Genomic DNA, 57,671 nt, shown 5'->3' with positions numbered 1-57,671 from the left:
TTTACTAGCCAACAAAGTGTTGAGCAAAAGTATGCAGAACAATTTGGCGCGTCAGAGCAAAAATTGAAAGAAAATATTGCTCAGGCGAAAGATAAGTTACGCCAACTTGAACAACAAGTAGACGTAGTGAAAGCCAACGAAGCGGTTCAAAAAGCCCAAACAGCAGTCTCGTCAACCAATGTTGGTGCGAATAGTAAAATGACAACCGCTGTCGAATCGCTAGAGCGAATTAAAAATCGCCAAGCAGAGAAACAAGCGCAATTAGAAGCCGCAGAAGAAATGCATCAAGAACAAACTGGTAGCAGCCTAGATAAAAAATTAGCGCAGGCGGGCATTACTTCTGGTGGACAATCTTCTGCAGAAGATGAGCTTGCACGAATTCTAGGGAAATAAGACAGAGAATTTAGCATGCCAATCTGGATGATTGTGAAAAGGTGGGCTTATACCCACCTTAGTGATCTAAGTAGTCGAAATTTGCTGGTCATATTTGCCGCTTACGTTGTTATATCGTGGCTATTATTAACCGGAGTCGGTGAAAGCGCTCTGACGGCGAATTTTACCGATTTTGTTTACTACTTAATAGTAACGTCATCTACCGTTGGCTATGGCGACATGTCGCCAACAACGGTGATGGGAAAATGGATTGTGGGCCTGTTTGTGATTCCAGGTGGCCTGGGGCTATTTGCGGTTTCATTGAGCCGTATTGCAACCGTGTTAATCAGTTCGTGGCGAGCAGGCTTACAAGGAAAACGGAGAGTAAAAGTGGAGAATCATATTCTTTTGTTGGGTTGGAACGAGCAAAGGACGCTTCATTTAGTTCGAATGCTCCAACATGAGGAGTCAGGGCGCAGACCTATTGTTCTGTGCGCTCGGGCAGAGATAGAAAATCCAATGCCATCTGAAATAGAATTCGTTCATGTTGGCAGCTTTACCGACAGCATGAGCATGAACAAAACCAATATAGAGAAAGCCAGCTGTATTATTGTCGACAACCCTGAAGACGATGTGACTTTATCTGCCGCATTGTATTGCGCTAACTTAAACCCTTCAGCCCACATTCTTGCGTATTTTAAAGATGAAGCCTTGAGTCATCTGCTTAAAACTCATTGTCCAAATGTGGAATGTATCCCTTCTGTTGCTATTGAACTATTAGCAAAAGCGGCCGTAGACCCTGGCTCCAGTGCTTTGCATCAAGAATTATTGAGCTCAACTGAGGGCATGACTCAGTATTCAGTTATTTACTCTGGGCAAGCAACCACAGTGTCGGTGCTATTTGAACAATTTAAAAAGCAATATCATGCGACGCTTATTGGCTTAGATAATGGTGATGGCATTAAGCTAAACCCTGAGTTAGACGTTAACGTCCTCCCTGATACCAAACTATTTTATATTGCAGACGAACGTGTCGAGCATTTTGATTGGAACGAGTAATGTTCAATTGGTTAAAGAAAAAAGCAAGTAAGCCCGAAGAAGTGCAACCTCAAGCACCTGAAGTTTTAGGATTAAGGCTAGGGGGGGCATTTGAACTAGACGATTTGAAGTTTAGAATGCTTGAGCCCGATCTGGTTATTGAGGGGGCTTCACGAACTCAGATTATTCAAGCCGTCGGAGAAGTAACACTAGATGATAATACGCGTTTGCTGCGCTTCTATACGGATGATGATGGCTACTTACAAGTATTGCAGCACGGCTTAGATGATAGCGGTGTAGCGGAAGTTAAGCTGTTTTATTTTTACGACACTAAACCCATTGATGTGCAGTCTGTATGGGATTCATGGCTTGATACTGACTTGGTTAAACCTAGTGCCTCTCTCGAAGAAAAAACGTTTTACAAAGTATGGGAAAACGATCGTCCTATCGCAATGACAGAAAAGACGTTTGATCGAGAAGGCCGGATCACTGAAACTGATCAATTTGTCATGCTCTACGAGCGTGAAGTCAATCAACACTATGCCGAATCACTGCTCATCGCGTGTGAAGAGACGGCTAAAACCCCTCATCAACTGGAGCGTTGTGTTACCTACATTACAGGTATTAATGTTTCAGCAACAGATTTCACTGTTATCGGATAACTACAGGATTTTAATATGGATTTTATTACACAGTCGCTTGGTGGGCTTGTTGATTTTGCCATTTATTTTGCTACATCGATTGGCTTTTTATTGTTGTTTAAGTTTGTTTACACCCGTTTCACTCCGTACGATGAATGGAGCCTAGTTAAAGAAAATAACATGGCTGCTGCGGTTGCATTATCTGGGTCTTTTGTTGGCTATAGCATCTCTATTTCTGGTGCGGCCGCGAACTCCGTTAATATTATCGATTTTGTACTTTGGGGTCTTATCGCATTTATTGCTCAACTGATCGCCTTTGCTTTGGTTCGGTTTCTATTCTTACCAAAGATTGTACAACGAATTGAAAACAACGAAGTGTCTGCTGGTATCGTATTAGCGTCTGTATCGGTTTCGGTCGGTATGTTGAATGCTGCGTGTATGACCTATTAAAAGGGGCTCAATGATGAAACGAAGTCAACGAGTCATACTGCCGTCTATGCGTAAAGATTGGAGTAAAATTAACATTACTCCTTTTGCTGTAGCGGTGAGTGCTGTTGTGATTGCGGGTTGTTCGGACTCTGATCCCGACAATGATGCTCGGATTTATGCCGATATCGAAGATTGCTCTCTTGATAATCCTGGCTATACCGAACAGTGCCAAGCAGCCTATGAAAATGCAGTGAATGAAGCGATGCGTACAGCACCACGCTATGCGTCAGAAAATGATTGTAGGGTGGAGTTTCCTGGGGAAGAGTGCTTTCAGCCAAGAAATACGTCTTGGTTTATCCCTGCGATGGGGGGCTATCTCTTTAGTAAAATGATCAATAATTCTCGTGGTTATTATAGTGAGCCTGTCTATCGTTATGGTGGTTCTTGGTACTCGACGAATGGTCGTTCGTATGGCTCTTATAATAGTGGCTATAATAAAGTAAAGATTAAGACCTCTGAGATGAAAAAAAAGCCAGCCGCAACACGAACCATGTCTCGCGGTGGTTTTGGTTCAACCGTTTCTGCGAAATCCAGTTGGAGTAAAAGTAGCTCGAGTAAGTCCAGTAAATCAAGCTGGGGTGGGTAAAGCCTCATGCTTCGTTTAGACACGAAAGAGCGGCCAAATTGGCGTGACTTGGCTAAGAAGTTTGGTTTTGGCTACCACAGCATGTACGACGAACCTTATTGGGATGAGCGAGCTTATTATCAATTTAGCTTAGAGCAAGTTGAAAGAGATATTGAAGCTCCGACCGAAGAAATCCATCAAATGTGTTTGCAAGTGGTGGACAAGGTCGTCGCTGATGAGAATTTGCTGCGTCGCTTTCAAATACCCCAATCAATGTGGGATAGCGTTGCTGCGTCTTGGAAGCGCAATGAGCCATCGCTTTATTCACGAGTGGATTTTGCATATTCAGGAAAAGGAGATGCAAAACTTCTAGAAAATAACGCAGATACGCCAACAAGTTTATACGAAACGGGTTTTTGGCAGTGGGTTTGGTTGGAAGATAAGGTTAATGCGGGCCAGTTAAGTCGCAATGCAGACCAATTTAATATTCTGCAGGACTACTTAATAGAGCGGTTTCATCAGTTATCTAAGCAACAACCTGGGCAAACTTTGCATTTCTCTTGCTGTAAAGAGACGGAAGAAGACCGAGGAACGGTGCAATATTTAGAAGATTGCGCAAAAGAGGCCGGTTTAGAAACGGCATTCGTGCACATCGAGGATATTGGCATCAATTGTCTTGATGAATTTGTCGATATGAAATCAAAGCCCATTCGGTGGATGTTTAAATTGTATCCATGGGAGTTTATGTTCGACGAAGAATATAGTCGACACCTACCGACCAGTAATATCAATTGGCTCGAGCCGATGTGGAAGTCAATTTTATCCAATAAAGCTTTGCTGCCTCTTCTGTGGAAAATGTTTCCTAACCATCCCAACTTGTTACCTGCTTACTTTATGGATGATGCTAAAGCCTCACAATTAAAAGACTACGTCGTGAAACCGATTTTTTCACGTGAAGGCGCAAATATCTCTATTTTTAAAGGAGGGAAGCAGATTGCAAAAGCGGATGGGCCGTATGGTCAAGAAGGGATGATAGTACAGGCTTATCATCCGCTCCCTGTATTTAATGGGAGTAATACATTGATTGGTAGTTGGTTAGTCAACGACCGAGCGGCAGGTATGTCGATCCGTGAAGATGACAGCTTAATCACCCAAGATTACGCACGTTACATGCCTCATATTATTTTATAAATACCTTGTCAGTTTTTTCATCTGAGTATATTGGCTCTATTTTGTCTGTTTATGGCATACAAAATAGGCCAACAACTACTTAGAGCTCAAATGGTCACAGAATCCCCTAGTCGAATTTCTATCCATGATCTACAATGTTGCAAAATTCTAACTTGAATATTTCAGGAAGAGCTGCATGTACATGAGCACCGATGAGGTACGCCTTGCGTTCCTTAAGTTCTTTGAAAGCAAAGGACACCAAATTGTAGATAGTTCATCATTAGTACCCGCTAATGATCCTACCCTGCTATTCACCAACGCAGGTATGAACCAGTTTAAAGACTGCTTCTTAGGTTTAGAAAAACGTAATTATACTCGTGCGACGACAGCTCAGCGCTGTGTGCGTGCTGGTGGCAAACACAATGACCTAGAAAACGTAGGCTTTACAGCCCGTCACCATACATTCTTTGAAATGTTAGGTAACTTCAGCTTCGGCGATTATTTCAAGCGAGATGCGATCCAATTTGCATGGCAGTTTCTAACAGAAACTCTGCAATTACCGGCTGATCGCTTGCTTGTTACTGTTTATGAAACAGACGATGAAGCGTTTGAAATCTGGAATAAAGAAATTGGTGTTCCTGCTGATCGTATCGTCCGCATTGGCGATAAGAAAGGCGGTAAGGCATACGAATCTGATAACTTCTGGCAGATGGGTGATACTGGTCCTTGTGGTCCTTGTTCTGAAATTTTCTACGATCACGGCGAACATATCTGGGGTGGCCGTCCTGGCACGCCTGAAGAAGATGGCGATCGCTTCATCGAGATCTGGAATAACGTATTCATGCAGTTTAACCGTCAAGCCGACGGAACAATGGAACCGCTACCTAAGCCTTCTGTTGATACCGGTATGGGTATTGAACGTATCTCCGCAATTATGCAAGGTGTGCATTCAAACTACGAAATCGATGTATTCCAAACTTTGATTAAAGCGGCGTCTGAAATCATCGGTCACGAAGATTTATCGAACCAATCATTGCGTGTAGTTGCCGATCACATTCGTTCATGTGCATTCTTGATCGTTGATGGTGTGATGCCATCAAATGAAGGTCGTGGTTATGTATTGCGTCGTATTATTCGCCGTGCGGTTCGTCATGGTAATAAGATTGGAGCACAAGGCGTATTCTTCCATAAGCTGGTCAGCACGTTAATTGACGTGATGGGTACCGCGGGAGAAGAGCTCAAAAAGCAACAAGCAATTGTTGAAAAAGTACTTCGCATCGAAGAAGAGAACTTTGGCCGTACACTAGAGCGTGGCATGGCGATTCTAAATGAAGCGCTGGATGAGCTAGATGGCAAAGAGCTAGATGGCGAGACCGTATTCAAGCTTTACGATACTTACGGCTTCCCTGCTGATTTGACTAATGATGTAGCGCGTGAGCGTGACTTTACAATTGATGAAGCTGGCTTTGAAAAAGCGATGGAAGCTCAACGTAAACGTGCTCGTGAAGCAGGCCAATTTGGTACTGACTATAATGACGTGATTAAAGTTGATACCGACACTGAGTTCTGTGGTTATTCGGCAACAGACGGTCAAGGTACGATCGTCTCAATGTTTGTTGAAGGCAACGAAGTGCAATCTTTGTCTGCTGGCGATAAAGCGATCATCGTCTTAAACCAAACCCCATTCTATGCCGAATCAGGCGGTCAATGTGGTGATGCAGGCTTACTTAAAACTGACACGGGTGTATTCAAAGTAGAAGATACTCAAAAGCTTGGTAATGCGTTTGCCCATCATGGTGAGCTTGTTGAAGGCGTGTTAGCAACTCAAGATACCGTGATGGCTGAAGTCGACGCGACTCGCCGTGCGGCGATTATCTTGAATCACTCAGCGACTCACTTATTGCATTCGGCTCTACGTTTGGTTCTTGGTGAGCACGTGACGCAAAAAGGTTCTCTGGTTAAAGCGGAAGGTCTTCGTTTTGACTTTTCAAACCTGGAAGCGGTAACACCAGCAGAGATACGTGAAGTTGAGCGTTTGGTAAATAACCATGTGCGCCGCAATCACAGCATTGAAACTAACCTAATGGATATCGAATCTGCGAAAGCAAAAGGTGCGATGGCTCTATTTGGTGAAAAGTACGACGAAGAAGTTCGTGTTCTATCAATGGGTGACTTCTCTACCGAGCTGTGTGGTGGTATTCACGCGAACAGCACGGGTGACATTGGTTTATTTAAGATTACCTCTGAAGGTGGTATTGCAGCAGGTATTCGCCGTATTGAAGCAGTAACCGGCGAAGCCGCGTTAGATGCTATCGAAGCTCAACAAACGGCTTATGAAGCTAAGTTGGTTGAATCGGCTAAGAAAGCAAAATCTCTAGAAAAAGAGATTCAGCTGCTTAAAGAAAAAATGGCGGTTGCTGAAAGTGCAAACATTATGGGCCAAGTTAAGGATATCGGCGGAACGAAAGTGCTCGTAGCTGCGCTTGAAGGTGCTGATAACAAAAACTTACGTACCATGGTCGATAATGCTAAAAACCAAGTGGGTAGCGGCATCATCTTAATTGCGAATATTAACGATGGTAAAGTTGGCCTGATTGCGGGTGTAACGAAAGACCTAGTTGGCAAAGTGAAAGCTGGCGAACTGGTTAACATGGTTGCTCAGCAAGTTGGCGGCAAGGGTGGCGGTCGTCCAGACATGGCACAAGCTGGCGGTACGAACCCAGAAGCACTACCAGCAGCACTTGCATCGGTAGAAGCGTGGATAGAAGAGCGCCTGTAAGGGCGCTTTACTCGAATCAATCTCGGGGATAAAAGCCCCAGGAAGGTGAAGTCAAGTGACACGTACTACGCGTGACTCGTTAATTGTTCAAAAATTTGGCGGCACTTCAGTGGGTTCAATTGAACGCATTGAAGCGGTTGCACAACGAGTCATCAAAGCCAAATCTGAAGGCAACCAGTTGGTTGTTGTTGTATCTGCTATGTCTGGTGAGACAAATCGTCTTATGGACTTAGCTCTGCAAGTTGATGCTGTACCTACAGCGCGAGAGCTTGATGTGTTGTTGTCTGCTGGAGAGCAGGTAACAATGGCGCTTCTGGCCATGACACTCAATAAAATGGGCACGTCTGCGGTGTCGATGACTGGCTATCAAGCTGGAATTCAAACCAACGACCAACACAATAATGCGTCTATTAAGCATATTGATACCCAACTGATTGAGGCGTATTTGGATCTGGGTCAGGTAGTTATCGTTGCTGGTTTTCAAGGTATTACCGATGACGGTAATATCAGCACGCTAGGGCGTGGAGGTTCGGATACCACTGCAGTTGCTCTTGCTGGAGCACTAAAAGCTTCAGAATGTCAGATATTTACAGATGTAGATGGGGTTTACACTTGCGATCCAAGAGTGGTGCCGTCTGCGACAAAGTTGGCGACCATCGACTTCCCATGCATGGAAGAAATGGCGCGTAAAGGTGCTAAAGTTCTCCATCTTCCGTCAGTGCAGCACGCTTGGAAACAATGCGTGCCACTACGAGTTTTATCATCGTTTTCACATGATTCCGGTACATTGGTCTGTGGGGAAAAGGGTGAAGATCAGATTTGTGGTTTAGCAATGCAGCAGGACCTCATCTTGGTTCAAGTGTTGTCTGCCGAATTGCATAGTTTGATTAATCAATGCCAGCTTCTTGGTATTGATGTATGGGATGTGTTGAAGACGGAAAACTATCAAGGCGTGATTATCAAACAGAATCAGTTTGCTAAACTCGCTCTAGTTTTGTCCGAAAAAATTTGCGCAAGTAAGAATGTCAGTGCGTTAACCTGCGTTGGTAATGCGGCTCCAGAGCGTTTACATGCTATCCAATCATTATTGAAAAAACATAATGTGGATGTATTTTGGTCAATGAAAACAAAAAACTCTGTGATGTTGCTGATTTGCCCTGAGCAACTTGAGGTTGCAGCGAATCTTGTTCACAATTCCTTTGTTGTTACAAATATAGAGCTTGATGGACACCAAGTGCTTATGGTTTCATGATAGTGTACATGGAATTATTTCGCCCATAGTGGTGTATAGTAGAAAAATATTTTAGAGATTACTCAAGGAGCACAAGAATGCTAATTTTGACTCGCCGCGTAGGTGAAACTCTTATGATCGGTGATGAAGTGACCGTGACTGTATTGGGTGTTAAAGGCAACCAAGTTCGCATCGGTGTTAATGCACCTAAAGAAGTATCTGTTCACCGTGAAGAGATCTACATGCGAATTCAAGCGGAAAAAGGAAACAGTGCCCCAACTCCGGGTACTTACTAATTTCCGAAATGAGGCCAGCTAATGCTGGTCTTTTTTTTATTCAGATTAAGCAAAAAATAGTTCTAAGGCGCAGATAAGTTTAAAATTACAGCTCTTTGGTTAAATACCCAACGGTTAAGTGATTTTTTGCAATTTTTACCAAAAAAATGTTTGACATATTTTGGGTAAATCGTAATATGTGCCTCCGCAAGACGGTGAGGTGGCCGAGAGGCTGAAGGCGCTCCCCTGCTAAGGGAGTATGTGGTTTATAGCCGCATCGAGGGTTCGAATCCCTCCCTCACCGCCATTCTTGCACTGCTTATTTTGAGTTAGCAGCTCGATGATTGAAGCAAATGTTGCGCCCTTAGCTCAGCTGGATAGAGTACCTGGCTACGAACCAGGCGGTCGGAGGTTCGAATCCTCCAGGGCGCACCACTTCCTTTAGCAACGGAAGACTAGCAATACAAGACGGTGAGGTGGCCGAGAGGCTGAAGGCGCTCCCCTGCTAAGGGAGTATGTGGTTTATAGCCGCATCGAGGGTTCGAATCCCTCCCTCACCGCCATTATTGACCTTAGGTCAATTTTTTTGTTCCAATGGAATGAAAGTGTGATATAGTTCACATCCTGTGCGCCCTTAGCTCAGCTGGATAGAGTACCTGGCTACGAACCAGGCGGTCGGAGGTTCGAATCCTCCAGGGCGCACCACTATTTAGGTCATTGACCTTGATATGATTGTCTTTAACTAGAACATCAATATCTAAACCTGTGCGCCCTTAGCTCAGCTGGATAGAGTACCTGGCTACGAACCAGGCGGTCGGAGGTTCGAATCCTCCAGGGCGCACCACTATTTAGGTCTTAGACCTTGATATGATTATCTTTAACTAGAACATCAATATCTAAACCTGTGCGCCCTTAGCTCAGCTGGATAGAGTACCTGGCTACGAACCAGGCGGTCGGAGGTTCGAATCCTCCAGGGCGCACCACTATTTAGGTCTTAGACCTTGATATGATTTTCTTTTAACTAGAACATCAATATCTAAACCTGTGCGCCCTTAGCTCAGCTGGATAGAGTACCTGGCTACGAACCAGGCGGTCGGAGGTTCGAATCCTCCAGGGCGCACCACCTTTTAAAAAGGCTCCGTATCTACGGAGCCTTTTTTGTTTTCATTTCCGCAACAATAATTAAACAAAAAAATCACACTTCGAATTTTATCTCATTGTTTTTAAAAGCCAAAAATCTCTTTTTTTAACTGTATCCCAGTATTAGCATCTTATTTCTTATATCTTGAAAATAGTTCTAGTGACTTACACTAAGAAAGCTTAAGCGAAGAGTAGATTATAGATTTTTTGGCCAGTATCTGCCCGATTTTGTGGCGTATGCTAGAAGGTTCCTTAAACAAAATTGACAAACTTTTACCAATCGAGATAATCCTTACATAGTGTGGTAGTCGTAAATTGAAGAATTTGCAACTATCAACGTTGTCAGGATGACATAGAAAGGAAGCTACATGACAAATATTGGAAGTCTGCTAGGAGATGCGGCGGTACTCATGGTTACAGGTATGAGTGTCGTATTTATCTTCTTAACTATTCTCGTTTACCTTGTTCGATTGATGTCTTCTTTGGTTCCCGAAGATGCGCCTGAGTCGAATACAGCCCCAGTTCGCAAACAAAAAATTTCATCAGACCCTACTGCTGTTAAGCCTCAAGTTGTGGCTGCGATTTCTGCAGCGGTACATCAGTATCGTACAGCAGCAGCTAAGTAGATTTGGTTCAAAATTAAAAGGAGTTAATGAGCATGTCTAAACCACTTGCTATTACGGACGTCGTATTACGTGACGCCCATCAATCGCTATTTGCTACTCGTATGCGTATTGAAGATATGTTGCCAATTGCGGCTGAACTGGACAAGGTCGGCTACTGGTCTCTTGAAACCTGGGGTGGTGCTACGTTTGATTCGTGCATTCGCTTTTTAGGTGAAGATCCGTGGGTTCGTTTGCGCGAGCTGAAAAAAGCAATGCCAAACACACCAATGCAAATGCTGCTGCGTGGCCAGAACTTACTGGGTTACCGCCATTATGCTGATGATGTGGTTACTAAGTTTGTAGAACGAGCACATACCAATGGTATGGATGTATTCCGTATCTTTGATGCCATGAATGACGTGCGTAACTTCCAAACAGCGGTAAAAGCTGCGGTTGATGTTGGCGCTCACGCTCAAGGCACACTCTCATACACAACCAGCCCGGTACATAATCTAGAAGCATGGGTTGACCTTGCCAAGCGTTTGGAAGATTTAGGCTGCAACTCTTTGTGCATTAAAGACATGGCAGGCTTGCTTCGACCTTATGAAGCGGAAGAGCTCATTACTCGCATTAAAGCTTCTTGTGATGTTCCTCTGGCGCTGCATTGCCATGCGACGACGGGTTTGTCGACGGCAACAGCGATAAAGGCCGTAGAAGCCGGCATCGATATCTTAGATACCTCTATTTCATCAATGAGCCAAACATACGGTCATACGCCAACAGAAACTGTTGTGGCTATGCTGGAAGGCACTGAACGTGATACCAACCTTAAGTTAGAGCAAATAGAGCCTATTGCCGCATATTTCCGTGAAGTACGTAAGAAGTACGCTAAGTGGGAAGGTGCAATGAAAGGCATCGACTCACGTATTCTCATTGCTCAGGTTCCTGGCGGCATGTTAACTAACATGGAAGGCCAGCTAAAAGAGCAAGGCGCTGCAGATCGCATTGATGAAGTGCTTGAAGAGATCCCTCGTGTACGTAAAGACTTGGGTTACATTCCACTGGTAACGCCAACGTCTCAAATTGTCGGTACTCAGGCCGTAATCAATGTGCTTACCGGTGAGCGTTATAAAAGCATTACCAAAGAGACAGCCGGCCTACTGAAAGGCGAATACGGTTCAGCTCCTGCTGAGTTAAATAAAGAGCTTCAAGCAAAAGTACTGGAAGGCAAAGATCCGATCACATGCCGTCCTGCAGACTTACTCGAAAATGAACTGGAAGTGCTATCTGCTGAGTTGTTTGAAAAAGCACAAGCCGATGGTATTAAATTGGCTGAAGAGCGAGTAGATGACGTATTAACGTATGCGCTCTTCCCACAAGTGGGTTTGAAATTCCTGAAAAATCGTAATAACCCAGAAGCATTTGAACCGGCACCAACACTTGAAAGTGCCGCTCCTGCAGCAGCACCCGTTGTTGCGCCTTCACAAGGTGGTATCGAAGCATACAGCGTTAAAGTTGATGGCCAAGTTTACGATGTAGAAGTCGGCCCACAAGGTCAACTGACATCGGTGACTCCTGTTGCTAATGCAGCGGCTGCACCTGTTGTCCAGTCAGCGCCTGCTCCTGAGGCTGAGGCTATTAACGCTCAGCTTGCTGGTAATATTTTTAAAGTGAATGTTGAAGCCGGGCACCTCGTTGAAGAGGGCGATGTACTGCTGATCCTAGAAGCGATGAAAATGGAAACGCCAGTGACAGCACCAAGTTCAGGTGTTGTGCAAGGTATTCACGTGAAAGAAGGTGATTCAGTCACTGTTGGCGCACCTTTAGTTAGTATCGCGTAAGGGAGAAACATGGACGGTTTATTGATCTTATGGTCGGAAACAGGGATCGCTAACTTTCAGTTTGGTCAGCTATGCATGATCTTTGTTGGATCGATGTTGTTGTTTTTGGCCATTCGCAAAGGCTTCGAACCTTTGCTTTTGTTACCTATTGGCTTTGGCGCAATCCTAGCGAATATTCCAAATGCGGGCTTCACTGATCCCGGTGGTTTGCTCTATTACGTTTATTATATTGGTATAGAAACTGGGGTCTTCCCGTTGCTGATATTTATGGGCGTAGGGGCAATGACTGATTTTGGTGCCCTAATTGCTAACCCTAAAACCTTATGGTTAGGAGCGGCGGCTCAGTTTGGTATTTTTGCTACGCTATTCGGTGCTATTTTGCTTAACTATGTTCCTGGAATGGAATTTAGCATGGCCGACGCGTCATCGATCGCGATCATCGGCGGAGCAGATGGCCCAACCGCCATTTTCTTAGCAAGCCGTTTGTCTCCTGATTTACTCGGAGCAATTGCGGTTGCCGCGTATAGCTATATGGCATTGGTGCCGATTATTCAGCCACCAATCATGAAGGCACTGACAACACCGGAAGAACGCCAAATCAAAATGGCTCAACTGCGTCACGTTAACAAAGGGGAAAAAATTCTTTTCCCGCTAGCGGTGTTGCTAATGACTATTTTGTTCTTACCATCAGCAACGCCATTGGTAGGCATGTTCTGTTTAGGTAACTTGATGCGTGAAGCGGGTGTGGTTGATCGTCTGTCTAATACGGCGCAAAACGAGCTAATTAATATTGTAACGATCTTCTTAGGCTTAGGTGTGGGTTCTAAACTTCAGGCAGACCAATTCCTGAATGTTGAAACTCTTGGTATTTTAGCGCTTGGTGCGGTGGCCTTTAGTATAGGTACTGGTGCAGGTGTTTTGATGGCTAAGTTGCTGAACAAATACTCGAAAGAAGACATAAACCCATTGATTGGCGCTGCAGGTGTTTCTGCTGTACCAATGGCAGCACGAGTCGTGAATAAAGTTGGCCTTGAAGCTAACCCACAAAACTTCTTGTTGATGCATGCGATGGGGCCAAACGTTGCAGGTGTATTAGGTTCAGCCGTTGCTGCGGGTATCTTGCTTGCTTTAGCGGGTTAAATAATCTGCTAAATTGCGACCTGATGGTTAACGTAGTTTAATAAAATGGTATATATTCAAAGGGATGCTTTTGCATCCCTTTATTATTTTTAGCGCAAAGGGCCCCAGTGTATGACGGACAACAAAAGAGTCGTAATAACGGAATTCGGCGATGCTGATACGTTAGCTATTCAAACTGCTGCGATACCAACGCCCAAACCGGGTGAAGTGGTAGTTCAAGTCTGCTTTGCTGGCGTGAATCCGATAGACGTAAAAACGCGAGCAGGTCTTGGTTGGGCTGCTGCTGAAAACAAAGACAAATTGCCATGGACGCCGGGTTATGACATTTCCGGAAAAATTGTCGTTTTAGGTGATGGTGCTGAGCAATTTGAAGTGGGTGACTTAGTGGCTGGTTTTATTGGTTTCCCATTACAAGGTGGTGGTTATAGCCAATATTTAAGCCTGGATGAAAAAGCCTTAAGTCGTGTACCTGATGCCGTTACTCTAGAGGCTGCCGCGGTACTTCCTTTAGCGGGTCAAACGGCGGCACAAGCACTGACAAAAGCAGAAGTCGGTGCCAACGATCGCGTATTGATCTTGGCTGGTGCTGGTGGCGTTGGGCATTTGGCGGTGCAAATTGCTGTCGCAGCACAAGCTGAAGTGTACACAACCTGCAGTGAATCCAACTTAGATTATCTTGCCACACTTGGCGCTCATGCTATCAACTACCAGTTTGCGCCTGTTTCAGAGCGCGTTGAGGATGTTGATGTATTGATTGATTTAGTCGGCGGAGACGCCGCGTTAGATGCGCTCAAGTGCTTAAAAGATAATGCTAGAGTCGTCACCGTACCTACGTTAACAGCCGAACTTATTTGCGAAAAAGCTCAAATGCTTGGGTTTAAAGCGACCGGTATGTTAGTGGAGGCCGATCCTGAGCAACTTGATACTATGCTATACATGGTTAGCGTTGGAATATTAAAAACTGAGATCCAGAAAATATATCCTTTCTCTTCGGTTTCTGATGCTCATCGTCAAGTCGAAACTGGTCGTACTCGAGGCAAGGTATTACTTGATATGCAGTGCTAGCGACTTTCGTTGAATGGTTAAGCGAGTCGGCGTTATGGGTATTGTTCTCGACGGGGTTTCTCAGTGCAACGTTGCTTCCCGGAGGCTCAGAAGCCGCACTCATCGCAATACTTAAACTTGGCCACTATGATGTGGCCGAGATCATTTTGGTCGCGACACTCGGTAACACACTGGGTGGCCTGACTAATTATTGGATAGGAATTCTTCTTCCAAATCGAACCCAATCCGAAAAACATGGTCATAAAGCTTTGAAGTGGTTAGAGCGCTATGGCTATTGGACTCTATTACTCAGTTGGTTGCCGGTGATTGGCGACCCTTTATGTTTAGCCGCTGGTTGGCTAAGAATGAAATTTATCCCCTGCGTCATATTAATTGCGATGGGTAAAGCCCTTCGCTATGCGGTGTTGACCGCAGCATTCTATGGCGTTTTTTAAGGAGTTGTTATGAGACAAATTTGGTTAGGCAGTTCGTTAGCCCTATTCCTTGCTGGCTGTTCCAGTGTTTCCCCCGTCTCTTTTTTTTCGTCTGTACCTGATGGTTTCACCTTAATAGAACAGGTTTCGTCAGAGCCGGGTAAGGCGATCATCCCTTATTCTAAGTATCAATTAGACAACGGACTCACGGTGATTTTAGCGCCTGATGAATCAGACCCTTTAGTCCACGTTGATGTGACTTACCACGTTGGCTCTGCCAGAGAGGACATTGGTAAGTCGGGCTTCGCTCATTTCTTTGAACACATGATGTTTCAGGGTTCAGAGCATGTCGGCGATCAAGAGCACTTTCGTATAATCACCGAAGCGGGTGGTACGTTAAACGGCACCACAAATAGAGACAGAACCAACTATTTTGAAACGGTACCTGCAAACCAGCTAGAAAAAATGTTGTGGTTAGAGTCTGATCGTATGGGCTTTTTATTGGATGCGGTGTCGCAAAAGAAATTTGAAATTCAGCGTGATACGGTTAAAAACGAGCGAGCACAAAACTATGATAACCGACCGTATGGATTGATGTGGGAACGTATAGGTGAAGCTATGTACCCTGAAGGTCACCCATATTCTTGGCAAACCATTGGCTATGTAGAAGATCTCGATCGTGTGGATGTGAACGATCTTAAAGCATTCTTTTTACGCTGGTATGGCCCTAATAACGCCACGATCACCATTGGTGGTGATATCGATAAGCAACAAACTCTAGAGTGGATTGCACAATACTTTGGCGAGATCCCAAAAGGGCCTGAAGTCGATTTTGCTCCAAAAGTACCAGCTAAGTTAGAAAAGCAGAAATTCATAACGTTGCAAGACAGAGTTCAACAACCTATGTTGGTGATGAGCTGGCCTACCACCTATATGGGGGGAGATGACCAAGCGTCATTGGACGTACTGTCCACGGTATTGGGGGATGGAAAAAACAGCCTGCTATATAAAGAGTTTGTTGAATCAGGCAAAGCGGTCAGCGCAGGTGCATTCCAAGATTGTGCTGAGTTAGCCTGTACGTTTAATGTTTACTTGATGGGCAACGCTAATACATCGTTGGCGCCGCTTTATGGTCAGTTGTCTAAGACGTTGGATACTTTCGGTCTTGATGATATTTCGCAAGATCAATTAGATGCGTTACTTGGCCGAGCCGAAGCCAGTACCGTCTTTGGTTTGGAAAGTGTGCGCGGAAAAGTGTCGCAATTAGCTGAAAATGAAACCTTCTATGGCCAGCCAAACAGAATGGAAACTGAGCTTGCTCAACTTAGGGCGGTAACGCCTAACTCGATCAATGAGGCTTATCAGCAATACATCCATTCGAAACCGTTTGTGGCGTTAAGTGTGGTGCCTAAAGGCAAGCTTGATTTAGTCGCAAAGCCTGAGACTTTCGTTACCCCAGCGAGAACGTTGCCTAAATATGAAAAAGTGAAACAAAGCGATTTAGCGTTCCGGCCAACCCCGAATACCTTTGATCGTAATATCATGCCGGATGTGGCTGGCAGCGTGAAAGGCACGATGCCAGAGCTGTACAAACTGTACTTAGACAATGGCATTGAAGTGCTGGGTACGGTGACCGATGAAACACCGACGGTTCAGTTACAAATTGAACTTCCAGCAGGTAAACGATACGTACCCGTTGGCAAAGAAGGCGTTGCAGGTTTAACGGCAGCTATGATGCATGAAGGAACAACGAAAAGAGATTATGCGAGAATTGAAACTGAGCTTGATAAGCTTGGTAGTAGCATAAGCTTTAACGATGGGGGCTACACCAGTACGATTTACGTGTCGAGTTTGGAAAAAAACTTAACCGCCACGTTGACTATATTACAAGAAATGTTGTTCGAGCCTGCATTTGATCAAGCAGATTTTGACCGAGTTAAGCAGCAAAGCTTACAGGGCTTAGTCTATGAACATCAGAAACCAGGATGGCTAGCAGCTCAAGCGACACGAATGGTTCTGTTCGGTGACAGCATCTTTAGTCGTGCAAGTGATGGGACTCAAGCATCGCTAGAAGGCCTTACTCTCGATGACGTAAAAGCGTTTTACCAGCAACATTATACTCCGCAGGGCGCTCAGGTTGTCGTAGTAGGAGATATTGATAAACGACATATAGAGCAAGAACTGTCGTTTTTAAATCAATGGCAGGGGCCCACTGCGCCATTGTTTACTCCGCAAGTTATCCCTGCGGTTGAAGACCAAGCGATTTACTTAGTTGATAAACCCAATTCACCTCAGAGTGTGGTGCGTTTGGTTAGACAAGGCATGCCCTTTGACGCCACCGGAGAGTTGTATCTGACTCAGTTAGCGAATTTTAACTTAGCGGGTAACTTTAATAGCAGAATTAATCAGAACTTGCGTGAAGACAAGGGCTATACCTACGGTGCCAATGGGTACCTGTATGGTCAGCGAGAAACGGGAGCTGTTGTGTTCAGTGCCCAAGTTCGAGCTGATTCTACCGCCCCTGCGATTCAAGAGTTCATTAATGAAATGAACGAGTTTTCCATTGATGGCGTGACAGAAAAAGAGCTGGATTTCATGAAACTGTCTATTGGCCAGCGTGATGCTCTGATCTACGAAACACCATCGAAAAAAGCGCAATTGCTGAGTGGTATTTTAACTTATTCATTGGATGACGATTACTTAGAGCAGCGAGATAACATCTTGCAGCAAGTTGATAAAGCAACGATTGATAAGGCTGCGAGTAAGTGGTTTGACCCGAGCCAGTATCAGATCATCGTCGTTGGTGACGCAGCGCGCTTAAAGTCTGAGTTAAAGAATTTGGGATTACCGATTAGAATGCTTGAAATTGCGCCATAAAGGCCGCATAACGTAGTAGTATTCTAGTTTGCCGTTGTACTGTGATTGATGAAACATGCAGTCACAGGTTAACGGCAGGGCTCACCTGATATTGATTTAGCTATTCATTTTAGTTGCTATTCATTAGTGACAATGATTATTCTAACCAGATCCTAACTTGAGAAGTGACGCAGTTTTGACTGATTTTGCTAAGCGACTAAATAAAGTGGCTACTAACCCATCAATTTTCCTTCAATATGGACGAGGCGTAGAGCGTGAAACATTACGTTATTACGGTGATGGCCAGTTAGCGTTGACGCCGCATCCATCTGGTTTAGGTTCAGCCTTGACCAATAAATGGGTGACGACGGATTATTCAGAGTCATTACTGGAGTTCATTACCCCTGTATCTCATTCAGTAACTGAGCTTATGGGGCAACTTGCCGACATCCATCATTTTACCCAAAAACAGATGGGTAACGAAAAATTGTGGCCGTTGTCTATGCCATGTTTTGTGGCAGACCAAGATGATATACCTCTTGCCCAATACGGCAGTTCTAACAACGGTCGGATGAAGACTTTGTACCGCCAGGGCTTAAAGCAGCGCTATGGCAGCTTGATGCAGGTGATATCTGGGGTTCACTTTAATTTCTCGTTTCCAGATTCGTTTTGGGACTCTTTACTGGGTGAGCAGACGGCAGCAGAACGTCAAGACAGTAAGTCTGAAGCTTACTTTGATCTGATCAGAAATTATTATCGTTTTGGTTGGATGATCCCATTCTTCTTCGGTGCATCACCTGCGTTGTGTTCTTCGTTTGTGAAAGATCGTGAAAGCACGTTGCCGTTTGAAAACATTAATGGCTCGCTGTTCCTACCGAATGCAACAGCATTGCGTTTGAGCGATTTAGGCTATACCAATAGTGCTCAAAGTGAGTTGAAAATTGGTTTTAACAGCATCGATGAATATCTTACTGGTTTGAATGCAGCCATTCGAACGCCATCGGATGACTTTGCTAAGTTAGGTGTAAAGGAAAACGGTGAATACCGTCAGCTTAACAGTAATGTGTTGCAAATCGAAAACGAGCTATATGCACCGATCAGACCAAAGCGCGTTGCTCGTTCAAACGAAAAGCCATCACAAGCTTTACAACGCGGCGGAGTTGAATACATTGAAGTGCGTTCATTAGATGTAAACCCATTTAGTTCGGTTGGTGTAACTAAAGAGCAAGTTCGATTCTTAGATTTATTCCTGACGTGGAGCATTTTGTCAGACTCTGATCCTATGGATAGCTGTGAGCAGAAATGCTGGCATGACAACTGGGAAAAAGTGATTCTGGAAGGGCGTAAGCCTGGTTTAGAGCTACAAATCGGGTGTTGTGGTGAAAGATTGTCACTGCAAGATTGGGCACACCGAGTGTTTGATGACTTAGAAGAAATCGCTAAAGTCATGGATGCTGCACACGGCAGTACAGAATATATCGACGTATGTCGTCAGCTTCGTTCATGGATTGATAATCCAGAGAAAACAATTTCCGGTCAGCTTCTTGATTACATAAAGAAAAACAAAGGAATGAAAGCGACGGGTGATAAGCTGGGTTCACTGTATAAAGATTTACATCTGAACCACAAATACAGCGAGTACTCAGAACTGTTAATGCAAGACGAAGCACAACGCTCAACTGCAGAACAGAAGCAAATTGAAGGTGATGAAACGGTTGAGTTTGAAGCATTCTTAACAGAGTATTTTTCTTATCTAAATGAGTAATGTAGGGTGTTCATGACAAGGACTGCAGGACGAATTCTTATTATCGCTGCATTAGCGGTGTTAGTCGCTGGGTGTGCAACCGCACCTCCCAAGAAACAAAGTAATCTTTGCGATATATTTCGTGAAAAGCCGAGCTGGTATGATGATGCACTCGCAATGGAAGAAGAGTGGGGAACCCCTGTTCATGTTGCGATGGCGTTTGTGAAGCAAGAAAGCAGCTTTATCCATGATGCTCGTCCACCGAAAGATTATGTGCTCGGCTTTATTCCTTGGGGGCGAGTGAGCAGTGCCTATGGTTATGCGCAAGCCCAAGACCCGGCTTGGAGTGATTTTCAAAAAGCCACCAGTCATGGTGGCTCTCGCACTAATTTTGATGATTCGATGATGTTTATAGGCTGGTACACCAGTGAAACACAGCGACAATTGAAAATATCGAAATGGGACGCCTACAATCAGTATTTGGCGTATCACGAAGGTCGTGGTGGTTATAAACGTAAAAGTTACACTAAGAAACCGTCATTGATTAAGGTTGCACGAAAAGTCGAGCAGCAAGCAAAAACATACGGCTGGCAATTGAAACAATGCCGCGAAGAGTTGGATGACAATCGCAGTTGGTTTTTTTAACATAAACGAATAAAACTAACGGCAGCGGATGAATCCAAGCAGAATAACAATAGAGTTAGGAGAAGGAAGACCATGCCACTATTAGACAGCTTTACCGTAGATCACACTCGAATGCACGCTCCTGCAGTACGCGTAGCCAAAACAATGCAAACCCCAAAAGGTGATACGATTACCGTATTCGACTTACGTTTTTGTGTGCCAAATAAAGAGATTTTGTCTGAAAATGGCATTCACACGCTAGAGCACCTTTATGCTGGTTTCATGCGAGCGCACCTAAATGGCAGTAACGTTGAAATCATCGATATTTCACCGATGGGGTGTCGTACCGGTTTTTACATGAGCTTAATCGGAACACCGTCAGAGCAACAAGTTGCTGATTCTTGGCTAGCGGCAATGGAAGATGTGCTTAAAGTTGAAAACCAAAACAAAATCCCGGAACTAAACGAATACCAATGCGGTACAGCAGGCATGCACTCGCTAGACGAAGCGAAAGAAATCGCACAAGCCATCATTGCGGCTGGCATTGCTGTAAACAAAAATGATGAACTAGCCCTTCCGGAATCTATGCTGAAAGAGCTTAAGGTTTAAGTGCTAAAAGCTAAAAGCTAAGTGCTAAAAGCGAAGTACTAAAAGCTAAGTATGAAAAAAGAGCCAAAGTGATTGCACTTTGGCTCTTTTTTTCGATAATCACTTCGCACTTCGCACTTCGCACTTCGCACTTCGCACTTCGCACTTCGCACTTCGCACTTCGTTAGCCTTGCGGCTTAACTACCAACACATTTACTTTCGACTTGTTGACGACTTTACTCGCGACAGAGCCCAGCATCACCTTATCAATTTTAGAGCGTTTATGACTTGGCATTATGATTAAGTCAGCGTTGAGCTTTTGTGAATACTCTAAAATAGTTGCACAGGGCTTTCCCTCCGCGACATAAGTCTGATGGCGTAAGCTTGAATCTACATGCTGTTGTGCAAATGCATCGAGTTGTGCTCGCACGTCGTCTTTCATTTTTTTAGCGGCGTCTTTTGGGAAGTAAGTCGCCACCATCGACATATGGATGCCTGGTAGTACATTAAGCAAGTGTACGGTGGCATTGGATTGCTTTGCATGCCATACCGCCAGTTCTACCGCTTTGTCTGAGAAGCCTTTGTCGTTGAGATCCACTGGAACGAGAATATTTTGGTACATAATGTGACTCTTTATTATTGTTAAAATCCATACGGCTTAATGATTGAGTGCCAGCGTACTGGCACCCATTTGATTTAAGCTGGAAGTGCTTCTGCTTTAATTCGTCGTCTCTGGTTTGCAGCAAGCAGTAATACCAAGAATATTGCCGGTACGAACACCCACTCTTTCATTGGTCTATCTGCTTCAAGAACCACAGAGCGGATAGTCCAATCGAAATCAATCCCCGCGGCTTCTGCCGGGCTACCAAATTCAACCATGTCCACTACCATCTCGCCTTCAACCATATTGAGCATTAAGCCCATAGAGCTAACACGTTCTTCTCCTGTTACCGCTGAATCATCAAATGGTAGACGGACGGTTTTTTCAACGTAGTCACCTTCGAGGTTTTCACCGCCAACTCGCAGCTCTAACGCATCGCCAATTGGCATGTCTCGAGCGATGTCGACTATTTCCGGCCCTGAGTAAATGTCTTTGGCAGGGTAAATCATATCCCACCAATAACCAGGCCTAAAGAAGCTGAATGTCAGCACTAACAGTAGCACCGTCTCCCACCATTTATTGCGGGTAAGCCACCATCCCTGTGTTGCGGCAGAGAAAAGTAGCATTGCAGTAATTGACGAGAATATGGTTAAAGCCAAGTGCCACCAGGAATCAATCCCCATCAATAACAGCTGGGTATTAAAGATGAACATGAATGGTAATATCGCGGTTCGGATATCGTAGGTGAAGCCTTGAATACCTGTCCTTATTGGGTCTGACTTAGCGATGGCCGCTGCTGCGAAGGCCGCTAAACCGACCGGTGGTGTGTCATCGGCCAGAATACCGAAATAGAACACAAACAAGTGCACTGCGATAAGTGGAATGATAAGGCCATGAGCCGCGCCTAACGTAACAATTACCGGCGCCATCAAGGTAGATACCACAATGTAGTTTGCCGTTGTTGGTAAGCCCATGCCTAAGATTAAGCTGATGACCGCGGTGAAGAGCAGCATTAGGATGATGTTACCGCCGGAGATGAATTCGACAAAGTCGGTCATTACCAAGCCGATACCCGTTAAGGTGACTACACCAACAACCGTACCTGCTGCAGCGGTTGCAACGCCGATACCGATCATATTGCGAGCCCCGGAAACTAAGGCTTCTAAAAAGTCATTGAAACCGACTTTAAACTGGGCCTTGATGTCTCCTTCTTGACCAAACAACACAAACAATGGGCGCTGTGTTAGCAAGATGAAAATCATAAATACTGTCGCCCAGAAGGCCGATAACCCTGGAGAGAATCGTTCAACCGTCAAACACCAAACTAATACAACAATAGGTAAAAGGAAGTGTAGGCCAGACTTAATGGTTGGGCCGGGTTCAGGTACTTCCGTGAGTTCTTCATCGATGTTCAGACTCGCTGCATCCTGGTAACGAGACGATATGCGAATAAGAGCAAGATAAGACACCAGTAAAGCGACCGTAACGATTGGAGTAGCAGCGTCTCCGAATACGTCTTTGGTCCAGCCAATGCCGTAGTAGACAACGGCACTTACCACACATAAGCCCAAAATGGTGCCTGTGAAGGAAAGTAAGCTTTGAACTAAGGTTGGCGTATGGCGGCGAGGTAAGCCTGTCATACCTGCTTTACAGGCTTCTAGATGCACGATGTATAGTAATGCAATGTATGAGATCAGAGCGGGTAATAGTGCCGCTTTAATGACTTCCACATAAGAAATACCGACATATTCCACCATCAAAAATGCTGCAGCACCCATAATTGGCGGAGTTAATTGGCCGTTAGTCGATGCAGCTACTTCGACGGCACCAGCTTTGGTGCCAGGGAAGCCCACACGCTTCATTAGCGGAATAGTAAATGTACCAGTGGTTACTACGTTTGCAATTGATGAACCTGAAACCAAGCCCGATAAGCCTGATGCCACAACCGCAGCTTTTGCCGGTCCGCCACGCATGTGACCAAGTAGTGAGAAAGCGACTTTGATAAAGTACGCACCAGCACCGGCTCGCTCTAACATGGCACCGAATAATACGAATAAGAATACAAACGAGGTCGAAACCCCCAGTGCAACGCCAAATACGCCCTCAGTCGTTAGCCATAAGTGTGACATGGCCTTATTAAGGCTTGCCCCTTTATGTGCAATGACGTCCGGCATGTGCGGGCCGCCAAAGGTATACAGTAAGAATACGGCAGCAACCACCATGAGTGGTGGACCGAGTGCTCTTCGGGTGGCTTCTAACAAGAAGACCATACCAGTCACAGCTGCAACAATATCAAACGTTGTCGGTGCGCCAGAACGATCGGCCAGCTGTGAATAAAAGATGTAAATATAAGCGGCGGAGAAACTACCAAGCAGTGCCATTATCCAATCAACGATCGGCACATGATCTCGTGGCGAACTCTTTCTCGCTGGGTAAGCGGTAAACGCAAGGAAAATGGCGAAAGTAAGGTGGATCGCGCGCGCTTCGGTATCATTTAAAATCAGAAAGTTGAAAATAAAAGGCAGTGGTGAAGCGTACCAAAGTTGAAAAAGGGACCAGCAAAGAGGAACGAACCATAAGATTCGGCCTGGAAAACCCTGCGGGTTACGTGCACCAGTGTCGGACTGAGCCACCATTTCTTGCACATCTTGAGACGGAGTTGTTGCCTGCGTCATGGACGTTATCCTTATTATTGATGACAAACAGCAAATTTCTTCTTGCTGTGTTTTTAAGCTATCTCCTGAGTGTAGCTTCTAAATTCGAGAGTCGTGTTGTGTAAATGCCGTGTCTTAAATGAGAGACACAAAAGAGGATGCAACGATGGGCATCAATTTATCTTGGAGTTGTAAACGGACTAAAGGAGGCAGAATCAGCCTCCTTTATTTATGGGTGAAATAGTGACTATTTCAAAAGGCCCACTTCTTTGTAGTATTTTGCAGCGCCTGGGTGAAGAGGGATTGAAAGGCCAGCTTTCACCATGTCTTCTTTTTTCAGGTTAGCAAATGCAGGGTGCAGACGTTTGAATGTGTTGAAGTTTTCAAATACTGCTTTTGCAACATTGTAAGCCACTTCATCTGAAACGTCAGTTGTCGTTACCATTGTTGCTGCCACACCAAAGCTGTTTACATCAGAGTCTGTACCACGGTACATGCCTGCTGGTACTGAGCTGAATGCGTAGTACGGGTTTTCTGTTACGATTTTATCGATCTCAGGGCCCGTAGCAGAAACTAGCTTAGCATCACATGATGTTGTTGCTTCTTTGATTGAACCGTTCGGGTGTCCAACCATGTAGATGAATGCATCAATTTTGTTATCACAAAGTGCTTGTGAGCGCTCTGAACCTTTTAGTTCAGAAGCCAACTTGAAGCTATCATTTGTCCAACCAAGAGCGTCCATTACTACGCCCATTGTTGCGCGGTCACCAGAGCCTGGGTTACCAATGTTCACACGTTTGCCTTCTAGATCTTTAACATTGTTAATGCCAGAGTCTGCGCGAGCAATGATGTTGAATGGTTCTGTGTGCAAAGAGAACATCGCACGTAGTTTTTTATAAGGACCTTGCTCAGAGAATTTGCTTGTACCATTGTATCCATGGTACTGCCAATCAGACTGTACAACACCAAAATCCAACTCACCTGCGCGAATTGTGTTTACGTTGTAGATAGAACCACCAGTAGACTCTACAGAACAACGGATATTGTGTTCTTTACGGCCTTTGTTCACTAACTTACAGATGGCACCACCTGTTGGGTAGTAAACACCAGTTACAGAACCAGTACCAATTGTAATGAACTCTTGAGCGTTTACTGCACCTGCACCCATTACGGTTGCGGCAATAGCAGTGATTTTCACAAGGTTTTTAAATGCCATGAATTTCCCTTCCTTATTTTAATGTACGCCAGTAGACCAATAATATGAGCTACCGGGTTTCCTACGTGGAAACGGCATCTCTTTCAATTCAAACGTTGAAAAAGTGACTGAATAATAGCAAATATATGACGGGAAATTACATTCTTGTTAAAAAAAATAGAGAGATAAACTAAGGGTAGAGCGGTATTTAGTTGGTATGACTGATTTTAATAATCTGTTTATTCAATGATTTAAACAAAAATACCCCTGGTTAAGTTAATTTGTTTAAACGTGATTTATCTCACGGAAATCTCATGAATTCCCGTGATTTATTGGAGTGGTGTTTAGTATTTATCCAGCGTATTCAAACAGTTCGCATACAGACTTAAACAAAATCTCTGTGTCTATTTGCATGGTTGGTGTTATGAATATGGTGTCATCACCGGCAACCACGCCAAGAATGCCTTCGGATTTACCTAATGAGTCAAGTAATCGGGCGATCAGCTGCGCTGCGCCAGGACCAGTATGGATGACAACAATGGCTTGGTTATAGTCAACATCTAATACCAGTTCGCGTAGTGAGCTAGATACCGTAGGTACACCTAATTCAGCCGGTAGGCAATACACCATTTCCATTTTTGCATTGCGAGTTCTCACCGCTCCAAACTTGGTGAGCATGCGAGAGACTTTGGATTGATTTATGTTATCAAAACCTTCTACTTTCAAAGCATCAACAATTTCACCTTGTGAACCAAAGCGCTCTTCTTTAAGTAAAGATTTAAAGGCTCTAACTAGCGTGTCTTGTTTTTCAGTATTTCGCATAGCTTCTCTGATATGACAGTAAAAATAATTGCGCTATTTTTGCATAGAAAGGCAAAATTAACCAATTGTTAGTTGATTAATGTCGGGAGTATCACTGCTGTTATCTTGGTTTTACTCTTTCGCGATAACACGAGAATTTATTGTTGTATCAAGCTTTTGTGGGCATCATTAGCCTCTTAAATCCTGCACTCTATTTGGTGGTTTGCGCAAGGTCGCAAAGCTGACGTTAATTAATTGTAATAATTACGTATATATTATAGTTTCTTAACCATAAATATTAGATTAATACCAACCTAAACGTGATTCAAAAATCTAAATATAAGCCAAGGAGAACAACCATGAAAGTAGCTGTAATTGGTGCCGCTGGTGGCATCGGACAAGCGCTAGCTCTACTACTTAAAAACCGCCTACCAGCGGGTTCCGATCTTGCATTATATGATATTGCTCCTGTTACTCCAGGTGTTGCTGCTGATCTTAGCCACATCCCAACTCCTGTTTCAATTAAAGGCTATGCTGGCGAAGACCCAACACCAGCACTAGAAGGTGCTGATGTTGTTCTTATCTCTGCCGGTGTTGCTCGTAAGCCTGGTATGGATCGTGCTGATTTATTCAATGTTAATGCAGGCATTGTTAAATCATTAGCTGAAAAAATTGCAGTGGTATGTCCAACAGCGTGTGTGGGTATCATCACTAATCCAGTAAATACAACGGTCGCGATTGCGGCGGATGTACTTAAAAAAGCAGGTGTTTACGATAAGCGTCGTTTATTCGGTGTGACAACACTGGATGTTATTCGAAGCGAAACATTTGTTGCTGATCTAAAAGACAAAGATCCTGGCGATATTCGTGTTCCTGTTATTGGTGGCCACTCAGGCGTAACCATTCTTCCTCTTCTTTCTCAAGTTGAAGGTGTTGAATTTACAGACGAAGAAATTGCAGCCCTAACTAAGCGTATCCAAAACGCAGGTACTGAAGTCGTTGAAGCAAAAGCGGGCGGTGGTTCTGCAACGCTTTCAATGGGTCAAGCGGCGTGTCGTTTCGGCTTAGCACTTGTTCGTGCGCTTCAAGGTGAAGAAAACGTTGTTGAATGCGCGTACGTTGAAGGTGACGGTGAGCATACTCGTTTCTTCGCTCAGCCTGTTAAGTTAGGTAAAGAGGGCGCTGAAGCTATCTTAAGCTATGGCGAACTGAGTGATTACGAAAAAGCAGCACTTGATGGCATGTTAGAGACACTAAGTGGTGATATCACTAAAGGCGAAGAGTTTGCTAAATAGGCTAAACTTTCGCTAGTAATAGCAATAACAAAAAAGGCGACCGTTTGGTCGCCTTTTTTTATATGGTGTTACAGGTTACAGGTTACAGGTTACTTGCTGCGCTCTACAGCAAGGTGAGCCAAAGCAACTAACGCTTGCTTGTACTCCGACTCAGGTAACGCTGTAAGCTCTGCAATGGCCTTATCAGCTTCTTTATGGGCCATTTGAGTGGTGTACTCTAACGATCCTGTGTCTGCCATCGCCTGCATGATGTCGTCGAGTCTTTCCATGCCATTAGAGTGCTCTATTGCGTCACGAATCATTGCGGCTTGCTCTGGATTGCCGTTTTGCATCGCATATAGAAGAGGAAGCGTTGGTTTTCCTTCTGCAAGGTCATCTCCGACATTTTTGCCCATCTCTTTGCCGTCAGCGGTGTAATCCATGACATCATCAATTAGCTGGAATGCGGTTCCCAGGTATTTGCCATAATTTTGCAGTGCGACTTCTACTTCTTTAGGGGCGTCGGTCAAGATCGCGCCAATTTGAGTTGCTGCTTCAAACAACCGAGCCGTTTTTGAGTAGATAACCTGCATGTAGCTTTCTTCTGTTGTGTCAGGATCATTGCAGTTCATCAACTGCAGCACTTCACCCTCAGCAATCACATTTACAGCATCACTCATTAGCGCCAGGATCTTCAGTGATCCTAAACTGGTCATCATTTGGAATGAACGGGTGTAAATAAAGTCGCCGACAAGAACGCTTGCGGCATTACCAAAGGCCGCATTTGCAGTTTCCTTGCCTCTGCGCATGTCCGATTCATCAACAACGTCATCATGCAGCAGTGTGGCGGTATGGATAAATTCGATAAACGCAGCGGCGGTTGTGTGGTCTTTCCCTTCATACCCTAGTGCTTTGGCAGATAATACCGCGAGTAAAGGGCGCAGGCGTTTGCCACCACCACTTACAATATAAAACCCTAGTTGATTAATTAAACTTACATCAGAGTTGAGCTGAGCAAGGATGGTTTCGTCCACTTTTGCCATATCAATAGCAGTAAGTGCTTGGATAGCTTTAAAATCCATTGTTCTTCCGTTGAGGTTAGACCCTACAAGGCTTATGTTTTTGGTTTATTACACAATATTACACTAAAAATCGTTGCGAAAACCATTATCTAAAGGCATCATTACCGCACTTTTCATTGGCGATTAGCTTTTCGCCAATTATTTCAAAATATGGCTTGTCATAGTGTCGCCCTTTCTGTAGAATCTGCGCCCTATTGATTAGTTTAGCGCACACCCGAGTTGTACAAATAACAACCATAGGCTGTGCGGAAAAAGCGGAGTAAAATATGTACGCTGTTTTCCAATCTGGTGGCAAACAACACCGTGTAAGTGAAGGTCAAACCCTTCGTTTAGAGAAATTAGACGTTGAAACAGGCGCAACTGTTGAATTTGATAAAGTTCTTCTTGTAGCTAACGGCGAAGAAATCGCTGTAGGTGCTCCTCTTGTAGAGGGTGGCAAGATTACTGCTGAAGTGGTTAAGCACGGTCGTGGCGATAAAGTAAAAATCGTTAAGTTCCGTCGTCGTAAGCACTCTCGTAAGCAACAAGGCCACCGTCAGTGGTTCACTGAAGTGAAAATCACTGGCATCAACGCTTAAGTATTAGGAGAGTTATACAATGGCACATAAGAAAGCTGGCGGTTCTACTAATAACGGCCGCGATTCAGAAAGTAAACGTCTTGGTGTTAAGCGCTTCGGTGGTGAATCTGTTCTTGCAGGTAACATCATCGTTCGTCAACGTGGTACTAAATTCCACGCAGGCACTAACGTTGGTATCGGTAAAGACCATACTCTTTTCGCTCTTACTGAAGGTAAAGTGAAATTTGAAGTAAAAGGTTCTAAAAACCGTAAATTTGTAAGCATCGACTCTGAGTAATTATTACTCGGTTTCAAGCTGAATTTAAAAGCCCTGCCGATTCGGCAGGGTTTTTTATTTATGACAGGGCAAAAAGAAAGAAGTATCTTAAGTGCTAAGTGCTAAGTGCTAAGTGCTAAGTGCTAAGTGCCAGGATTACGTACTTCTTCCTTTATGTTCCTGATTGCAGTTCGGTCCAAAGATCTCAGGTGATCGATCTTACATTCGGATCTGCTAGAATTGATATCATTCTATGATGAGTGATATTGCACGCACAAAATGCGGAGTAAAAAATGAAGTTCGTTGATGAAGCGGTAGTAAAAGTAGAAGCAGGCGACGGCGGAAGCGGTACCGTAAGCTTTTGGCGTGAAAAATTTGTTGCTAAAGGCGGCCCTGATGGCGGCGACGGCGGCGACGGCGGTGATGTTTATCTCCAAGCAGATGAAAACCTCAACACCCTGATCGATTATCGTTTTCAGCGTTTTTATGCAGCACAACGTGGTGAAAATGGTCGCGGCGGTAACTGTACAGGTAAACGCGGTCAAGACATCGTGATGAAAGTACCTGTCGGTACACGCGCTGTTGATATCCACACGAATGAAGTTGTGGGTGAAGTTGCGGAACACGGCAAGAAAATCATGGTAGCAAAAGGCGGCTGGCACGGCCTTGGTAACACACGTTTTAAATCGTCTGTTAACCGAGCTCCACGTCAAAAAACGTTAGGTACTAAAGGTGAAGTTCGCGAATTGCGTTTAGAACTTTTGCTACTGGCTGATGTTGGTATGCTAGGACTACCGAATGCAGGTAAGTCTACCTTTATTCGCTCAGTTTCTGCTGCCAAGCCAAAAGTAGCGGACTACCCGTTTACGACTTTAATCCCAAGCTTGGGTGTAGTCAGTGTTGGTGCTGAAAAGAGTTTTGTTGTTGCCGATATTCCTGGTCTTATTGAGGGCGCTGCAGATGGTGCTGGCTTAGGTATTCGTTTCTTGAAGCACCTTGAGCGTTGTCGTGTGCTGTTGCACGTGATCGACATCATGCCTGTTGATGAATCTGATCCTGTGCAAAATGCACTGACCATCATTGATGAGCTAGAGCAGTACAGTGAAAAAGTTGCGAAGAAGCCACGTTGGTTGATCTTCAATAAGATTGATCTTATGCCAGAAGACGAAGCCGAAGTCATTATTCAGCGAGTCTTAGAAGCACTAGCATGGGAAGGTGAGTACTTTAAGATCGCAGCCGTGAACAAAATCGGTACCAAAGATCTTTGTTACAAGCTGTCTAACTTTATGGATGAACTTCCAAGAGAAGAAATCGTTATAACGGAAGAAGATAAAGTCGACTTCATGTGGGACGATTACCATAAAGACGCTATGTCGGGTAAAAACGTAGTGACAGACGACGATTGGGACGATTTAGATGACGATGATGAAGATGACGGTCACGTTATCTACGTTCGTGACTAATTAACCATTTTTTGATTTAAATGCCGCATTTCTATGCGGCATTTTTGTATCATAAGCGCCTCTTAAGGATAAGAACGAAGTTTTAATGGATACTAATCAGCGCTCTATTTCTCGCTTGGTCGCTCAGGCTGGGCAAATGCTTTTAGCTCATGGTGCTGAAAGCACGCTAGTGGGTGAGATCATGCGTCGCTTCGGTTTAGCTTCCGGAGTTGACGAGGTTGAAGTCTCACTCTCTGCAAGTTCATTGGTTGTGACGACCATGATGAATGATCACTGTATTACTACCGCAAGGCGGTGCCCAGACAGGGGCATTAACATGCGGGTAATTACTCAAATTCAACGCATTTGCATCTTGTTGGAAAAGGGCATACTTGACCCAGAATTAGCACAAAAAAGACTCGATAATGTGAACCCTGAACGATACAACCGATGGTTGATTGTTGTGATGATTGGGTTGTCGTGTGCTGCATTTAGCCACCTTGCTGGTGGTGATTGGATGATCTTTTCAGTTACTTTTGTCGCCTCTGCTTTGGGGATGATTGTTCGCCAAGAAATTGGCCATCGACACTTTAACCCTTTGCTCAATTTCTCCGTCACGGCCTTTGTTACCACTTCTATTTCGGCTCAAGCGATGGTATTTGGATTGGGTAATCAGCCTTTCATCGCGATGGCGTCATCTGTTCTCATGCTTGTTCCAGGCTTTCCGTTAATTAACTCTGTTGCCGATGTGGTTAAAGGTTATGTGAATATGGGCATTGCTCGTTTTGTTATGGCAAGTTTACTGACTCTTGCAACTTGCCTTGGCATTATGGCAGCAATGAGTTTGGTGGGTGTTTGGGGTTGGGTTGAATAATGATGTTACTGTTTGCGTTATTGGAAGACATGTTCTTCGCTGCGATCCCCGCCGTTGGTTTTGCTTTAGTATTTAATGTACCAGTGAAAGCGTTGAAGTATTGTGCATTAGGTGGAGCAATAGGCCACGGTTCTCGTTTTTTAATGCTCCATTATGGCGTGCCAATAGAGTGGGCTACGTTTTTTGCCGCCACAATTGTTGGAATGATTGGGGTGCATTGGTCTCATAAGTTTTTGGCGCACCCTAAAGTATTTACCGTCGCAGCTTTGATTCCTATGGTTCCTGGCGTTTTTGCATTTAAGGCGATGATCGCCCTGGTTGAAATTAACCATGTTGGTTTTACCCCTGAATTGATGGGCGTGTTAATGACTAACTTCCTAAAGGCGATGTTTATTATCGCGGGGCTTGCGGTTGGCTTGGCAATGCCGGGTCTGCTATTCTACCGCCGAAAATCGATAGTTTGATGAGAAGTACTAAAAACGAAGTGTTGAAAGTCAAAAGCTAAGGGCTTAAGGCTTGGTATATGTAGATAGGTGGTGTGATGAAAATTAGTATGATTGCTGCGATGGCAAATGATCGTGTGATTGGTAAAGATAACGATATGCCTTGGCATTTGCCTGCGGACTTTGCTTGGTTTAAGCGCTGTACGATGGGAAAACCTGTCGTAATGGGACGTAAAACATATCAGTCTATTGGCCGCCCTCTACCTGGTCGAAAAAATATTGTCATTAGTCGAGATCCTAACTTGGTGATTGAAGGATTGGAGACAGTAACCAGTATTGAACAAGCGCTAAAGTTGGTCGCTGGCGTCGAAGAAGTGATGATCATCGGAGGTGGTTCTATTTACCGTGAGTGTCTACCAAAAGCGGATTCATTGTATTTAACGTACATTAAGGCGGATATCGACGGTGATACTCAATTTCCAGATTGGGGAGAAGGTTGGTCTCAAAGCCATAGCCAACAATTTAAAGCTGACGAAAAAAATGCCTATGACATGAAGTTTGTGATTTTAGAGCGAAGTGCTAAAAGCTAAGCCGCTTTTCTGTTATCGTTTCTCGTAGCGAAGCGGTCTAGTCTCTATAAGGGAGCCTACGACCGCTCTGTAACCTGTAACCTGTAATCGCTCTTCTATATTCTTCCTTACACCAATGCTTTTTGGGTAAACATTTTCTTATCTTCCCACCTTAGCATGGTCAACTCTCCGCCCCATACACAACCTGTATCTAAGCCGATGGCCTTGTTATCTTGATGGCCCATCAATGCAGCCCAGTGTCCAAAAATCACTGTTTTTTCAAGTTGAATGCGCTCCGGGTGTTCGAACCAAGGCAATAAGTCACCTTGCTTTGCTTCTGATGGTGGTAGTTTGCATTTCATGTCTAGTCGCATATCTGGGTGTACGAAGCGCATGCGCGTAAAGGCATTAATAATGTAGCGATTACGCTCCATTCCTTTGAGGTCGGCATGCCAAAAATCAGGCAGACTGTCATACATGTTGCTCAAAAGCCAAACCCAATCATCGCCACTAAGAAGTTGTGATATCTCTTGAGAGCATTGTCTTGCGGTTTGTAGATCCCACTGTGGTGATATCCCTGCATGGCACATGACGAATTCATCATGCTCCAAAAAAAGTGGCTGTTGTCGTAACCAGTGAATCAGCTCATCGCAATCTATTGCTTCATAGATTGGCGCGGTTTTGTCTTTTTTCTTTATGGGATTGATGCCATGGTAAATCGCTAATAGGTGCAGATCGTGGTTACCTAAGATGACTTTAGCACTGCTACCCAATGACTTAACAAAGCGAAGTGTTTCTAAAGATTTAGGGCCGCGTGCCACTAAGTCTCCGGCGAGCCAGAGCGTATCATTAGTCGCATCGAAATCAACAGTGGTTAGGAGTTGCTGTAGTTCATCAAAACAGCCTTGAATATCGCCTACGAGATAAGTTGCCAAGAGGACCTCAGAGAGTTAATTAATGATATTAGGGATGGCTAAACGAAATGGCTCTACCTCAGCTTTAAAAGTTTGCTGATCCGAATCGACCATTTGGTAATGGCCCTGCATCACACCTATGGGGGTTTCAATCGCGGTGGCACTGGTGTAAGTGTATTCGTCTCCGGCATCAATAACTGGTTGTACGCCCACCACGCCTTCTCCTTCAATTGAAAGCTGTTTTCCGTTTCCGTCAGTAATGAGCCAATGCCTTGAAATAAGCTGCACTTGCTGATTACTCAGATTCTTTATTGTGATGATATAGGCGAAGACATACCTTTGATTATCTGGTTCGGATTGCTCAAGTACATATTTTGTGTGTACTTGGCATTTCACGCAAGATCGAGGTATTTCCATGTGAACCTCCTGCAATTTCATCTTTAAAAAAAAGGCCACAATGAAGTGGCCTATCTATTTCTAATTTTGGCTGCTGCTAGGCAAAAAATCCAGCTTAAGCTTCGAACATCTTATTATTCGCTTGGCGTCGGTTTATGGTTGGCATCTAACCAGTTAGCCATGGTAACAAATTGTTCTAACGTCAGGTTTTCTGGACGCATGCTTGGGTTTACCCCTAACATTTCTAATTGCTCAGCTGATAGCAAGCTTCTGTAGCAGTTACGAACCGTTTTACGACGTTGATTAAATCCTTCACGACAAACGCGATCAAGCCATTTAAAATTATTTGCTGGATGCGGCAATACTTCGTAAGGCATTAGTCGAACAACGGCAGAATCCACCTTTGGTGGCGGGATGAACGCCGTTGGTGGTACTTCAAGTACCGGTACAACTTTACAGAAATATTGAGCCATCACCGTTAAGCGACCATAAGCTTTACTTCCTGGTGCTGCAGCTAGGCGATTAACCACTTCTTTTTGTAGCATAAAGTGCATATCTTGGATGTCTTTATGGAACTCAAATAGGTGGAACATCAAAGGGGTAGAGATGTTATAGGGTAAGTTACCAAAAATACGCAGTTTGTTGTTTGGCTTTACTAATTGAGTAAAGTCAAAACGCATGGCATCGCCTTCATGAATGGTCAGTTTATCCGCAAGCTCTGGGTGGTTACGCAGACGCTCCGCGAGATCTCTATCCAATTCAATGACGGTGAATTTATCAACTAACTTACCTACTGGCTCGGTGATAGCACCTAGGCCAGGGCCGATCTCAACTAGGTTTTGACCTGGAAGAGGGTTAATTGAAGATACGATCCCATCAATAATGTATGGGTCGTTTAAGAAGTTTTGACCAAAACGTTTACGCGCTTTGTGTCCTAAATGGACATCATTTTTCATTGCTTTTCTCTACTAATTCAATCGCATGCGTTAGTGCTGTTCGGAAGCTTCCTGTATCCGCTTGGCCTTTCCCTGCCAGATCCAGCGCCGTGCCGTGGTCTACCGATGTACGTATAAACGGCAAACCTAAGGTGATGTTAACTGAACGACCAAACCCTTTGTACTTTAGTACAGGTAATACTTGGTCGTGGTACATGCCCAGTACAGCATCCGCATCTTGCAAATATTTGTCATTAAAAATGGTGTCAGCTGGTAGCGGACCCACTAAGTTTATGCCTTCTTGGCGAATTTTTTCCAGTGTTGGTGAAATGGTTTCTATCTCTTCTGTACCAAGACAGCCATCTTCACCTGCGTGTGGGTTTAAGCCACACACATAAATTTTTGGACTACTAATCGCAAATTTTGTTACGAGATCCGAATGTAAGATTCGAATGATGCTCTCTAGCCGGTCAGCAGTAACCGCTTTTGATACGTAAGCAAGAGGAATGTGCGTAGTCACAAGTGCGACTCGAAGACCTTCTGTGGCTAGCATCATGACAACCAGAGGTGTATTTGACTTCTCAGCAAAGAATTCCGTGTGGCCACTAAAGGCAACTCCGGCTCTGTTGATCACCCCCTTATGCACGGGGCCGGTGACAATAGCATCAAATTCACCATTCATACAGCCTAACGCCGCTCTTTCTAGCGTTTTTAATACGTAGTGACCATTTGCTTCATTGAGAACACCGGCAACGACAGTGGCGTCTGTTTCAATATGGTCGACAACCAGGGAGCCTTTAGCCTGAGCGGTTGCTGATATACCTGATTGATAGTCAATCAGTTCTACATTGATACCTAACTCTAGTGCGCGTTCTGCAAGGACATTTTTATCCGCGCAGACGACGATTTGATGCCCCCAATCTTCTTGGGAAAGCGCCAGAACGAGATCTGGGCCGATACCGGCCGGTTCACCGGCGGTAACGATGATTCGTTTAATTGCCATCATTAGCTCCAAGTTGCTCTATGTAAGCTCCGGCTTTGATTTCCAGCATCCAAGCGCCGACTTCTTCGTTGAACTTGCGATTAAATAGAATCTGGTAAGCCTTATTTTTCATCGCTGAGTCAGTGCGATCAACTTGGCGGCGATCCAGTACTTCAACGATGTGCCAACCGTGAACGGTTTGGAATGGTTCACTGATTTGATGCGTTGGCAATGTTTCAACCTGGTGTTTGAATTCTGGCACATAAAGATCAGGAGTTTGATAGCCTAACTCGCCGTTATTGGCGGCAGAACCTGGGTCAGCACTGTATTGTTCAGCAAGCTCTGCAAATGTGCGTTCGCCGGCTTGTATCTGACGGATCAACTCGTTTAATTGTCGTTTAGCGCCGTCATCACTCAAAATAACAGATGTTTTAATCAAGATGTGTCTAGCGTTAACTTCGGTAACTGCGACGGTTTCTAAGCCTTTAACGTCTTCAATTTTAAGAATGTGAAAACCCACACCACTGCGGAAAGGACCAATTATACTGTCTTTGCCTTGCATGGTTATTTGGTCGGCAAAAATCGTTGGCATTTCTTCTTTTCGCATCCAACCCCAGTCACCACCTTGCAGAGCTTTAGGACCTTTTGAGTAGCTATAAGCCATGGTCGAAAAGTCTTCGCCTTGTTTTAGTTTGGTAACAAGGTCTTTGGCTTGTTGTTCCACTTCTTGTTTGCTTTGCTCGTCATTGAAACGCAGTTGGATATGGTTCAACTTGTATTGAACCGTTGCATTGGTCTCTTGCGCAAGGATATTGGCTAAGTTTTCCACTTCAGCGGGCAAAATATTAATTCGGCGACGAACTTGGGCATTACGCGCTTCAGAGGCCGCTATTTCTTTTCTTACTTGCTCGCGAAAATCTGAATAACTCAGACCTTCTGCTTCAACAGATTGGCGAAGCTGCTCTAATGTGAGTTCTTTATTTTTTGCGATTTCCTTTAGCGCGCTATTCAGACGGTTGTCATCAATACGCACACCCATTTGATCCGCTTGTTGAGTTTGAATGGTGTCCATGATGAGTTTGTCTAATACTTGCTCATGAAGCACTTCTTCGTCTGGCAAGCTTTGACCACTGGCTTTGGCATTGGCACGAATCGTTTTTAGAGCGCCCGTTAAATCACTTTGTAAAATTACGCCATCGTTAACAATAACGATCACTTTATCGAGTGATACCGGAGCTGCCAGTGCTGACAAAGAACCAACAACCAGCGCTGCGCCCAAAAGGGTCTTTTTCCACATTTTCATTCAATTTATTCCAAAATCATTTGATGTTCATAGCTTAGTTATTAAGGTAGAAAGGCCTGCCGTAACCAAGTGCGTTATCCGTAGAGCCACCAGAGCCGATCTCTTGGCCGAACCCACGGATACCTATATTAAATTTGAAGTTGCTTTCGTATTCCGGTGGCGTCGTGTCAAAATTCCCCACATCTGTCCAACCTCGTAGTTGTTGAGAATAAGAGAAACCGACAAACCAACAATCACTGGTGTAGCTTAGCTTGGCCAAGCCTTCTAGCATGATGTTTTCACTGAGATCGTGAAAATACTGCATCTCTGTATGCCAGTTACGGTTTATTTGGTAGCCGGTTAATATCCCTGCTTGGGATATGCCATTCCTTGTGTAAGTGTTTTTACTATCATCGACGAAGTCCACATTCTGCTTAATGTAGTCTTTAGAAACGTAACGATAAGTACCTTGTAGGTAATTATTTCCATCTCTGTACTCTAAGGTGCTATTACCTAACTGGAATGAGCTAGTGGCAATGTCGTATTGTATGCCGCCGTGGTAATACAAATAGTCATTGAAGTTAAAGTCAGTTTCTACTGCCCATGCAGAGTAACTAGAGCCATCTTCGTTAGCTGTCGTTGATGGTGGGGTAATGTAATAAATTTGACCAAAAGAGACGTTCATTCTTTCTTTGAAGTCATTATCGTAGAAACGACTGGTGGCACCATAGCTAAACTGATTCGCTGATTGTATATAATCTACACCGCTGTGCTTTCTGCTACGAAACAGGCCGTAATAATCCGTTTGCAGCAAGGTCGTGTCATACCAAGCGATGTTGCTTTGATTGTTTTCTGGAATGTACAAGTATTGAACTTGAGGTTCTAATGTTTGAAGGTAATTACCAGTCTGGCGCTCAAGGTTGAGTTCACCATGCAAACGAATTTCAGGGATCACTCGCGTTACTTTATCTTCTAGTAATGCGTTGCCTGTTACCGATGAATCGAACGTTTGTTCGTAGTGGGTCGCCATCATACGGCCTTCAGCCGTAACACTTCCCCAAGGTCTGGAGAATGGAATGGTTATTCCTGGCTCAACATGCACACGAGTAGCACTTGGTTTATCTGCATCTTGAATTTCAAAGCGACTGATGTGACTCAGTAGATCAAAATTTACCCCTTGATAAAAATTGGGTAAATAGTAATTGAACTTTAGCTGAGGTAATAGCTGGTAGGGTTGTGTCCCTTCACTGTCAAGGATCTGGAAATCTTTTACTTTGAGTTCCATATCCCAGTTAGTTGTACGATAAGCAGCACTACCCGATTGTAATAATTGACCATCTTCCCTGTTACCTACGTTCGAGCTGATGTCTTTGAAGTAATCGACATCACTGACACGGGAATAATCAATGTTAACTTTCCAAAATTCGTTAATGACTCCGTCATGCTGAAAAGTATATCCCCAACGATGATCGTCATTGCTACTTCGTTTATCTGATGACATGTACTCGCCACGTAACTTGCCTTCACCGTAGTTGGTCAAATAATTAAAGTTGGCATCTAACTGGGTGCCTCGACGTTCCATGTAATTGATCGTCGTCGTTAAATCATAATTAGGGGCCAAATTCCAATAAATCGGAATTGACGCTTTGAAACCATCTTTGGTATCAAGCCCAAAACTTGGGAACAATAGGCCCGATTTACGCGTATTACCAACCGGCATGGTCATGTACGGAACATACATAATTGGAACATCGAGTACTTCAAAGCGAGTGTGATAAAAGTAAGCTGTCTCTTCATTTTTATCGACTTCAATGGAGCCTGCTTTCATGCGCCAGGTGTTGTCACCTTCAGGGCAAGAAGTAAGCGAGCCATCTTCCATCTCATAGACTTTCTGGCCACTTTTTAGCACCATTGCAGCTTCACCACGGCCCGATTCACACAAAAATTGATATTGTGTGTTTTCCATTACGGTTTCGTCGGTATCCAGTTGGGTGGTGATTTTGTCGGCTTTTGCAGTAACTTGGGTATCCCGAAAGTTCACATCGCCTTCCGCTATCATTGTTTGCTCTAGCGGTTTGTGTGTGATGCTGTCTGCGGTGATTTTTCGGGCACCTTGCGTGATGATCACATCGCCTTTATAGGTCGCTTGTTTGTCTGCTTCGGCGATGACTTTGTCCGCTTTGATATGAATTGGGTGCGAATTGATATCTTTTTGTTCAGATTCAGCAACCAAACATTGATCAGCAGTGGGCATTTGCTGCACACTGGTTTCGTTATTACTTTCGGATGATGCGGTTGGCACATACAAAGCAGCACTTATTGAAGCGGCTAATACAGTGCGGGAAGAAAGAGACATCGAGTTGAACTATCCTGTAAGACTTGATCCATTCGGTATTAGTCGGAGACCGAATTCCTATAAAAACGCCCTTTATCATAAAGGATTATTACATCGACCGACACTATAAGACCGCATAACGAGATAAAAATTCATAGATTGAGAACATTATAATGCACATTTTTGGCAAAATTCTTGGCGCTTTTTTTGGTTTACTGTTTGGGGGCCCATTAGGAGCGATGTTTGGCTTATTTTTAGGTCATCAATTTGATAAGGCCCGCCGTCTGCAACAAGGTGGATTTTCGGCTGGTGGCGGGTTTTCTCGTGCGAACAACGCTGCGAATCAAGCCGAATTCTTTAGAAGTGCATTTGCCGTTATGGGGCATGTTGCAAAAGCTAAAGGACAAGTAACACAAGAAGAAATTCAACTTGCTAGCACCATGATGTCACGAATGAATTTGCATGGTGAGCAACGCGCCGCGGCGCAAGACGCTTTTCGTGATGGTAAAGAAGCGGGATTCCCACTAGAAGAAACACTGCAAAAAGTACGAGTATCCTCTGGTGGGCGCCACGACCTATTGCAGTTTTTCCTTGAACTTCAAATTTCTGCCGCTTTTGCGGATGGTTCGCTTCACCCTAGTGAGCGTGATGTATTACACATCGTCGCTCAAGGCCTTGGCTTCTCTGCTGCGCAATTAGAACAACGGTTACAAATGCAGGAAGCGGCATTTCGATTCCAGCAAGGTGGTGGTTTTGGTTCGGATGGAGGCCAGCATGGCGGAGCGTTTAAGCAAGCTTCAAGTGCCAATCAGATTTCTGACGCATTTAAGGTGTTAGGTGTTGCCGAATCTGCTGAATCAAAAGAAGTGAAGAGAGCCTATCGTAAACTAATGAATGAGCATCATCCGGATAAGTTGGTCGCTAAAGGATTACCGCCAGAGATGATGCAAGTCGCGAAAGAAAAAGCGCAAGAGATTCAGGCAGCATACGATCTGCTTAAGAAAGAAAAAGGGTTTAAATAGGCCATAAGCGTTAAGGCATATAGAACGGATGGCTAGGTGGATTACGTTAGGGAGAGTGGATATGTATCAGGAAGTGATTGATTTTTGGTTTGAAGAGTTGTCACCCAAGCAATGGTTTATGGGAGGCGATGAGTTAGATACTTTGATCACCCAGCGTTTTTTGGATCTGCATAAACAAGCGAGTCAATGTGAGTTGGTTGATTGGCGACTGTCCGCTCAGGGACGATTGGCCGAAATCATCGTTCTTGACCAATTCTCTCGTAATCTATACCGAGAATCTGCGCAAGCTTTTTCCTCCGATCCTTTAGCACTTGCTTTAGCTCAAGAAGCGATATCATTAGGTTTAGATAAACAACTCAGCCAGCAGCAACGAACCTTTTTATATATGCCGTTTATGCACAGTGAGTCTTTGGTCATTCACCAGCGGGCCGTTGAGTTATTTAAAGAAAATGGCATTGAGGGCAATCTGGAGTTTGAGTACAAACATAAAGTGATCATTGAGCAGTTTGGTCGCTACCCTCATCGAAATGATGTTCTAGGACGAAAATCAACGCCGGAAGAGCAAACGTTTTTACTTCAACCGGGTTCAAGCTTCTAGTCTTAACCGCTAACGTGGCTTGCGTCTCGTTAGCGGTCTACCTTTTTAGCCAATCTATGGCTGATTCAGATTCCAGTCGTAGTCATAGCTGACTTTTCCTACCAGTTCTTTAATACTGGGTCTGTATTGTTGAATATGCTTCAGTAATGCGGCTTCGTCTGCGCCAAAATCGATTTGAAACCAATCATAAATTGAAGACAGTTGAGTGCTTGAAGCAGACAGTTTTACACCTTTATCACTGTTAATGAATTCATGTGCTGCTTGCTCCAATAATGCATCGGTATTTTGTGCCGTGAATGCCGTTTGTTGTAAGTTAGGGCAGCCTAAGCTTGCACAATTGACCGCGTAATGGGTGCGAGGGTCTTGCCATATTGGCCGTAAAATTCGATGTTCAATGTCATTTAAGGTCAGGCGTTTTCCTGCCACCGTAACTAACTCATCTCCCCAAGGCCCAAAACTGAAAAAACCACCTAATTTGGTAATGGACTCGATAGGGTAGTTATCTAAAATAAGATCAATGGTCAAAGCGTTGTATAAGTTAACCCAATAAGCGTATTGCTCTTTTTTTGAATATTGGCGAGGGTCGACTAAGGCTAATTGGTCAATGTAGTTTTGTAGCTGTTTTTTATCAGCATTGCTTACATTGGCATACGTGACTAGATGGTGTTGGCCTTCAAGCACAAGGGAGTCATCAAGGAACTGTTGCCAATTTTGATGTGAAATGGACTGTTGATTTGACTCGTTGCTCACGTTCCAATAAGGCCAAAGTTCTGATTTTGGTGCGGCAGAGCTAACGGGTGATAGCATGCTAATGAAGAGTACGAAAAGCAGTGTAAGTGTCTGTTTCATTCAAGCGATCCTTCATGGGTGTTTGAAGAGTAGACCGAAGGGAGCAAAAAAATCTTTCAAAGTTATAACTGGGTTAAGACAAAAGAGTAAAGACACGGTTGGTCTTTACTCTCCACTCTTACGTTCCGATTACTTCAAAAATGCAGGAATGTTCTCTTCGTATGTAGAGATCTTTGTTTCATGTTGAAGCGTTAAGCCGATGTGATCTAAGCCATTGAGCAAGCAGTGACGACGAAATTCATCTATTTCAAATGAGTATGTCTTATCGTTAGCCGTTACTGTCATTGACTCTAGGTCGACGGTGATTTGTGCGCCTTCATTTGCTTCTACATACTGGAATATTTCATCGACTTCTTGTTCGGTTAAGCGAACAGGAACCATCTGGTTATTGATGGAGTTGCCGTAAAAAATATCAGCAAAGCTTGGCGCAATCATCACTTGGATGCCGTAATCAGCCAGTGCCCAAGGTGCATGTTCACGAGATGATCCACAGCCAAAGTTTTCACGAGCCAGTAGAATACTAGCACCACGGTAACGAGGTGCATTCATGACGAATTCAGGGTTTTCTTGTTCCCCAGCATCATCTAGAAAACGCCAATCATGGAAAAGGTGCACCCCGAAACCCGTACGGGTTACTTTTTGCAAAAATTGCTTAGGGATGATCGCATCCGTATCGACATTAGCGGCATCCAAAGGAACAACTAGACCCGTGTGTTGTTTAAAGCCAGACATATTCAAATTCCTTTTAATCTAATTCGCGAATATCAACAAAGTGACCAGCAATTGCGGCGGCAGCGGCCATCGCAGGGCTTACTAAGTGAGTACGACCATCACGACCTTGGCGGCCTTCGAAGTTACGGTTACTGGTTGAGGCGCAGCGCTCCTGTGGACCTAAACGGTCGTTATTCATCGCAAGACACATAGAACAACCCGGTAGGCGCCATTCAAAACCAGCGGCAAGGAATATTTTATCTAACCCTTCTTGCTCTGCTTGTGCTTTTACTTGCTCTGAGCCCGGAACAATGAGGGCTTGAACGTGTTTCGCCACCGAACGGCCTTTCGCGACTTCTGCGGCTGCGCGCATGTCTTCGATGCGAGAGTTGGTGCAAGAACCGACAAAGACTTTATCAACGCTGTAATCCGACAGCTTTTTGCCCGCTTCAAGTCCCATATACGCCAATGCTTTTTCAGCAGACGCTTTTTCTACTGGATCAGAGAAGCTTGCAGGTGCTGGAATGACACTGTCTACAGCCATTACTTGGCCTGGGTTGGTGCCCCAGGTTACTTGTGGTTTGATGTCTGCAGCGTTAAGCGTTACTACGGCGTCAAATGTGGCATCGGCATCGGTTGCTAAGCTGCTCCAGTATTTAACTGCGGCTTCTAAGTCTTCGCCTTCTGGTGAGAACTTACGACCAGAAATGTAATCGAAGGTGGTTTGATCTGGCGCGATCAGGCCCGCTTTTGCACCCAGCTCAATGGCCATATTACATACCGTCATTCGACCTTCCATAGAAAGGTCAGTGATTGCTTCACCACAAAACTCAACCACATAGCCTGTGCCGCCTGCAGCCGTCGTTTTGCCTATAATAGCCAATACTATGTCTTTTGCAGTAATGCCTTTCGCAACCTTACCTTTGACTTCGATCTTCATCGTTTTAGCGCGGGCTTGTTTTAGGGTTTGTGTTGCTAAAACATGCTCTACTTCAGAGGTGCCGATACCAAATGCAAGCGAACCAAACGCCCCGTGAGTCGCGGTGTGCGAATCACCACAAACAATGGTCATACCCGGTAAGGTAATACCCAGTTCTGGGCCCATTACGTGAACAATGCCTTGGTATTTATGGTTTAAATCGTAAAGTGTGACGCCAAATTCTTCACAGTTCTTAGACAGCGTTTCCATTTGGATACGAGCCATTTCACCAGAGGCGTTAATGTCTTTGGTTGTGGTTGATACGTTGTGATCCATTGTGGCGAACGTTTTGTTCACTTGGCGAACTTTACGGCCTTTTTCTCTTAGGCCGTCAAAGGCTTGTGGTGACGTGACTTCATGCACTAAGTGGCGGTCGATGTATAAAATTGGGTTCTCACCTTCCGCAGCAACCGCAACGTGAGCGTCATAAATTTTTTCGTATAGTGTTTTCGACATTGCTTCTTCCTTGAGCGCTGACCGATTTTAGCTATCAGCGCAACGCAGAGTAATTCTAGGATTAAAGGCCGCCTAGGAGCTTGCGGCCATCCGTTTTATTATGAATTCGAGATGTATGCTGCGATCTTATCGCCCATTTCTGATGTGCTCAGAGCGGGGTTGTCTCCGGCAAGATCACCCGTTAGTTCTCCGGCTGAAAGTGCTTTTGATACGGCTGTTTCGATATCTTGCGCTGCTTGTTCTTCACCTAAGCTGTAACGTAGCATCAGTGCCGCAGATAGAATTTGCGCAACTGGGTTGGCAATGTTTTTACCTGCAATATCTGGTGCACTGCCGCCTGCTGGCTCGTAAAGACCAAAGTTACTCTTGTTCAAACTAGCAGATGGAAGCATCCCCATCGAGCCTGTGATCATGGCGCATTCATCAGAAATGATGTCACCAAAGATGTTAGAGCACAGCATCACATCAAACTGAGATGGGTCTTTAATCAATTGCATGGTCGCGTTATCGATATAGATGTGAGAAAGCGCGACATCTGGGTAGTCTTTTGCGATCTCTTCTACGACTTCGCGCCAAAGGATCGAGCTTTGAAGTACGTTTGCTTTATCTACTGAACAGACTTTTTTATCGCGTAATCTTGCTGATTCAAATGCAATTTTTGCAATACGTTCAATTTCATAGCGGTGATAAACTTCAGTATCAAATGCTTTTTCGTTCGGACCTTCACCTTCGCGACCTTTAGGTTGACCAAAGTAAATGCCACCAGTTAACTCACGTACAACCACAATATCAAAGCCACGCTCTGAAATATCAGCACGTAACGGTGAGAATGACTCTAGACCTTTATGGATTTGAGCAGGTCGCAGATTACAGAATAACTCAAAGTGCTTACGCAGTGGCAGCAGAGCACCACGCTCTGGTTGATCGTTAGGCGCTAGGTGTTCCCATTTTGGGCCGCCGACAGAGCCAAATAGAACCGCATCTGACTCTTCACAACCCTTTACTGTGCTGTCAGGCAGTGGACAACCGTGGTTATCAATAGCAATACCGCCAACATCGTGTTCGCTACAGTCAAAAGTAATGGCGTGTTTTGCTTCAATTGCAGCAAGAACCTTGTGTGCTTGTTGCATTACTTCTGGGCCAATACCATCTCCCGGTAGAACGGCGATTTTATATGTTTTGCCTGCCATGGTCGGTTAATCCTTTTTTAAGTTAAATTGTGTTTGTTTGGAGCGCTTCGCTTAAGGCATCAGGCTAGAGATTAACCCCTAGAGCCTAGAGCCTAGAGCCTAGAGCCTAGAGCCTTCAGTCTTCAGCCAAGAGCCCGCTCTTATACCGTTTTAATTTTTTCTTTATTTTGTTTCATCTCTTCGATTTGATCCGAGCGATGAATGCTATTAATTACGTGCAATAGAGCTTCGCCTGATGCTTCTACAATATCGGTTGAAACACCCGTACCGTGGTACTTACGGCCTTTGTAGTTAGCAATGATATCGGCTTGGCCTAAGCCATCTTCGCCTTCGCCTTTAGCGGTAAGGTCAAATTTATCTAGCTCGATATCATAGCCAGTTACACGGTAAATACACTGGTATAGCGCATCAACAGGGCCGTTACCGACTGCGGCTTCACATTTTTCTTCGTCGCCACACAGCAGTTTGACACTGGTGGTAGACATAACACTACCAGATTGCACGCTTAAGTAATTCAGCTTAAAGAAATCGTCTTCGGCACGTAAATTAGAGAAGTGCATTAAGGCTTCTAGGTCGTAATCAAATACCTGACCATTACGATCGGCCAACTTCAAGAAATCTGCATATAAGGTATCTAGGTTATATTCTTCATCTTTATAGCCCATAGAATCCATGTGGCTCTTCACTGCGGCGCGGCCACTGCGGCTGGTCAAATTCAGCGCTTTGTTTTTAAGGCCTATTGACTCAGGAGTCATGATTTCATAGGTGTTTTTGTTCTTAAGCATGCCATCTTGGTGAATGCCAGAAGAGTGGCTGAATGCATTAGCACCGACAATGGCTTTGTTGTCTTGAATTGGCATGTTGCAAAGTTGGCTGACAAGCTTACTAGTACGGTGAATTTCATCGTGCTTTAGGCCTGTATTAACACCAAGGTATTCTTCACGAGTCTTGATGATCATGGCCACTTCTTCTAGAGAACAGTTACCTGCACGCTCACCAATACCATTGATGGTGCCTTCAACTTGTCTTGCGCCAGCTTGAACCGCAGCAATAGAGTTGGCAACAGACATACCTAAGTCATCATGACAATGTACAGAAATAATGGCTTTGTCTATGTTTGGAACACGGTTGAATAGCATTTCGATGATGCTGCCAAATTCACCAGGGATGGTGTAGCCAACGGTATCTGGTATGTTTACGGTACTTGCGCCTGCGTTGATAGCGGCTTCAACCATGCGGCAAAGATTATCAATCGGCGTACGGCCTGCATCTTCACAAGAAAACTCTACATCGTCAGTATAATTACGAGCACGTTTAACCGCTTGGACACCCATTTCAACCACATCATCATAGCTACGGCGTAGTTTGTCTTGCACGTGTACAGTCGAGGTTGAAATGAAGGTGTGAATTCGGAAAGCTTCAGCCACTTTCAAAGATTCAGCAGCCACATCAATGTCTTTCGCAACAGCACGCGACAAAGCACAAACACGGCTATTTTTGATGTTTTTTGCGATGGTCTGAACGGATTCAAAGTCGCCAGGGGATGACACTGGAAATCCAGCTTCAATCACATCAACACCTAGACGTTCGAGTGCGTAAGCGATCTGTAGTTTTTCTTTTACTGTAAGACTTGCAGATAGTGCCTGTTCACCATCACGCAATGTTGTATCGAAAATTATGACTTGATCGCTCATGTTGCTGTCCTTTTCTTGTAAGTTAATCGGTTACTTTCCGCAGATACCGACTTTTTATCTTTTTAAGTTATAAAAAAGCCCGCATCGTAGTGCGGGCTTCTTGAAACTGTGTGGTGTTTTTCGTCCACTGCCTACCCGCGTGATTGGTCCACGATAAGGAGGAGGCTGAGCAGGATAGAAAAACGAGATGTCATTGTTAAACATTCCACAAATTAAGTTAACAAATTAGTACCGTACTCCATGCAGCGCGTCAAGAGTTTGTTGCGTATTTTCTTCATATCGGATCAGTTAATCCAAAAAACCATCCATTATTAATTATTCAATTGATGAAATAGTGATTAATTATTTAGCTATCGATTGTACAAAGAGCGACTATAATTATTCAATTGATTAATTCAAAGGAATTATTATGGTCCGTAAAGCAGGGCGGCCGCTTGAAAAAACAGACGCTCGAGCCAGCCTAGTTTTTCATGCACGAGAGTTGTTCAGCTCTATGCCATACGAAAAAGTGTCAACTCGAATGCTTGCTGAAAAAGCCGGCGTAAATATGGCCATGATTCGCTATTACTTTGGCAGCAAAGATGGGTTGTTTGAGACTATGCTTCGAGAAACGATGGAACCGATGAAGCAACATGTTAGTCAGTTGGTGACCAACAATGCGAGAAATAGCAGCGATAAAGATGGCTTTCTTGGCATCATGAAAACGTATTACGCCATGATGATAAAGAGCCCTGACTTTCCACGATTATTGTGCCGGGTGATGTTGATGGAAGAGAGTAGCATTCAACGCAAACTGGTTGAGAAGGTTTTTAAAGATGTCACCTTGCCTGCGCAAAAGATTCTGTTCCAAAAAATGCAACAAGACGGCGTGATAAGGCCTGAGCTCGATCCTGACTTATGTCGAATGACCTACGTCAGTTTAATGGTGTTCCCATTTATAGCACCACCGCAAATGCTCAATTTACATGGCGTTGTTTTGGATGAAGCGTACCTAAAACGATTACTTGATCATAACCTTTCATTCATCGCTCACGGATTTCTGCTTGATCCATATTCTAAATTACAAGGACACTCCCATGACCTCTAAGCGTAAACTGTTGTTCTTTCCCGTTTTTGCCGTTGGCGTTTTATTGTTGGTATTAGCGGTGAATTTACGTCCTACTCCTCCAACAAAACCTGCAGGAGCTCGAGCTCGCTTGGTGGAAGTGATGCCACTAGAACTAAAAGCGGTGGCACCCATTGCTATAGGGTTTGGCAAAGTTGAGCCTAAATTGGAATGGAAGGCGATCTCGGAAGTGACGGGTAAGGTCGTTTATCGTCATCCTCATTTAGAAAAAGGCCGCATGTTACCTGCAGGCACAGAAATCTTGCGAATTGACCCGTTAGATTACGAGCTGAAACTCGCCCAAACACAAGCGGATTTAACGTCTAGCTTAGTGCAACTTTCTAAGCTTGATCTCGAAAAAAACAATTTAGAAAGCACGATAAAGATCGAGACTAACCGTTTAGCGATCAGCAAAAATGAACTTGAAAGACAACAAAACTTACGCAAAAAAGGCTTAGCCTCTCAGTCAGACCTTGATCAGCAGAATCAATCTTATCTATCTCAACAAAAACTGGTTCTGGATATGAAAAACCAACTTACCTTATTTCCTGATGAAAGAAAGGTAGCGGCGGCTCAAGTAAAAATGAATCAAGCTCGCGTGCAAGAAGCCCAAAGATCTTTAGAAAAAACGTCAGTCACACTGCCTGAAGATCTACGAATTTCAGAAGTTGATATTGAGCAAAACCAAGTGGTGAACATGCAGCAAACGATGGTGGTCGGGCATGGATTAGATGTGATGGAAGTTGAAGCACAAATGTCGTTGCATGATATGCGCACACTGATCGGTAGCCTAGATACGTTTAAAGGCGAAGAACATGGATTGCCAACACTTAAGGTAGAAGCGATTAACGCGAGTATAGAGCTAAACAGTGGAAACCTTAATGTTAGGTGGCCTGCAACTGTTGCCCGGATCAGTGAAACCGTCGATTTTAATCAAGCCACGGTTGGGGTGATTTTAGAGATCCAACAGGACTACAAAAAAATTGAACCAGACACAGCGCCACCTTTGATTAATGGCATGTTTGTGACAGCATCAATGCAAGGGCAGCAGAACCCGAGTTGGGTCGTGCCTGAACGAGCGCTGCACGGCGACAAAATCTATCTGATGAATAGTGAAAATAGGCTGACGATTAAAGCGGTTGGAGTTCTGTACCGTCGAGATAATCAAGTTGTCATTGATGGCGATCTGGAACAGGGCAGTAAATTGATCCTCAATGATCTCTTACCAGCGATTAACGGAATGCTATTGCGAGAAGTAAATGACAGCAAAGAGGAGAATCCATCATGATTCGTTTCTTTTCTCGCCATCCAACGGCCGCAAATTTGTTGATGCTGGCGTTATTGATTGTGGGCCTGACTTCTTTACCAAACCTAAAGCGAGAGACGTTCCCTGAATTTAGTCCTCTTTATATTATGGCGGCGGTTGTTTACCCAGGAGCATCACCACAGGAAGTGGAAGAGAGCCTGTGTGTGCGAATGGAAGACGCCGTTGATGGGTTAGCTAACATTGAAGAGACCCGCTGTGAAGCTATTGAAGGCTCTGCGCGATTAGTACTTAAGTTGAGTGAAAAAGCCGACATTGGCCGTATGCTGGTGGACGTACAAACTCAAATTAACTCCATTAATGATTTTCCAGATGAAATTGAATCACCAGTAGTAAAAGAGTTGGACTGGAATGAACCGGTTGTGGATGTTGCTATCACGGCCAATACCACATGGCCTGAATTAAAAGCTTATGCGGAAGATCTGAAGCGCACGCTTAAGTTAGATTACGATGTGTCATTGGTTACGGTGAGTGGGTTCTCCGATCATCAATACAGAATTGAACTCAATAGCAGCGCTATTAGACAGTTGGGGTTAACAGTCGCCGATATTGCTACTCAAGTGGGTAAGCAAAATATCAAGCTACCAAGCGGCAATATCGAAACGCCAGACAAAAACTTTTTAATTCGGTTTGATGAGCGTCGTATAAAACCTGAAGAACTAAAGGATATTGTTGTCGGGTCTGCGCCAAATGGCAGTGTGATCCGTTTGGGTGATATAGCAACGATAAGCGATCGCTTTGAATTGGATGAGCAAAAAGTTTTGTTTGATGGTCAGCCATCAGCGATGCTGAAAATCAGCAAAAACAAAGCCGATGATGCGTTGCGAATCAAAGATCAAGTTAGCAAGTTTGTTGAAGCTCAGAGGTTGATTGCGCCCGACGGTGTGACTCTACAAATGACGAATGATCTTTCCTCCGTATTATGGGACCGCTTAACCATGATGCTTGAAAATGGCTGGCAGGGGATCTTACTCGTATTTGCGACCATGTGGCTATTCTTCAGCTTTCGCTACTCCTTTTGGGTTGCCGCAGGCTTGCCTGTAGCATTTTTAGGAGGCTTGTTTTTGATGGCGCAACTTGGGCTGTCTATCAATATCATGTCCCTTGTCGGCTTATTAATGGCAATAGGCATCATGATGGATGATGCCATCGTGATTGCAGAGTCGATAGCGTCACACCTTGATAGGGGAGAGTCGATAGAAGACGCCGTTTATAAAGGCGTTTCGAAAGTCTTCCCAGGTGTTCTGTCATCATTTTTAACCACGGTATGTATCTTTGGCAGTTTGCTGTTTCTTGAAGGAGAAATGGGGGCGGTATTAAAAGCGGTGCCACAAGTATTGATTTTGGTGCTGAGTTTAAGTTTGGTCGAAGCATTCCTAATATTGCCTGCCCATTTATCTCACTCGCTACACAAAGAAAAAGGTGAGCGAAAACCGCTGAAGTTTAAGCGCGTTTTATTAGAAAAATTCGAACACTTTCGCAATACTAAATTAGTAAAAATGGTCGGTTTTGTGGTCGAGTGGCGCTATGCCTTTCTTGGGGGGGTTATCGCGACATTGCTGGCATCGGTTGGCTTAGTAGCTGGTGGTGTTGTGAAGTTTGTCCCTTTCCCAGATTTAGACGGCGATATTGCAGAAGCTCGAATTATCTTGCCTCCCGGCGCGTCGTTGAGTCAAACCGAACTGGTGGTTGATCATATTATTAAGGCTGCAGAGCGCGTAAATAAGGATTGGAGTGAGCGTGTTGAAGGGGGAAGACCTCTGGTTGAGCACGTTACTAGCCAGTTTAATGCCAATGCGGATGCCGATGAATCGGGCCCTCACTTAGCGACCGTTCGTTTAGATTTATTGGGCGCAGAAACAAGACATACCGTGATGGACGATTTCGTTGATGCATGGCGAGAAGAGGTGGGCGAGTTAGCACAACCTGTCTCTCTGGTGTTCAAACAACCTGTTATGGGGCCGGGCGGTCGAGCAATAGAGATTCGAGCGAAACATGATGATCTTGAAGAACTCAAAGCCGTGTCATTGGATATTCAGCAGTACTTGAATCAGTTTGATGGTGTTACCGGTGTGCTTGATGACATGCGTTTGGGGAAAGAGGAAGTGTTGGTGAAGTTAAGGCCGGGAGCTGAGACTTATGGCGTAAATGGTCAAATGATCGCAAGCCAGCTACGTTCGGCATTCTTTGGTCAAACCGCAGATGAAATTCAAGTTGGCGTTGAAAATATCAAAATTGAAGTACGACTGGATAAGTTGCAAGCGGGTGACTTACAGCAGTTAGCTAACTTCCCTATTATTAAGTCAGATGGCGCACAGATACCACTAGGATCGATTGCTACGCTCGATTTCCAACGCAACTACGTGCGAATCCAGCGTATCGATGGCCTAAGAACGATAAGCGTGTATGGCGATGTAGACAACAGCAAAGCAAGCTCTACAGAGATCTTGAATCAATTTGTCAAAGATGAGGTGCCCGTGTTGTTGGCTAAGTACCCTGGGTTGCGTTTTGATTTTGAGGGGGAAGCCAAAGACGCGGCGAAAACGGGCAGCTCGATAGCAAGTGGTTTCTTATTAGGTCTATTTGGTGTGTTTGTGATTCTGAGCTACCAGTTTAGAAGCTACTTGGAACCCTTTGTCGTTATGCTTGCTATCCCTCTTGCGTTGATAGGCGTAATTTGGGGGCACTTCTTACTCGGACACTCACTGAGTATGCCAAGCATCATGGGTTTTGTATCGCTTGCAGGTATCGTGGTGAATGATTCCATTTTGTTAGTGCAATATATCCGACATCATGTTGACGAAGGTGACAGCGTCTATGATGCGGTCGTACTGGCTAGCCGCGAAAGGTTCAGAGCAGTGTTTCTGACTTCCTTAACTACCGCTGCGGGTTTACTGCCATTACTAACCGAAACGAGCTTACAAGCCCAGGTGATTCAGCCTTTGGTTATTTCTATTGTATTTGGCATCTTTGCTTCAACCTTATTAGTGCTATTTATGATACCCGCAGCTTACGCCATATTGGCTGATTTCGGTGTGGTGCATAAGCATGAAGAGGTCCATTAACTTGAGGATGCTATCCGCTTATCACTAATATTTTATGGCAGCCTCGGCTGCCATTTTATCAATTGTAGACAAGGCATTGACCCCACGGTGAAGTTAACGATTGCTTAATTCAATGCGAATATACGACAAGGGAATGTGAGTGTGCGCTCTAATTTGCCTAGCAAATCAATCGAGGGGAGAGTGTTACATTTACTAGAACTATCAATTTGACCTCATTCAATATCAAAGAACGTCAAGTTTTTGGTTTTATGTTTTTTTATAGTATGGGTAACTAATTGTTTTTGAGTGTTAATTATGCAGCTAGAGTAAAAAATAGTAATTTAATATTAAACCTCTTGTGGTGGTGGACGTATTACTGGATATTAATATGCAAAGCGAAAGCATAGGCGTGACAAATAGCTCCAAGCGGAGCGCAGAGTTTTCGGTAGCATGGCAAATGCCATATCTCAATAGCAAAGAATTAATACATAGAGGCAAACACAATGTCGAACAAAAATGCAACAAACCAAGCCGTTGCGGGCTATCGAATGGAATCGACATTACGCGGTGTGGATCTAAATCTATTGACTGTATTTGATGCAGTAATGCAAGAGCAAAACATCACTCGTGCTGCCCACAATTTGGGTATGTCTCAACCTGCAGTAAGTAATGCAGTAGCGCGTCTAAAAAGTATGTTTAATGATGAATTGTTTATGCGTCACGGCCGTGGTATTCAACCAACGCAACGTGCTCGTCAATTGTTTGGTCCTGTGCGTCAAGCTCTACAGCTTATCCGTAACGAGTTGCCTTGTTCTATCTTTAGCCCTGAATCTTCATCACGTCTATTTAAACTGGTTGTTTGCAGCCCTTGTGATATGCGTTTCGCACCAAGCATCATGAATTCAATTTCGAAACAAGCGCCTGGCATCAAGCTTCATATGGACTCAGATGTTGATAGCTTATTGAGCGAAAAAATGCGTTACCAAGAAGTTGATTTTGTCATCAACTACGCTCGCTTTGAAGAGCAAGGTTATTCAAGCACTGAAATTTTCAGTGATGAATTGGTGGTGGTTGCATCGTCAAGCCACCCACGCCTTGGCGAAAATATTTCTCTTGAAGAGTTGAAAGCAGAAAGCCATGCGACGTTGTCTCGCATCAATGGCATGCGTAGCTTTTCTGAGCAAGCATACCGTGATTTAGAGTGTCACTCTGCTTACCAAGGCTCAAGCCTAAGCAATATCCTTTATGTAGTGAGCCAGTCAGAATTAGTGACCATCGCACCACGCTGGTTGGTAGAGAGCATTTCAAACCTTGATAACGTGAAAATCTTGGATCTTCCAGTAGAGAACAAGTTCATCTCTGGTTACCTAAGCTGGCACGAATCAAGTGAGAAAGACAAAGCGCATATCTGGATGCGCGATCAACTGATGATGATCTGTGGCGAAACCATCGCAGCAGCTCGTTAATCATAAAAACAACAATAGAAAAGCACCGACGTGTTTCGTCGGTGCTTTTTTTTGTGCAGTTAACGAGTATTTACAATTGAAGTGCACGAAAATAGCCTCTGTTTAGTTGCCTTTTTTGGTGTCAAATGTACACTTGTGCGCTCAGTTAGCTTACATGTGTAAGCCTAGGGTATAGAGTATGTCAAATTTAGATTTTCACATCGTAAAGTGTCTTCGTGAGCAAGTTATCAGCGGTGGAGCTCGTACAGCGCTTCGTCATAAAGTTGCTGACGTTTGGCAAGATATCAGCTGGCAACAATTTGGCGAGCAAATGGATTCACTGTCGCTCGCGTTACTTGCTCAAGGAATTAACGCGCAGGATAAAGTCGGCATTTTTTCCAATAACATGCCTCGATGGACAATTGCAGACTTTGCATCACTTCAGCTTCGCGCCGTGACTGTGCCAATTTATGCGACAAATACGCCCGCACAGGCTGCTTATATTCTTGATAATGCTGATGTGAAAGTGCTGTTTGTTGGCGAACAAGAGCAACACGATGCTGCCGTTTCCTTTTTCGATGACTGCCCACAACTTGAGTTAATTGTAGCGATGTCGGCAGAGATTGATTTGCATGGACATTGTGCAAGCTTACATTGGGATGAATTTGTTGCCACGGGTCAACCAGCATCCCGTGAAGAGTTTCAACAACGACTTGACGAAGCCAACTGCGAAGACATTCTTACCCTGATCTACACATCGGGTACCACAGGCCAACCTAAAGGAGTGATGCTGGACTACAACAACATCGGCTCTCAGTTGGAAGGGCATGATGAAAGGTTGGGTCTGAGCAACCAAGATGTGTCTTTGTGTTTCTTACCTTTATCTCACGTATTTGAGCGAGCATGGACGTTCTACGTGCTTTATAAAGGTGCTACTAACTGTTACCTACAAGATACAATGCAAGTGCGTGATGCTCTTGGTGAAATAAAGCCTACAGTGATGAGTGCTGTCCCACGATTTTATGAGAAAATTTTCTCAGCGATTCATGAAAAAGTATCACGTGCTCCGTTTGCTCGTAAATTAGTCTTCACCTGGGCTGTTAATATGGGCGCTAAAATGGCAGCCTGTAATCAAGAACAACGTAAACCTTCTTGGTTGCTAACGCGTAGCCACAAATTGGCCGACAAACTGGTACTCGCGAAGTTGCGTGATTTACTGGGCGGTCGTATTAGCTTTATGCCATGCGGTGGCGCAAAGCTGGATGAGACCATTGGTCGTTTCTTCCATGCTATCGGTATTAATGTGAAGCTGGGCTATGGCATGACGGAAACCACAGCAACGGTATCGTGCTGGGGGGACAAAACATTTAATCCAGATTCTATTGGTACATCGATGCCAGGGGCACAAGTAAAAATTGGCGAGAACAATGAGATTCTCGTTAAAGGGCCAATGGTGATGCGTGGTTATTACAAATTACCTCAAGAGACAGAAAAAACCTTTGATGAGCACGGCTTCTTAAAAACCGGTGATGCCGGTCATTTTGATGAGCAAGGTAACCTCTTCATTACAGACCGCATCAAAGAGTTGATGAAAACATCCGGCGGTAAATATATTGCTCCACAAATGATTGAAGGTGCTATCGGTAAAGACCATTACATCGAGCAAATTGCCGTGATTGCTGATACGAGGAAGTTTGTGTCGGCTCTGATTGTACCGTGTTTTGATACGTTAGAAGAATATGCGAAAGAGCTGAATATCAAATACCATGATCGTATGGAGTTGATTAAGAACAACGAAGTTGTTGAGATGTTTGAGAAACGCTTACATGAACTTCAACACGAGTTGGCAAAGTTTGAAAAAGTTAAGAAATTCAAGCTCTTGCCAAAAGAATTCTCAATTGACAAAGGTGAATTAACGCCAACTCAAAAATTACGTCGTAAAGTGATCAGTGAGCGTTACCAAGACGAGATTGATGAAATGTACGAAGACAAGAACAAAAAGAAGTAATTTTGAGCGTTTGACCAATAAATAGTGAGCCCGCTTATATAAAGCGGGCTCTTTTATATTTGGTGGCGTCAAAACACCCAACCTCAAGTGCTGTGTTACCGCACTCTCACCCAATATATAAATCTAAAATTTATTCCATAAGTAAGTTTATGTATCGATCTTTCTGGTCTTGGTATGTACAACCGACCCTATTTCTCACAATTAGCCAAACATTACAAAAACTGTGCACTGTACCGCATTAGACATATTGCGAGTGAGGCGTTACAGTGCCAATTGTTACCTCTTTGTTAGTTATGATTAACAAAGAGTACATAGCAAGAAACGTGGATTAATTTCGATTTAGGCTACGAATAAGCCCTAACTATGTATAACCGACGTTATGGTTCTTATCAAAGTGCCTACGCGATCGGAAAAAGGAGAAGAATATGGAAATGTTATCTGGCGCAGAGATGATAGTGCAGTCTCTGATCGACGAAGGCGTAAACCAAATATTTGGCTATCCGGGCGGTTCCGTTCTGGATATCTACGATGCCCTTCATGCAAAAACTGACCACATCCAACACGTTCTAGTAAGGCATGAGCAAGCCGCGACTCACATGGCCGATGGTTATGCTCGAGCAACAGGCAAGCCGGGTGTGGTGCTGGTTTGTTCAGGACCTGGCGCAACCAATACGATTACTGGTATCGCAACAGCCTATATGGATTCAATTCCGATGGTGGTTTTCTCAGGTAACGTACCGAATAACATGATCGGCAACGATGCATTCCAAGAGTGTGACATGGTTGGGGTTTCTCGTCCTGTGGTAAAGCACAGCTTCCTAGTTAAAAAAGCGGAAGACATCCCTGAGACCATTAAAAAAGCATTCTATATTGCCTCATCAGGTCGCCCTGGCCCTGTGGTTATTGATGTTCCTAAAGACGTCATGAGCCCACTAAACAAATTGCCGTACCAATATCCTGAAAGCATTAAGATGCGTTCGTATAACCCAACGACCACAGGTCATAAAGGCCAAATTAAGAAAGCGTTGAAAGCGCTGCTTGATGCCAAAAAGCCTGTGCTTTATATCGGTGGTGGTGCCATTATCTCCGGTGCGGATAAACAAATTAAACAACTGGCAGAAAGCTTAAATTTGCCAGTGGTGAGTACTCTAATGGGCTTGGGTGCATTTCCTGGTACTCACAAAAATGCAGTAGGCATGTTGGGCATGCATGGCACCTATGAAGCCAATATGACCATGCACAATGCGGATCTTATTTTTGGCATCGGTGTTCGATTCGATGATCGCACAACCAATAATCTCGACAAATACTGCCCGAATGCGAAAATAATGCATATAGATATCGATCCATCGTCTATATCGAAAACCGTACCGGTTGATCTACCGATTGTCGGTTCGGCTGATACGGTACTCGATACCATGCTTAAAATATTGCTGGAGCAAGGTGGCAATAACGATGAAGCCGCCATTGGAGCTTGGTGGCAAGACATCAATACATGGCGTGACCGTAAGTGCTTGAGCTATGAAACAAACAGTGAGCGCATTAAGCCGCAACAAGTTATTGAAACCGTATACAAGCTAACAAAAGGCGATGCGTTTGTTGCCTCTGATGTGGGTCAGCACCAAATGTTTGCTGCCCTGTACTACCCGTTCGATAAACCTCGCCGTTGGATTAACTCCGGTGGGCTTGGCACCATGGGCTTTGGTTTACCTGCCGCAATGGGTGTGAAGTTTACCCACCCTGATGAAGTGGTTATTTGTGTTACTGGTGACGGCAGTATTCAAATGAATATTCAAGAATTATCAACAGCGCTGCAATACGACATCCCGGTGAAAATCATCAACCTAAACAACCGCTTCCTAGGAATGGTAAAGCAGTGGCAAGATATTATTTATCAGGGTCGCCATTCAAACTCTTACATGGACTCCGTACCAGATTTTGCTGCAATCGCAGAAGCCTACGGCCACGTTGGTATCCGAATTTCAGATCCAAGTGAACTGGAGTCGGGGCTGAAAAAAGCACTCGATATGAAAGATCGTTTGGTGTTTGTTGATATC

Annotated in this window: 49 protein-coding genes and 7 tRNA genes (2 of these 56 running past the window's edge); 40 read left to right on the top strand and 16 right to left on the bottom strand. The window is 44.3% G+C overall.

Annotation, left to right across the window (positions count from 1 at the left end):
* The 25 genes from QWZ04_RS15210 to luxS form a co-directional block, all read left to right on the top strand.
* A protein-coding gene (locus QWZ04_RS15210; protein WP_290329100.1) for a PspA/IM30 family protein crosses the window boundary here: on the top strand, nt 1-393 show its 3' portion. Its footprint begins 294 nt before the window's first position; only the last 393 of its 687 coding nucleotides appear in the window; the start codon falls outside the window, past its left edge; the stop codon is at nt 391-393.
* A 15-nt stretch (nt 394-408) separates the two neighbouring features.
* Nucleotides 409-1,431 (top strand): potassium channel family protein, encoded by a 1,023-nt coding sequence (locus QWZ04_RS15205; protein ID WP_290329099.1) that lies wholly within the window; start codon nt 409-411, stop codon nt 1,429-1,431.
* Complete coding sequence (locus QWZ04_RS15200) at nt 1,431-2,072, top strand: YjfK family protein (RefSeq protein WP_290329098.1); 642 nt, start codon at nt 1,431-1,433, stop codon at nt 2,070-2,072. The genes QWZ04_RS15205 and QWZ04_RS15200 overlap by 1 nt, the downstream gene beginning before the upstream one ends.
* Nucleotides 2,073-2,087: 15 nt before the next feature.
* Nucleotides 2,088-2,501, top strand: coding sequence for a DUF350 domain-containing protein (locus QWZ04_RS15195; RefSeq protein WP_290329097.1), 414 nt, complete (start codon nt 2,088-2,090; stop codon nt 2,499-2,501).
* Nucleotides 2,502-2,511: 10 nt separating this feature from the next.
* Nucleotides 2,512-3,126: a DUF1190 domain-containing protein gene (locus tag QWZ04_RS15190; RefSeq protein WP_290329096.1), complete on the top strand. Its 615-nt coding sequence runs from the start codon at nt 2,512-2,514 to the stop codon at nt 3,124-3,126.
* A gap of 6 nt (nt 3,127-3,132) precedes the next feature.
* Nucleotides 3,133-4,296: a glutathionylspermidine synthase family protein gene (locus QWZ04_RS15185; protein ID WP_290329095.1), complete on the top strand. Its 1,164-nt coding sequence runs from the start codon at nt 3,133-3,135 to the stop codon at nt 4,294-4,296.
* 175 nt (nt 4,297-4,471) lie between these two features.
* A complete protein-coding gene (gene alaS, locus QWZ04_RS15180) occupies nt 4,472-7,054 on the top strand; it encodes an alanine--tRNA ligase (RefSeq protein WP_290329094.1) in 2,583 nt (860 codons plus the stop codon).
* Between the two features lie 55 nt (nt 7,055-7,109).
* Nucleotides 7,110-8,306, top strand: coding sequence for an aspartate kinase (locus QWZ04_RS15175; RefSeq protein WP_290329093.1), 1,197 nt, complete (start codon nt 7,110-7,112; stop codon nt 8,304-8,306).
* A 77-nt stretch (nt 8,307-8,383) separates the two neighbouring features.
* Nucleotides 8,384-8,581 carry a carbon storage regulator CsrA gene (gene csrA, locus QWZ04_RS15170; protein ID WP_290329092.1) on the top strand — a complete coding sequence of 66 codons (198 nt, stop codon included), beginning with the start codon at nt 8,384-8,386 and terminating at the stop codon, nt 8,579-8,581.
* A gap of 193 nt (nt 8,582-8,774) precedes the next feature.
* Nucleotides 8,775-8,867, top strand: a tRNA-Ser gene (locus tag QWZ04_RS15165).
* A gap of 51 nt (nt 8,868-8,918) precedes the next feature.
* A tRNA-Arg gene (locus tag QWZ04_RS15160) sits at nt 8,919-8,995 on the top strand.
* Between the two features lie 35 nt (nt 8,996-9,030).
* Nucleotides 9,031-9,123: transfer RNA gene (locus QWZ04_RS15155), tRNA-Ser, on the top strand.
* Between the two features lie 65 nt (nt 9,124-9,188).
* Nucleotides 9,189-9,265, top strand: a tRNA-Arg gene (locus QWZ04_RS15150).
* 62 nt (nt 9,266-9,327) lie between these two features.
* Nucleotides 9,328-9,404: transfer RNA gene (locus QWZ04_RS15145), tRNA-Arg, on the top strand.
* Between the two features lie 62 nt (nt 9,405-9,466).
* A tRNA-Arg gene (locus QWZ04_RS15140) sits at nt 9,467-9,543 on the top strand.
* A 63-nt stretch (nt 9,544-9,606) separates the two neighbouring features.
* A tRNA-Arg gene (locus QWZ04_RS15135) sits at nt 9,607-9,683 on the top strand.
* Between the two features lie 385 nt (nt 9,684-10,068).
* On the top strand, nt 10,069-10,326 hold the full coding sequence (locus QWZ04_RS15130; RefSeq protein WP_290329091.1) for an oxaloacetate decarboxylase subunit gamma: 258 nt from the start codon (nt 10,069-10,071) through the stop codon (nt 10,324-10,326).
* A gap of 32 nt (nt 10,327-10,358) precedes the next feature.
* The gene (oadA, locus tag QWZ04_RS15125) at nt 10,359-12,146 is read left to right on the top strand and encodes a sodium-extruding oxaloacetate decarboxylase subunit alpha (RefSeq protein WP_290329090.1); all 1,788 of its coding nucleotides are present in this window, start codon (nt 10,359-10,361) and stop codon (nt 12,144-12,146) included.
* Nucleotides 12,147-12,155: 9 nt separating this feature from the next.
* The gene (locus tag QWZ04_RS15120; RefSeq protein ID WP_290329089.1) at nt 12,156-13,286 is read left to right on the top strand and encodes a sodium ion-translocating decarboxylase subunit beta; all 1,131 of its coding nucleotides are present in this window, start codon (nt 12,156-12,158) and stop codon (nt 13,284-13,286) included.
* 111 nt (nt 13,287-13,397) lie between these two features.
* Nucleotides 13,398-14,351 carry an NADP-dependent oxidoreductase gene (locus QWZ04_RS15115; protein ID WP_290329088.1) on the top strand — a complete coding sequence of 318 codons (954 nt, stop codon included), beginning with the start codon at nt 13,398-13,400 and terminating at the stop codon, nt 14,349-14,351.
* The gene (locus QWZ04_RS15110; protein WP_290329087.1) at nt 14,345-14,785 is read left to right on the top strand and encodes a YqaA family protein; all 441 of its coding nucleotides are present in this window, start codon (nt 14,345-14,347) and stop codon (nt 14,783-14,785) included. The genes QWZ04_RS15115 and QWZ04_RS15110 overlap by 7 nt, the downstream gene beginning before the upstream one ends.
* Before the next feature lie 9 nt (nt 14,786-14,794).
* Nucleotides 14,795-17,641, top strand: coding sequence for a M16 family metallopeptidase (locus QWZ04_RS15105; protein ID WP_290329086.1), 2,847 nt, complete (start codon nt 14,795-14,797; stop codon nt 17,639-17,641).
* A 175-nt stretch (nt 17,642-17,816) separates the two neighbouring features.
* The gene (gene gshA, locus QWZ04_RS15100; RefSeq protein WP_290329085.1) at nt 17,817-19,385 is read left to right on the top strand and encodes a glutamate--cysteine ligase; all 1,569 of its coding nucleotides are present in this window, start codon (nt 17,817-17,819) and stop codon (nt 19,383-19,385) included.
* Nucleotides 19,386-19,397: 12 nt separating this feature from the next.
* Nucleotides 19,398-20,009, top strand: a complete 612-nt coding sequence (locus tag QWZ04_RS15095) for a transglycosylase SLT domain-containing protein (RefSeq protein ID WP_290329084.1) — start codon at nt 19,398-19,400, stop codon at nt 20,007-20,009.
* A gap of 72 nt (nt 20,010-20,081) precedes the next feature.
* Entirely contained in the window at nt 20,082-20,597 is a 516-nt protein-coding gene (gene luxS / locus QWZ04_RS15090; RefSeq protein ID WP_290329083.1) for an S-ribosylhomocysteine lyase, read from the top strand.
* A gap of 163 nt (nt 20,598-20,760) precedes the next feature.
* Here luxS and QWZ04_RS15085 read toward each other — a convergent pair whose 3' ends face one another.
* The 4 genes from QWZ04_RS15085 to argR all read right to left on the bottom strand — a co-directional run bounded on the left by QWZ04_RS15085 (nt 20,761) and on the right by argR (nt 25,848).
* Nucleotides 20,761-21,198 (bottom strand): universal stress protein, encoded by a 438-nt coding sequence (locus QWZ04_RS15085; protein ID WP_290329082.1) that lies wholly within the window; start codon nt 21,196-21,198, stop codon nt 20,761-20,763.
* A gap of 74 nt (nt 21,199-21,272) precedes the next feature.
* Nucleotides 21,273-23,852 (bottom strand): TRAP transporter permease, encoded by a 2,580-nt coding sequence (locus tag QWZ04_RS15080; RefSeq protein ID WP_290329081.1) that lies wholly within the window; start codon nt 23,850-23,852, stop codon nt 21,273-21,275.
* A 226-nt stretch (nt 23,853-24,078) separates the two neighbouring features.
* Nucleotides 24,079-25,047 (bottom strand): TAXI family TRAP transporter solute-binding subunit, encoded by a 969-nt coding sequence (locus QWZ04_RS15075; RefSeq protein WP_102521029.1) that lies wholly within the window; start codon nt 25,045-25,047, stop codon nt 24,079-24,081.
* Between the two features lie 330 nt (nt 25,048-25,377).
* Nucleotides 25,378-25,848: a transcriptional regulator ArgR gene (gene argR / locus QWZ04_RS15070; RefSeq protein WP_102521030.1), complete on the bottom strand. Its 471-nt coding sequence runs from the start codon at nt 25,846-25,848 to the stop codon at nt 25,378-25,380.
* Nucleotides 25,849-26,186: 338 nt separating this feature from the next.
* Between argR and mdh the strand changes: the two genes are divergently transcribed.
* Nucleotides 26,187-27,122, top strand: a complete 936-nt coding sequence (gene mdh / locus QWZ04_RS15065; RefSeq protein ID WP_290329080.1) for a malate dehydrogenase — start codon at nt 26,187-26,189, stop codon at nt 27,120-27,122.
* Nucleotides 27,123-27,211: 89 nt separating this feature from the next.
* Here mdh and ispB read toward each other — a convergent pair whose 3' ends face one another.
* Complete coding sequence (gene ispB, locus QWZ04_RS15060) at nt 27,212-28,183, bottom strand: octaprenyl diphosphate synthase (RefSeq protein ID WP_290329079.1); 972 nt, start codon at nt 28,181-28,183, stop codon at nt 27,212-27,214.
* A gap of 266 nt (nt 28,184-28,449) precedes the next feature.
* On the opposite strand from ispB, the gene rplU reads away from it, so the two are divergent.
* From rplU to folA, 6 genes are all read left to right on the top strand, one after another.
* Complete coding sequence (rplU, locus tag QWZ04_RS15055; protein ID WP_102521033.1) at nt 28,450-28,761, top strand: 50S ribosomal protein L21; 312 nt, start codon at nt 28,450-28,452, stop codon at nt 28,759-28,761.
* A 19-nt stretch (nt 28,762-28,780) separates the two neighbouring features.
* On the top strand, nt 28,781-29,038 hold the full coding sequence (rpmA, locus tag QWZ04_RS15050) for a 50S ribosomal protein L27 (RefSeq protein WP_102521034.1): 258 nt from the start codon (nt 28,781-28,783) through the stop codon (nt 29,036-29,038).
* Between the two features lie 272 nt (nt 29,039-29,310).
* Nucleotides 29,311-30,480 (top strand): Obg family GTPase CgtA, encoded by a 1,170-nt coding sequence (cgtA, locus tag QWZ04_RS15045; RefSeq protein WP_290329078.1) that lies wholly within the window; start codon nt 29,311-29,313, stop codon nt 30,478-30,480.
* Between the two features lie 85 nt (nt 30,481-30,565).
* Entirely contained in the window at nt 30,566-31,333 is a 768-nt protein-coding gene (locus QWZ04_RS15040) for a threonine/serine exporter family protein (RefSeq protein WP_290329077.1), read from the top strand.
* Nucleotides 31,333-31,797, top strand: a complete 465-nt coding sequence (locus QWZ04_RS15035; RefSeq protein ID WP_290329076.1) for a threonine/serine exporter family protein — start codon at nt 31,333-31,335, stop codon at nt 31,795-31,797. The genes QWZ04_RS15040 and QWZ04_RS15035 overlap by 1 nt, the downstream gene beginning before the upstream one ends.
* Nucleotides 31,798-31,874: 77 nt before the next feature.
* Nucleotides 31,875-32,366, top strand: coding sequence for a type 3 dihydrofolate reductase (gene folA / locus QWZ04_RS15030; RefSeq protein ID WP_290329075.1), 492 nt, complete (start codon nt 31,875-31,877; stop codon nt 32,364-32,366).
* A gap of 107 nt (nt 32,367-32,473) precedes the next feature.
* On the opposite strand, the gene apaH is transcribed toward folA, so the two are convergent.
* The 6 genes from apaH to lptD form a co-directional block, all read right to left on the bottom strand.
* Entirely contained in the window at nt 32,474-33,280 is an 807-nt protein-coding gene (gene apaH, locus QWZ04_RS15025) for a bis(5'-nucleosyl)-tetraphosphatase (symmetrical) ApaH (protein WP_290329074.1), read from the bottom strand.
* A gap of 15 nt (nt 33,281-33,295) precedes the next feature.
* Nucleotides 33,296-33,676, bottom strand: coding sequence for a Co2+/Mg2+ efflux facilitator ApaG/CorD (apaG, locus tag QWZ04_RS15020; RefSeq protein WP_290329073.1), 381 nt, complete (start codon nt 33,674-33,676; stop codon nt 33,296-33,298).
* A gap of 113 nt (nt 33,677-33,789) precedes the next feature.
* The gene (gene rsmA, locus QWZ04_RS15015) at nt 33,790-34,611 is read right to left on the bottom strand and encodes a 16S rRNA (adenine(1518)-N(6)/adenine(1519)-N(6))-dimethyltransferase RsmA (RefSeq protein ID WP_102521038.1); all 822 of its coding nucleotides are present in this window, start codon (nt 34,609-34,611) and stop codon (nt 33,790-33,792) included.
* Nucleotides 34,601-35,593, bottom strand: a complete 993-nt coding sequence (gene pdxA, locus QWZ04_RS15010; RefSeq protein ID WP_290329186.1) for a 4-hydroxythreonine-4-phosphate dehydrogenase PdxA — start codon at nt 35,591-35,593, stop codon at nt 34,601-34,603. Before pdxA ends, rsmA begins: the two co-directional genes overlap by 11 nt.
* The gene (surA, locus tag QWZ04_RS15005; RefSeq protein ID WP_290329072.1) at nt 35,583-36,875 is read right to left on the bottom strand and encodes a peptidylprolyl isomerase SurA; all 1,293 of its coding nucleotides are present in this window, start codon (nt 36,873-36,875) and stop codon (nt 35,583-35,585) included. Before surA ends, pdxA begins: the two co-directional genes overlap by 11 nt.
* Nucleotides 36,876-36,909: 34 nt before the next feature.
* Entirely contained in the window at nt 36,910-39,210 is a 2,301-nt protein-coding gene (gene lptD, locus QWZ04_RS15000; protein ID WP_290329071.1) for an LPS assembly protein LptD, read from the bottom strand.
* A 152-nt stretch (nt 39,211-39,362) separates the two neighbouring features.
* On the opposite strand from lptD, the gene djlA reads away from it, so the two are divergent.
* Nucleotides 39,363-40,211, top strand: coding sequence for a co-chaperone DjlA (gene djlA, locus QWZ04_RS14995; protein WP_290329070.1), 849 nt, complete (start codon nt 39,363-39,365; stop codon nt 40,209-40,211).
* 61 nt (nt 40,212-40,272) lie between these two features.
* On the top strand, nt 40,273-40,809 hold the full coding sequence (locus QWZ04_RS14990) for a DUF924 family protein (RefSeq protein ID WP_290329069.1): 537 nt from the start codon (nt 40,273-40,275) through the stop codon (nt 40,807-40,809).
* A 54-nt stretch (nt 40,810-40,863) separates the two neighbouring features.
* Here the strand turns inward: QWZ04_RS14990 and QWZ04_RS14985 are convergent, their stop codons facing one another.
* The 5 genes from QWZ04_RS14985 to leuA all read right to left on the bottom strand — a co-directional run bounded on the left by QWZ04_RS14985 (nt 40,864) and on the right by leuA (nt 46,688).
* Nucleotides 40,864-41,658, bottom strand: coding sequence for a DUF547 domain-containing protein (locus QWZ04_RS14985; RefSeq protein ID WP_290329068.1), 795 nt, complete (start codon nt 41,656-41,658; stop codon nt 40,864-40,866).
* Between the two features lie 129 nt (nt 41,659-41,787).
* On the bottom strand, nt 41,788-42,390 hold the full coding sequence (gene leuD / locus QWZ04_RS14980; RefSeq protein ID WP_290329067.1) for a 3-isopropylmalate dehydratase small subunit: 603 nt from the start codon (nt 42,388-42,390) through the stop codon (nt 41,788-41,790).
* A gap of 13 nt (nt 42,391-42,403) precedes the next feature.
* Nucleotides 42,404-43,804 (bottom strand): 3-isopropylmalate dehydratase large subunit, encoded by a 1,401-nt coding sequence (leuC, locus tag QWZ04_RS14975; protein WP_290329066.1) that lies wholly within the window; start codon nt 43,802-43,804, stop codon nt 42,404-42,406.
* A 98-nt stretch (nt 43,805-43,902) separates the two neighbouring features.
* A complete protein-coding gene (gene leuB / locus QWZ04_RS14970) occupies nt 43,903-44,994 on the bottom strand; it encodes a 3-isopropylmalate dehydrogenase (RefSeq protein ID WP_290329065.1) in 1,092 nt (363 codons plus the stop codon).
* A gap of 140 nt (nt 44,995-45,134) precedes the next feature.
* Nucleotides 45,135-46,688, bottom strand: a complete 1,554-nt coding sequence (gene leuA, locus QWZ04_RS14965) for a 2-isopropylmalate synthase (RefSeq protein WP_290329064.1) — start codon at nt 46,686-46,688, stop codon at nt 45,135-45,137.
* A 409-nt stretch (nt 46,689-47,097) separates the two neighbouring features.
* Between leuA and QWZ04_RS14960 the strand changes: the two genes are divergently transcribed.
* The 6 genes from QWZ04_RS14960 to QWZ04_RS14935 form a co-directional block, all read left to right on the top strand.
* The gene (locus QWZ04_RS14960) at nt 47,098-47,775 is read left to right on the top strand and encodes a TetR/AcrR family transcriptional regulator (protein WP_290329063.1); all 678 of its coding nucleotides are present in this window, start codon (nt 47,098-47,100) and stop codon (nt 47,773-47,775) included.
* Nucleotides 47,765-49,081, top strand: a complete 1,317-nt coding sequence (locus QWZ04_RS14955; protein ID WP_290329062.1) for an efflux RND transporter periplasmic adaptor subunit — start codon at nt 47,765-47,767, stop codon at nt 49,079-49,081. Before QWZ04_RS14960 ends, QWZ04_RS14955 begins: the two co-directional genes overlap by 11 nt.
* Nucleotides 49,078-52,182, top strand: a complete 3,105-nt coding sequence (locus tag QWZ04_RS14950) for an efflux RND transporter permease subunit (RefSeq protein ID WP_290329061.1) — start codon at nt 49,078-49,080, stop codon at nt 52,180-52,182. Before QWZ04_RS14955 ends, QWZ04_RS14950 begins: the two co-directional genes overlap by 4 nt.
* A 482-nt stretch (nt 52,183-52,664) precedes the next feature.
* Nucleotides 52,665-53,627, top strand: coding sequence for a transcriptional regulator LeuO (leuO, locus tag QWZ04_RS14945; RefSeq protein ID WP_290329060.1), 963 nt, complete (start codon nt 52,665-52,667; stop codon nt 53,625-53,627).
* A 178-nt stretch (nt 53,628-53,805) separates the two neighbouring features.
* Nucleotides 53,806-55,614, top strand: a complete 1,809-nt coding sequence (locus QWZ04_RS14940; RefSeq protein WP_290329059.1) for an AMP-dependent synthetase/ligase — start codon at nt 53,806-53,808, stop codon at nt 55,612-55,614.
* Nucleotides 55,615-56,039: 425 nt separating this feature from the next.
* Nucleotides 56,040-57,671, top strand: the 5' portion of a protein-coding gene (locus tag QWZ04_RS14935; RefSeq protein ID WP_290329058.1) for an acetolactate synthase 3 large subunit. The gene runs 90 nt beyond the window's last position; only the first 1,632 of its 1,722 coding nucleotides appear in the window; the start codon lies at nt 56,040-56,042; the stop codon falls past the right edge of the window.

The organism is Vibrio tapetis subsp. quintayensis (assembly GCF_030409945.1).
Classification (GTDB): Bacteria; Pseudomonadota; Gammaproteobacteria; order Enterobacterales; family Vibrionaceae; genus Vibrio; species Vibrio quintayensis.
This window is presented reverse-complemented; position numbering and strand designations above follow the sequence as displayed.

Coding starts and splice junctions, on each gene's coding strand:
- QWZ04_RS15195 (WP_290329097.1), top strand. CDS start 2,088: ATGGATTTTATTACACAGTCGCTTGGTGGGCTTGTTGATTTTGCCATT.
- QWZ04_RS15205 (WP_290329099.1), top strand. CDS start 409: ATGCCAATCTGGATGATTGTGAAAAGGTGGGCTTATACCCACCTTAGT.
- lptD (WP_290329071.1), bottom strand. CDS start 39,210: ATGTCTCTTTCTTCCCGCACTGTATTAGCCGCTTCAATAAGTGCTGCT.
- leuA (WP_290329064.1), bottom strand. CDS start 46,688: ATGAGCGATCAAGTCATAATTTTCGATACAACATTGCGTGATGGTGAA.
- QWZ04_RS15035 (WP_290329076.1), top strand. CDS start 31,333: ATGATGTTACTGTTTGCGTTATTGGAAGACATGTTCTTCGCTGCGATC.
- QWZ04_RS14985 (WP_290329068.1), bottom strand. CDS start 41,658: ATGAAACAGACACTTACACTGCTTTTCGTACTCTTCATTAGCATGCTA.
- QWZ04_RS15120 (WP_290329089.1), top strand. CDS start 12,156: ATGGACGGTTTATTGATCTTATGGTCGGAAACAGGGATCGCTAACTTT.
- rpmA (WP_102521034.1), top strand. CDS start 28,781: ATGGCACATAAGAAAGCTGGCGGTTCTACTAATAACGGCCGCGATTCA.
- oadA (WP_290329090.1), top strand. CDS start 10,359: ATGTCTAAACCACTTGCTATTACGGACGTCGTATTACGTGACGCCCAT.
- alaS (WP_290329094.1), top strand. CDS start 4,472: ATGTACATGAGCACCGATGAGGTACGCCTTGCGTTCCTTAAGTTCTTT.
- ispB (WP_290329079.1), bottom strand. CDS start 28,183: ATGGATTTTAAAGCTATCCAAGCACTTACTGCTATTGATATGGCAAAA.
- QWZ04_RS14940 (WP_290329059.1), top strand. CDS start 53,806: ATGTCAAATTTAGATTTTCACATCGTAAAGTGTCTTCGTGAGCAAGTT.
- QWZ04_RS15105 (WP_290329086.1), top strand. CDS start 14,795: ATGAGACAAATTTGGTTAGGCAGTTCGTTAGCCCTATTCCTTGCTGGC.
- surA (WP_290329072.1), bottom strand. CDS start 36,875: ATGAAAATGTGGAAAAAGACCCTTTTGGGCGCAGCGCTGGTTGTTGGT.
- QWZ04_RS14990 (WP_290329069.1), top strand. CDS start 40,273: ATGTATCAGGAAGTGATTGATTTTTGGTTTGAAGAGTTGTCACCCAAG.
- argR (WP_102521030.1), bottom strand. CDS start 25,848: ATGCGAAATACTGAAAAACAAGACACGCTAGTTAGAGCCTTTAAATCT.
- QWZ04_RS15200 (WP_290329098.1), top strand. CDS start 1,431: ATGTTCAATTGGTTAAAGAAAAAAGCAAGTAAGCCCGAAGAAGTGCAA.
- QWZ04_RS15040 (WP_290329077.1), top strand. CDS start 30,566: ATGGATACTAATCAGCGCTCTATTTCTCGCTTGGTCGCTCAGGCTGGG.
- QWZ04_RS15080 (WP_290329081.1), bottom strand. CDS start 23,852: ATGACGCAGGCAACAACTCCGTCTCAAGATGTGCAAGAAATGGTGGCT.
- rsmA (WP_102521038.1), bottom strand. CDS start 34,611: ATGAAAAATGATGTCCATTTAGGACACAAAGCGCGTAAACGTTTTGGT.
- leuB (WP_290329065.1), bottom strand. CDS start 44,994: ATGGCAGGCAAAACATATAAAATCGCCGTTCTACCGGGAGATGGTATT.
- leuD (WP_290329067.1), bottom strand. CDS start 42,390: ATGTCTGGCTTTAAACAACACACGGGTCTAGTTGTTCCTTTGGATGCC.
- QWZ04_RS15115 (WP_290329088.1), top strand. CDS start 13,398: ATGACGGACAACAAAAGAGTCGTAATAACGGAATTCGGCGATGCTGAT.
- QWZ04_RS15130 (WP_290329091.1), top strand. CDS start 10,069: ATGACAAATATTGGAAGTCTGCTAGGAGATGCGGCGGTACTCATGGTT.
- csrA (WP_290329092.1), top strand. CDS start 8,384: ATGCTAATTTTGACTCGCCGCGTAGGTGAAACTCTTATGATCGGTGAT.
- apaG (WP_290329073.1), bottom strand. CDS start 33,676: ATGGAAATACCTCGATCTTGCGTGAAATGCCAAGTACACACAAAATAT.
- QWZ04_RS14955 (WP_290329062.1), top strand. CDS start 47,765: ATGACCTCTAAGCGTAAACTGTTGTTCTTTCCCGTTTTTGCCGTTGGC.
- QWZ04_RS14950 (WP_290329061.1), top strand. CDS start 49,078: ATGATTCGTTTCTTTTCTCGCCATCCAACGGCCGCAAATTTGTTGATG.
- folA (WP_290329075.1), top strand. CDS start 31,875: ATGAAAATTAGTATGATTGCTGCGATGGCAAATGATCGTGTGATTGGT.
- leuO (WP_290329060.1), top strand. CDS start 52,665: ATGTCGAACAAAAATGCAACAAACCAAGCCGTTGCGGGCTATCGAATG.
- QWZ04_RS15095 (WP_290329084.1), top strand. CDS start 19,398: ATGACAAGGACTGCAGGACGAATTCTTATTATCGCTGCATTAGCGGTG.
- QWZ04_RS15075 (WP_102521029.1), bottom strand. CDS start 25,047: ATGGCATTTAAAAACCTTGTGAAAATCACTGCTATTGCCGCAACCGTA.
- QWZ04_RS15085 (WP_290329082.1), bottom strand. CDS start 21,198: ATGTACCAAAATATTCTCGTTCCAGTGGATCTCAACGACAAAGGCTTC.
- QWZ04_RS14960 (WP_290329063.1), top strand. CDS start 47,098: ATGGTCCGTAAAGCAGGGCGGCCGCTTGAAAAAACAGACGCTCGAGCC.
- rplU (WP_102521033.1), top strand. CDS start 28,450: ATGTACGCTGTTTTCCAATCTGGTGGCAAACAACACCGTGTAAGTGAA.
- QWZ04_RS15185 (WP_290329095.1), top strand. CDS start 3,133: ATGCTTCGTTTAGACACGAAAGAGCGGCCAAATTGGCGTGACTTGGCT.
- mdh (WP_290329080.1), top strand. CDS start 26,187: ATGAAAGTAGCTGTAATTGGTGCCGCTGGTGGCATCGGACAAGCGCTA.
- cgtA (WP_290329078.1), top strand. CDS start 29,311: ATGAAGTTCGTTGATGAAGCGGTAGTAAAAGTAGAAGCAGGCGACGGC.
- djlA (WP_290329070.1), top strand. CDS start 39,363: ATGCACATTTTTGGCAAAATTCTTGGCGCTTTTTTTGGTTTACTGTTT.
- leuC (WP_290329066.1), bottom strand. CDS start 43,804: ATGTCGAAAACACTATACGAAAAAATTTATGACGCTCACGTTGCGGTT.
- pdxA (WP_290329186.1), bottom strand. CDS start 35,593: ATGGCAATTAAACGAATCATCGTTACCGCCGGTGAACCGGCCGGTATC.
- QWZ04_RS15190 (WP_290329096.1), top strand. CDS start 2,512: ATGATGAAACGAAGTCAACGAGTCATACTGCCGTCTATGCGTAAAGAT.
- luxS (WP_290329083.1), top strand. CDS start 20,082: ATGCCACTATTAGACAGCTTTACCGTAGATCACACTCGAATGCACGCT.